Consider the following 56,458-nt stretch of genomic DNA (forward strand, 5'->3'; position numbering starts at 1 on the left):
GGGGCCGCCAGGACCACCTGCTGCTGCCGCGACAGGCCACACGCGCCCGGGTAGCATTCCCGTCGGCCCGTCTGCACTGGTTCGAGCGGTGCGGCCACTTCCCGCATTGGGATCAGCCTGCCGAGACGGCGCGCGTGATCCTTGAAACGGTCGGGAAGGATGCGCCCTGAAATGGCTTGCCGTATGCCTGAGGCCGCGGTGATCCACGGGTCGGCAAGCCTATCGGCCGAGCTTGCCGCCTCCGCTCTGAAGCCGGTCCATGGTCCGGTCTTTCATTGCCGCGAACCCGAAGCAGCGCTCCAAAACCAACTCATAGCGCAGCCGAACTCAGGCAGACTTTCGATGGGCGCGAAGTCGTCCTGGACCGGGAACGACCCCCGGCCCCCTCGATGTTCGGAACGAGATCCCGACTCCGACTCAATACGTCGAACCCCGAATCCGCTGCGCTCTTTCCCGCCGCGGTCCGCTTCAGTCCCCCGATCACCGTGAGGAAGATGATGACCTACCTTCGATATGCACCCGACGTCGAAAAGCCCGATCCGGACGAGCAGAAGACGATTGACGGCATCATCAAGGGCATGACGCAGCAATCTGAGACCGTCGAGGCACGCGAGCACCATGCCGTGCGCGCCAGTCACGCGAAGAGTTCGGCCTGCGTGACCGGCGAGTTGACGATTTCCGCCGGCCTGCCGCCGGAACTGGCGCAGGGGTTGTTCGCCACGCCCGGAACCCACCCCGTGGCGGTCCGTTTCGCTCAGGGGCCAGGCGAAACCCTGGGCGACCGAGTCTCGACCCACCGCGGCATGTCCATCAAGGTGTTCGACGTGCCCGGCGAGAAGCTGCCCGGCCACACCGTCGACACCCAGGACTTCGTCTTCGCGACGGGCACCACCTTTCCCTCGGGGACAGCGGCCGGCTTCCTGCGGGACGGCACCGTCATCGGCAAGTCCACGAGGTTGCCGGAAGGGGTCAAGAGCGCGGTCTCGTCGACCATGCGCAACCTCAATCGTGCTTTGCATGCTTTCGGGACGGAGAGCGCGCTGGCCGACTTCTTCGGTCATCCGTACAGCCACCCCCTTGCCGACAGCTACTTCAGCCAGGCGCCGGTTCGCTTTGGCGACTACGTCGCCAAGCTTGGGGTCGTACCGGCGACGGAGAGCCAGCGTGCCCTGTCCGAATGGCGGCTCGATCCACATCAGGACGAGGACGGCTTCCGCCATGCCACGGTCGCATTCTTCCGGGACCATGAGGTGGTGTTCGAGCTCAGGGCACAGCTCTGGGCCGACGTCGAAAGCCAACCCATCGAGGACGCGTCGGTCGACTGGCCAATCTCCATCAGCCCGTACCGTACCGTCGCGACGCTCCGCCTGCCGCGCCAGGATGCCTACGCACTGGATCGCGTGCGCTACTTCGACGAGGTGATGACCTTCCGCCCAGCCCACAGCCTTGTCGTTCACCGGCCGCTTGGTTCCGTGATGCGCGCGCGGCTCCAGGTCTACCGGGCGTTGAGCGATTTTCGCCATCGAGAGAACGGCGTGGCATCCGAGGATACCGCGCGGGTCAACGATATTCCCAGGTAGGACCCAAGGCTTGGGACCTTTTATTCACTCGATGCCCAGGGTGGCCTGGCTGACCTCAGTTCGACACGTGGTCGATGGCACGGTCGGCGTTCACGCGCGCCGACCAATCCTTGGTGCTGTCCTGGCCCTTTAGAGAGACGAGGCGGGCGCCGCTGACGTCAACGTTCTTGAAGTCGGCGCCCGCAACGGTCGCGCCGGTGAGGTTGGCGCCCGACAGGTCGGAACCCATCAGCACCACGTCGGTGAGGTTCGCATCCGTGAGGTCGGCGTATTCCAGTCGCGAGCGACCGAGGTTGGCTCCCTTCAGGTTGGCGCCCTTGAGGTTCACCGAGACGAATACGGCCCGCATCAGGCCCATGGACTGGTTCTTGATGTCTGCGCCGCCCTTGAGGTCGACCAGCGTCGCCCCGGCCATGTTGGCGCCCTTGAAGTCACCGATGGGCATGGAGCGGCTCAGGTCGGCCCTGCTGAGGTTCGCGTCGCGGGCGGTGATGCCGAACATCTTGGCGCCGACGAGCTTGGCGCCGGAAAGGTCGGCCTTGATGAACCAGGCTTGCTCCAGGTTCGCCCCGGTCAGGTCGGCGCCGCGCAGGTTGGCCTTGTTGAGGCGGGCGGTGCGCAGGTTGGCGCCACTGAGGTTCAGGCCCGATAGGTCGAGTCCGGCGAGCGCCTTGTCGGAGAGGTCGATGGGCTTGCCGTCGGCCTTGGCGATCAGGGCCTCGATGTCAGCGCGGGTCATCTCGGCCCTCGTCATCGCGGCCGAGCCCATGTCGGCCCCGAGGAGCAGGTCCTGCTCCGCGTAGGCCGGGGCGGTCAGAAGGACGGAGGCGAGCAGAAGGGGGGCGAGACGGCGCATGGTTTTCTCCCAGTGGCTTCGCCCCGCCCCACGGGAAGCCTATGCTTCCTCATGTTGTTGCAGGAGCTGATTTTTGTTCTCTGCCGACAGTGGTACAGAGGCCCCTGGCAACCGTCTGTGACCCAGGTCACCGAAGGCTGTGGATCCCAAGGCTTTCGCGTATCGATTGGGGCACGGTGGCGTTCAATGACCGCCGGCCCGAGGAGGAAGACCATGCAGAGCGCCCATCAGGTCGAACGGTGGATCGAGCGCTTTCCCCTGGTCCGGGACTTCAGCGCGAGCCACCTCCAGCTCGCACGCGGCACGGTCGGTTTTCCCGTGCTTGAGGCAGGAGCGATCGCCTACGAACTCCAGGACGCGTGCGCGAACTACCTGATGTGCATCGATGGCCGTACCCGCGTCTTTCGGATGTCCGAGGGCGGTCGGGAGATGCTGATCTACAAGGTGGGTGCCGGCGGTACCTGCGTCCTCACCACCCAATGCCTGCTGTCTGGCGGCGGCTTCCCGGCGCAGAGCGTCGCGGAGGCCCGAACCGAGTTGGCGGCGTTACCGGCCGACACCTTCCGCCAGTTGATGCGGGAGAGCGTCGCCTTCCGTGATTTCGTCCTCGACGATTACACCAAGCTCCTGTCGGGGATGTTCGACCTCGTCGAGGAAATTGCATTCGCGCCCTTGGAACAGCGCTTGGCCCGAAGGCTCCTGGTCGAGGCCGACGCGGACGGCATCGTCTGGAAGACCCATCAGCAACTCGCGTCCGACGTCGGCAGCGTGCGCGAGGTCATCAGCCGTCTCCTGGGGGAGTGGGCCGACACTGGCCTGGTCGAGGTTCGGCGCGGACAGGTTCAGATCATCGACCGGGCCGGCCTGGCTGCCGGCAAGACGACCTAGGCGCTGACGTACGGCGTGATCGGCCTTCGGACGAGCGGGCGGCGTCGGAGCTTTCGGTCGGTCGGCACGACTCCGAGGGACGCGGAATGCGGGATGCGCTTCCTGATGCCCGCTTCCCTCGAATCAATGGTTCCTTAACCATATTTGGACGTTCACCGGGTTTCCGATTGCGCCTGCAACTCGGCATCCCGGCTCATCGAGGCCAAGGCGGCCGCGAGGTGTCCTTACAGGGGCGATGCCTGGCGGTGGATCCCCCTGTGGCCCCCCTTGTCGGAGATGCGCGAACGATGCGATCACCGCTCGCCAGCAGGAGCACTCGACCGATGAAATCCAGGGACTTCCACCCTTACCCCTGACACCGGAGCGCCGCGCACAGCGAGAAAGCCTCCGTCATTTCGGAGGCTGAAATGCCCAGAACGCTCCTATGTGCTGACACCCATTTTGGGCACCGAGGAATTCTCAGTCCTCGCATGCCTCGACCGCGTCCGTTCGAGACCATCGAGGCCCACGACGAGGCCCTGGTGGCCGCCTGGAACAAGGTCGTCAGGCCGGACGACATCGTCTGGCACCTCGGCGATTTCGCCTACAAGTGCACATTTGAATACGCCGCATCGATCCAGGCTCGCCTGAACGGACGCATCTATCTTTGCCGGGGCAACCACGACGAGTTGGCGGAACGCCTGACCTGGGCCGGACCCATCGTCGACGTCCAACGGGTGTTCGTCCAGGACCCGGGAATGCTGAAGCCCCAGGCGCTTTGGTGCAGCCACTACGCGCACGTGACGTGGCCCCATGCCTGGCACGGCGACCTTCACGTCTACGGGCATTCGCACGGCAGTATCCCGGCCACCCGGACAAGCCTCGACGTCGGCGTCGACTGCTGGGATTGGCGCCCGGTCACGTTGGGCCGTATCCTGGAAAGAATGGCCGTATCCCCTGTGGCAAGTCCGGTGACCTGACGGCATTCCTCCATGCCCGTTCCGTCCAACCGGACTGCCGCTGAACCGGTGCCTACCCGCCGAGAGCCTCGCCGTTCTGTCGATCAGGCGGACAACCGGTTTCGACCTGTCCCGGAGACCGGCGGTCGCTAAAATCCCTTGAATGCTTCAGGCGCTTCAACCCTCGCGGCAAAAGCTCTCGAAGTGCATGGTCGGGTTTAAATTTGTATGCCAGCTTCGCTACCGCGGCGGCCCGAATTCGTTGGGGCTTTCGCCAGCGGTGACGCATAGTCCACGACCATGGGAGCCGACCTTCTCGACCGCCTTCTCGTCACGCTTGCGGTTCGGCTGCGCTCGTTCTCCGTCTGCACCATACAGCGCGGATGGCGCCTCGGTTTCAGCCCGTTCGAGGCGATCACCGTCCACTACGTGTTGCGTGGGACGGGAAGCCTCCGGGTCGGTCAGGGACCGTGGCGATCCTATGCGCCGCATACCATCATCGTCGTGCCGGCTCGCCACTCGCACAGCCTCGGCGCCGCCGAGGACTGCGTCGGTGAGGTCCGCGCAGAGGATCATTGCGTCCTCCATGGTGACGGCCTGATCTCCTTCACGGCCGGCGACGGGAGCCCCGATGCGCTCTTCGTATGCGGCCAGATCGCCGACACTCACACCGGTGCGATGGGTCTGTTCGAGCTGTTCCAGTCCCCCATGGTGGAGACCTTTCCCTCGGATCCGATGCTGCGGTACGCCTTCGAACTCATGCTCGCCGAGGTTCTAAGCCCTAATCTGGCGACACAGGCGATGACCGAACTGCTGATGAAGCAGTGCCTGATCATCCTCCTGCGCCGGCACTTGGCGGCGAGCGACTTCACGTCCCCGATCCTGGCGGCCCTGCAGAACCCGAAGCTCGCCCGCGCTGTCCTTGCGGTCCTCGAACAGCCGGGTGCGCCATACTCCGTCGACAGCTTGGCGGCCCTCGCGGGCATGAGCCGGACCAGCTTCGCCGAGGCGTTCGCCGCGGCTTTCGGGCAGGGCCCGATGGAGTTCGTCCAGAGGGTCCGCCTCCGCATCGCCTCCCGTCTCCTCAGCGGTACCGACCTGCCGGTGAAGGTCATCGCCGCAACCGTCGGCTACGCGAGCCGAAGCGCGTTCAGCAAGGCGTTCGAGGTCGAGTTCGGGATCGCGCCGAGCCAGTTCCGCCTGGTCGGCGGAATGGACGAAGGCGAGCCGGAGCGCATCGAGGGCGAGCGCCTAGACGCCGAGACGACCTAATCCCGTGACGACGCCGATTGGCCCCGCCTCGGTGCTCCATCGTTCGGATCGCGTGCGCGGGCGTTCGACCGGGTCGAGCCTTCGGAACCGTGGAGGTCGGGGGGCCTTGGCCCTGTTCAGTGGGTGAGGACGAAAGGTGACCGGTCCCCGGTCGTGCCAGCGATCCCGCCCCGAGGAACGATCATGGTCGATGCGAGCGCGTTCTACCTTCGATACGGCCCCGACGTCGAAACCGTCGCAGACGACGAGGCGGAGACGGCGCAGAGCCTGATGGAGACGATGCGCTCAGTCAGCGAGAAGACCCTGGCGGACGGCGGCCACGCGATCCGCAGCGTCCACGCCAAGAGCCACGGGTTCCTTGAGGGTGAGCTTGAGGTGGCCTCGGACCTTCCGCCCATGCTGGCCCAAGGCCTTTTCTCCAGGCCGGGGACCTATCCCGTGGTCATGCGCCTCTCGACCATTCCCGGCGACATCCTCGACGACAGCGTCTCAACGCCCCGCGGCCTCGCCGTAAAGATCATCGGGGTCGAGGGCGAGCGGCTGGAGGGTTCCGAAGGGGACGTCACCCAGGACCTCGTGCTGGTCAACGGACCCGCCTTTGGCGCGCCGACGCCGAAGGCATTCCTCGCGACCCTAAAGCTGCTCGCGGCCACGACCGATAGGGCGGAGGGCTTCAAGAAGGTCGTCTCCGGGTCGATGCGGGGCGTTCAGGAGCTCATCGTCTCGACCACAGGTGCGCCCAACGCCACCGTCGCGACGATGGGCGGCCAGCCCGAGACCCACATCCTCGGCGAGACCTTCTACAGCCAGGTGCCCGTGCGCTTCGGTGACTACGTCGCCAAGCTGTCCGTGGTACCGGTCGCGCCCGAACTAATGGCCTTGACCGACAAGCCCCTGGCGGAGGACGGAGGCCCGAACGCCATCCGGGAGGCCGTGGTCGAATTCTTCCGAGCGAACGGGGGAGTCTGGGAGGTCAAGGTACAGCTCTGCACCAGCCTCGACACGATGCCGGTCGAGAACGCCGCGACGGTCTGGCCCGAGAGCGAGAGCCTGTACCAGACCGTGGCGCGGATCCGGGTGAAGCCGCAGACGGCGTGGAGTGAGGCCCGGTCGAGCGCGGTCGACGATGGCCTATCGTTCAGCCCATGGCACGGACTCGCCGCGCACCGGCCCCTCGGCGGCATCATGCGTTCGCGCAAGCAGGCCTATGAAATGGGCAAGCGCTTCAGAGCGGAGCGGAACGGACACACCATCGCGGAGCCCCGTGAAGCAATCATGCTGCCGTAGGGTGCGGCAGCGGGCAACGGTATAGGCGGGAAGAAACAGACCGCAATGGCTGCTGGGAGCGCGCGAACCCTTTCAACGTAAACGGGGCCGCACAGCATGCTGTGCGGCCCCGTTTAGCTTTAGGTTGATATTAAACGGAACTCTGGGTCCGAAAGCGGATCATTGAGCCCGAGATCAGCGCCGGCCAAGCCGGCGCCGAAGTGCGATCTTAGTACGAGCCGAACTTGTAGTTCACGCCGGCGCGGACGACGGCGAACTCGGTGTTGGCGGCGGCGCCGTTGAGGTAGGCGGTGCCGTTCGGGGCCAGCAGGTTGCCGTAGAACACGCCACCGGCGGTGTTCTTCTGGCGGTCCAGGTTCACGTACAGGCCTTCGACCTTGAGGGTCACGGCCGAGGACTTGAAGAAGTTCAGGAACGAGTCGGTGGGCAGGGCGTACTCGATGCCGCCGCCGACGGCGTAGCCGGTGCGGAAGCTGTTGCGGAAGCTGCGGCCAGCGAAGTTCTGGTCGTCCTGGCCCGAGCCGTAGGCGTAACCGCCGGTGGCGTACACGAGGGTCCGGTCGAAGGCGTAGCCGAGGCGGCCACGGGCGGTGCCGAAGTAGTCGAGGCCGTTGCCGCTGGTGGCGACGAAGGCGCGCGGGTTCGAGAACGCAAAGCCCGGGGCGCCGGCGATGCCGTAGTTCTGGGTGACGTTGGCGCGGCGGGCGAAGTCGACGTACTGGGCGTCAGCCTCGAAGCCGACCACGATGCCGGAGCCCGGGGTGAACTGGTAGTTGTAGCCGATCTGGGCGCCGCCGGTGAAACCGTCGTTGTTGCTGCGGTTGCCGACGCTGACGATGGCGTTCGTGGTGGGCGAATTGACCAGCGAGCCGGCCGGCAGGCCGTAGCTGGCGGTGTTGCGGCTGCTGGCATCGAAGCCGTAGCCGGCATTCACGCCGAAGTAGGCGCCGGTCCAGGTGAACACCGGCACCGGCGTGAACACCGGCGGCGGCGCAGCGCGACGCGGCAGGTCGGCCGCGGAAGCGGCGACAGTCATGCCGGCGAGAACGGTCGATGCAAGAAGAACTTTTTTCATGGTGCCATGGGTCCTGGGGTTGGCTTGAGCCGGCTGCCTTCTAGGCGCTCTCGGTCGGCGGGTCTGTCGCTTTCCTGCAACAAGCCCGCCGAGACTAGCCCGATCTCGTCAACGAAAGGTGAAGGTTAAGCGTGAAGATCCCTGTCCTTGGCGAAGGACTGTGTATCAGAAGCTGCAACGGCGTTTGAGCAAAGCCTGAAGATTAGTCGGGCTTCATTATCAGGAGACGCCGGGATCTGTCCGATTCGGGCCCGGCGCAAGTCGGGCTCTTCCGCAAGGGCGCCGGGGACACCGTTTTATTCTGGTACGGTGAGCGCTTGCTCGTGCCGTCCCGCGTAAGTCGGCGGTTAACCATGGGGTGGTAACCGTCCCGGATCGACCGTCGCCGGCCGCATGCCGGACCGAGAAGGACAGACCATGCTCCCGCCCGCCGAGCGGAGTCAGAAGCCCTTCGGGACGCGCCGACCCGCCGCCGAGTCGGACAGGCCCGTACCGGCGCATCCGGCCCCGAGCCGAACGGCCCGGCCCACAGGATCCCTGGCCTGGGCGCTGCGCATCTCGGCCGTCGTGGGTCTGCTCGCCCTGGCCGCGACTCACCAGCTCGCCCGTTTGAGCCAGGCCGGCCCCGCGCCGGGGCAGCTCGCCCTGGCCGGACACGGGCTTTCGGCCGATCCTGAGACGACCGGCTCGCTCGCGCCGGCCGGCGCCGCTCGGGCGACACGTCTCGACCCCTGCCTCCTGCCCGCCCTGGACCGTCACCAGCCCTGATCGGCTGTGTGCGGGACCCCGATGCGCGCATTGCGAGATTGACAAGCTGCGCCAAGCCCCTAACTGACTGGCCCATGCGCCCCGCGGCCACGGGTGCGTTCGTGCGCCTTACGTGAGCCCTCCCGAGCCGTTGCCGCGACGGTGTCCACCGCGCCGGCCGGGCGCGCAACGGTTCCTGAACGCAGATGCCTTTTTCCGACCTGGGACTGAGCGAAAAAGTCCTCAACGCCGTCGAGACGGCGGGTTACACCGAGCCGACGCCGATCCAGGCGCAGGCGATCCCTCACGTGCTCGCGCGCCGGGACGTCCTCGGCATCGCCCAGACCGGCACCGGCAAGACCGCGGCGTTCACGCTGCCGATGCTGACGCTGCTGGAGAACGGCCGCGCCCGCGCCCGGATGCCCCGCACGCTGATCCTGGAGCCGACGCGCGAGCTCGCCGCGCAGGTGGTCGAGAATTTCGATCGCTACGGCACCAACCACAAGCTCAACGTCGCGCTGATCATCGGCGGCGTGTCCTTCGCGGACCAGGACGCCAAGCTGACGCGCGGCACCGACGTGCTGATCGCCACGCCGGGCCGGCTCCTCGACCATTTCGAGCGCGGCAAGCTGCTGCTCACCGGTGTCGAGCTGCTGGTCATCGACGAGGCCGACCGCATGCTCGACATGGGGTTCATCCCCGACATCGAGCGGATCGTGAAGATGGTGCCGTTCACCCGGCAGACGCTGTTCTTCTCGGCGACCATGCCGCCGGAGATCGAGCGGCTGGCGGATATGTTCCTGCACAACCCGCAGCGGATCGAGGTGGCGCGGCCGGCCTCCACGGCCTCGACCATCACGCAACGGCTGGTGGCGGTCGGCTCCGAGGGTCATGCCAAGCGCGAGCGCCTGCGCACCCTGATCCGCGGCGAGTCCGAGTTGAACAATGCGATCATCTTCTGCAACCGCAAGCGCGACGTCGCGCTGCTGCAGAAGTCGCTGGTCAGCCACGGCTTCGACGCCGCCGCGCTCCACGGCGACATGGACCAGCGGGCGCGTACAACTGCGCTGGACGCGTTCCGCGCCGGCGAGACCGCCCTGCTGGTCGCCAGCGACGTGGCGGCCCGCGGCCTCGACATCCCGGCGGTCAGCCACGTCTTCAACTTCGACATCCCGCACCACCCCGAGGATTACGTTCACCGGATCGGCCGCACCGGCCGGGCGGGCCGGAGCGGCGCCGCCTACACCCTGGTCGCTCCCGGGGACGACCGCTCGCTGGTCGCCATCGAGGCGCTGATCGGGCAGCCGATCCCTTGGTTCGACGGTGACCTGTCCACCGTGGCCGATCCGTCCGCCGATACCGGCACGCGGCATCGCGGCCGCTCGGGCGAGGGCCGCCGCGGCGCGCGCTCGGGCAAATCCGAGGGGCGCTCGTCCGAGGGCCGGTCGTCCGAGGGGCGCTCGTCCGAAGGGCGGTCATCGGGGGGACGCTCCGAGCGGCGCGCCTCCGAGGGCAGATCTTCCGAGGGTAAGACTTCCGACAGCAGGACTTCCGAGATCAGATCGTCGGAGCCCGGTCTGGTGGAGGCCAGGGCACCGGAGCCGCGCGCGACCGATGGCAGGTCGGAGCCTCGGGCCGAGGCCAAGCCGAATGGCCGCGAGGGCGGTGGGCGCCAGCGCTCCCGCGGCGGGTCGGCTGCCGCGCGTGGCGACACCCGTCCGGCTCCGCGCCCCGAACCCGTTCGCGAGGAGCGGGTGCGCGAAGATCGCAGCCGCCGCAACGAGCCCGACGGGGATACCCCGGTCGGACTTGGTTCACATGTCCCGGCCTTCTTGCTTCGACCAGTTTTGGCAAAGAAAGAGAAGTAACGTCCGGCTTAACGTTCCGGCTACGAACCGGCACTAGACTGGTCTTGGGCCGGGTTTATTGATCCACCGGCGGCCTCGGACCGCAGGTTACGGATGAGCCAGGAGACCTATTCCGATCGTGACCGCAGCTTCGCGCTGGCGAAGCGGGCCCACGATCTGATCCACGATTACGGTCCCTCAGCCACCCCCCGGGCCTACGCGGTCTGGTACGCCTACGTGTCCGGTGAGCTGCCGCTGCTGGGCGACGCGGTCAAGCGCCGGACCACCGAGAACGGCTGCCTGACCGAGTCGGACATCGACGACCTGCACGAGACCTATCTCGATGGGCGCCAGCTCACGAGCGCCGCCGGCGACGTCAGCCGCAGCGTGCTCGATGAGATCGGAGCGGTGACCGAGATCCTCGACCTGTCGCTCGGTTCCACCACGCAATATGGCGAAGCCCTGCGCGGCCTGGCCCAGGACCTCGCCCAGGAGGGCATGCCGACCCGGGCGCGCCTCGGCGAGATCGTATCGACCCTGGTCTCCACCACCCGCGAGGTCGCGGTGAACAACCGCGTCCTCGAGGCCCGGATGCGCGAGACCCGCACCGAGATCGAGACCCTGCGCGAGAAGCTCGAGGTGAGCCGGATCGAGAGCCTGACCGATGCGCTGACCGGGCTGGCGAACCGCAAGCATTTCGAGGAGATGCTGAAGGCGTCCCTGGACGCGTCCCGCTTCGGGGGCGTGCCGATGAGCCTGGTCGTGCTCGACATCGACTTCTTCAAGCGCTTCAACGACCTGTACGGCCATCTCACGGGCGATCAGGTATTGCGCCTCGTGGCGATCGTGATGCGCGAGAATGCCGGCCCGCAGGCGCTGCTCGCCCGGTTCGGCGGTGAGGAGTTCGGTATAGTGCTGCCCGGCGCCGACCGGGTCCTGGCCCGACAGGTGGCCGAGAAGGTCCGGACCAGCGTGATGGGCCGGGAACTCGTGAAGCGCTCCACCGGCGAGTCGCTCGGCAAGGTCACGATCTCGCTCGGCATCGCGGTTCTGCACGCCAGCGACAGCCCGGCCTCACTCCTGGAGCGCGCCGACCTGTGCATGTTCGCGGCCAAGCGCGCCGGCCGGAACCGCGTCGTGGACGATGCGGCCGAGTCGCTCCCGCAGGTGGCCTGACGCGAAGCGTTCGGGCATCATCCTGGGTACCGCAGCCAGAATGATGCGCTAGGTCGTCGATCGCACATCGAATTTCCCGAAGGCCGGACGTCATCCTTCGGGACGACGCCCTAGACCCGGGCCGGGATCCGCTCTTCCGAGACCGGCGTGATCGCCACCGACTCGCCGCAGCCACAGGCCGAGGTCTGATTCGGGTTGTTGAAGACGAACTGCGAGGCGAGCTTGGTGGTGGTGAAGTCCATCTCGGTGCCGAGCAGGAACAGCACCGCCTTCGGATCGACGAACACCCGGACGCCGCGATCCTCGACCACGTCCTCGCCGGGATTGGCCGCCTCGGCATATTCCATCGTGTAGGACATGCCGGCGCAGCCGCCGTTGCGAACGCCGACCCGTAGGCCCGCGATCGGCCGGTCGGCATCCGCCATGATCGCCTTGATCCGCTCGGCCGCGCGATCGGTCAGCGAAAGAACCTTGAAGCCTGCAAACATCGTCACCCTCCCGCCCATCCGGGTTCAAGGCCCGGGAGCGCGCATTCTGACAGGCACAAGATAAGCATCCGTCCCCGCCCGGTCCACTACGGCCGGGCCACAGGGCCGCGGCATTCGGCGCGTCAGGCCGTTTCGCCCGTGAGCCGCGCGAAGGTGGCGAGATCGACGTTGCCGCCGCTGATCACCACGCCGACGCGCTTGTCCTTGACGTCGACCAGCCCGTGCAGGACCGCTGCCGCCGCCAGGCAGCCGGTCGGCTCGACCAGGATCTTCATGCGCTCGGCGAAGAACCGCATGGTCTCGACGAGCTGCGCGTCCGAAACGGTCAGGATGTCGGCGACATCCCGGCGAATGATCGCGAAGGTAAGGTCGCCGAGCGCCGTCGATTGCGCCCCGTCCGCGATGGTCCGAGGAACCGGGATGGTCACGATCGCGCCCCCGCGGAACGATTGCTGCCCGTCGTTGCCGGCCTCCGGCTCCACGCCGATCACCCGGCAGCCGGGCGACAATTCCGCGGCGGCGAGCGCGCAGCCCGCGAGCTGGCCGCCGCCGCCGAGGCAGGCCACCAGCATGTCGAGGGGGCCGGCCTCCGCGATCAGTTCCTGCGCCAGCGTCCCTTGTCCGGCGATCACGTCGCGGTGGTTGAACGGCGGGATCACCGTCATGCCCCGGGGCTCGGCGAGTTCCCGGCCGAGCGCCTCCCGATCCTGGGTGTAGCGGTCGTACAGCACGACCTCGGCGCCGTAGCTCCGGGTCGCCGCGATCTTGGCCGCGGGGGCGTCGCCCGGCATCACGATGGTCGCCGGGATGCCGAGCAGTTGGCTCGCCAGGGCGATCGCCTGGGCGTGGTTACCCGAGGAGAACGACAGCACCCCGCGGGCGCGGACCGCCTCCGGCAGGGCACTGATCGCGTTGTAGGCGCCGCGGAACTTGAAGGCCCCGCCCCGCTGCAGGTTCTCGGCCTTGAAGAACAGTTTCGCGCCGGTCCGCGCATCGGCGGTGCGCGAGGTCAGCACGGGGGTCCGGTGGGCGATCCCGGCGATCCGCTCCGCGGCCCGGGCAACGTCCCCGAAGGTCGGAACGCCGCTCTCGGCGGTCGTCGTCTGTGCTTGCTCCGGCATTGTATCCCACAAAGCTCCTGCCTGAGAACCGCGCTCGATCGCGCTGCGATCGGCTCCGGCCGCCTGCCCTCGACCGCCTGCGCGCGCCCGCTCCAAACCGGAATCAGGCCGGCGGACCACTCCCGGTCGCGGCCACTCTTAGGCAGGATTTGCGCCCCGCGCATCCGTGGGATTCACAGGCCAAGCGGAGCCATTCGTTGGCCCGCCGCTTGTATCCCTGGATTCGTTCGAGGGTCGCGTCGCCATGCCGTTGGAATCGAAGGTTCGAGTCGCGTTTCTCGCTGGCCCGCAGCGCGGTACCGCGGAGGCCCGATGAGCGACAGGATGCGCGATCGGCGGGCTGGCGATGAGGTGACGGAGGTCACGTTCCGCGGGCGGGGCCTGGCGCTCCGGTCGGGCGGACGGCTGATCCTGCTCGTCTGCCCGCTCTGTTCGCAGCGCAACGCCAGTCGCGGCGCCGAGCGCGGCATCTGCGAGTGGTGCGCCTATGTGCCGTCTCAAGATCAGGCAGAGCCGGTGGAGCGCGGGACCGGATGAGCGTTTGACACAGGTAATCGCGCAAGCCGTTTCACCGCCCCCGATCCGGGCTCCTTGATCGTTTTAGTAAACCAAACGCCATTGGAGACGGGCCGCCGGTCCCTGCATGCGGTCGGCGAACGGGTTGAGACCGTAGACCGCGCATCCGCCTTGGCGGCGAAACAGCGGAACAGAGATCACGCCACGGTGCTGCGTACTATTTTCGATTGCAATCTTTGGTTAAAATTACAATTATAGGTTGGGGGTAGCCGAGCGGGAGACATCATGCAGCCGTCGGAATGCTGTATTTTTCGCATGATCATCGCGTCCGTGATCGGAAGCGTTGTCACATTGCTGTTGGTCTGTCGTTTCGATCCGTGGGCTCTGGCGCTGATTCCTCTCGGGGGAAGCCTGGCGACCGTGTTCGTAATCGCCCTGTTCCAGGGCATCGGCCTTGCCATGACGGCGCGCGCGAACGCGGCGGCGCCGACGTAGCGGCGCCTCCACGAGCAGCGATCCTCATGCTTATCCCGCGTTGCTTTCCGCGCTGTTGCGCAAGCAACGCGCGTTTCGGCTGTCGGACGTGTGAGACCGCCGAAAACCGTTGTGCGCAGGCGTGACGCGCCACCGGTCAGCTGTGGATCACCTTGCCATAGGCGTCGAGCACGCTCTCGTGCATCATCTCGCTGAGCGTCGGGTGCGGGAACACCGTGTGCATCAGCTCCTCCTCGGTGCTCTCCAGGTTCATCGCCACGACGTATCCCTGGATCAGCTCGGTCACCTCGGCGCCGACCATGTGGGCGCCGAGCAGCTGGCCGGTCTTGGCGTCGAACACCGTTTTGACGAGGCCGTCCGGCTCACCCAGCGCAATCGCCTTGCCGTTGCCGGCGAACGGGAAGCGACCGACCTTCACGGCGAAGCCCAGCTCCTTGGCCTTGGCCTCGGTGAGGCCGACGCTGGCGATCTGCGGTTGGCAATAGGTGCAGCCCGGGATCTTGGCCTTGTCCATCGGGTGGGTGGGCAGGCCCTTGATGGTCTCGACGCAGATGACGCCCTCGTGCTCGGCCTTGTGGGCCAGCATCGGGGGGCCGGCAACGTCGCCGATAGCGTACAGGCCCGGGACGTTGGTCCGGCCCAGCCCGTCGGTGACGACGATACCGCGGTCGATCTTCACCCCGAGTTTTTCGAGGCCGATATTCTCGATGTTGCCGACCACTCCCACCGCCGAGATCAGCTTCTCCGCGGTGATTGTCTGTGACGTGCCGTCGCCGCCCTCGATGGTCGCCGTGACCGAATCGGTGCCCTTCTCGACCTTGGTCACCTTGGCGCCGGTGAGGATCTTGATGCCCTGCTTCTCGAAGCGCTTGCGCGCCAGGCCCGCGATCTCGGCATCCTCCACCGGCAGGATCTGCGGCAGCAGCTCCACCACGGTCACCTCGGCGCCCATGGTCCGGTAGAACGAGGCGAACTCGATACCGATCGCGCCTGAGCCCATGACGAGCAGGCTCTTGGGCATCGTCTCGGGGACCATGGCCTCGTAATAGGTCCAGATCTGCTTCTTGTCGGGCTCGATCCCGGGGATCGCCCGCGGCCGGGCGCCGGTGGCCACGATGATGTGCTTGGCCTGGTAGCTGCCCGCTCCCTTGGCGCCCTTGGGCGGCTCGGCGCGCTTGGACTCCTTTACGGTGACCTGGCCGGGCTGGTTGCCCGTGGCGACGCTGTCGACCGAGGCCTCGCCCCAGATGACGTCGACCTTGTTCTTCTTCAGCAGCATGCCGACGCCGCCGTTGAGCCGACCCGAGACGCCCCGCGAGCGCTTCACGATGGCCGCGGTGTCGAACGTCACCTCCTTGGCCGACAGGCCGTAATCGGAGGCGTGCTGCATGTAGTGGTAGATCTCGGCCGAGCGCAGCAGCGCCTTGGTGGGGATGCAGCCCCAGTTCAGGCAGATGCCGCCCAGGTGCTCCCGGTCGATCACCGCCGTCTTGTAGCCGAGCTGCGCCGCCCGGATCGCCGTGACGTAGCCGCCGGGGCCAGCGCCGATGATGAGGATGTCGTAGGTGTCGGACATTGCGTGCTCCGGCTCAGACCAACATGCCCATCGGGTTCTCGATCAGCCCCTTGAAGGCCGCAACCAGCTCCGCGCCCAGCGCACCGTCGAGGACGCGGTGGTCGCAGGACAGGGTGGCGGTCATCACCTGGACCACCGCCGGGGCGCCGTCCTTGACGACGACGCGCTTCTCGCCGGCCCCCACCGCCAGGATGCTCGATTGCGGCGGGTTGATCACCGCGGTGAAGTGCTTGATCCCGAACATGCCGAGGTTCGACACCGAGGTGACGCCGCCCTGGTACTCCTCCGGCTTGAGCTTCTTCGCACGCGCCCGGGCAGCGAAATCCTTCATCTCCTTCGAGATGGTGGACAGGGTCTTCTCGTCGGCCCGGCGGATCACCGGAGTGAACAACCCGCCGTCGATCGCCACCGCGACGCCGACCTCGGCCTGCTTGAAGCGCAGCACACGGTCCTCGGCCCAGACCGCATTGGCGGCGGGCACGCGGGTGAGCGCCAGGCCCATCGCCTTGATGACGAAGTCGTTGACCGACAGCTTGAAGGCCGGCTTGCCGTCCTTGTCCTTGCCCGCGGAGGCGTTGAGCGTCTCGCGCAGCGCCATCAGCGCGTCGAGCTCGCAATCCACCGTGAGGTAGAAGTGCGGGGCCACCTGCATCGCCTCGGTGAGGCGCTTGGCGATGGTCTTGCGCATGCCGTCGAGCGGCACCTCCTCGTAGGAGCCCTTGGCGTAGAAGCCCCGGACCTGATCGAGGGTGAGGCCGGCCGGCGCCCCGCCCACGGGCGCCGCCTTCGGAGCGGGCGCTGCCGCCTTGGGCGCCTCGGCGGCGGGCTTCTGGGCGGCCGGCGCCTTGGTGGTCCCGGTGGCCTTGGCGGCCTGGACGTCGCGAGCGATGATACGCCCGTGCGGGCCGGTGCCCTCCACGGCGGCGAGCTCGACGCCCTCCTGCTTGGCGATCCGGCGCGCGAGCGGCGAGGCGAAGACCCGGCCGCCCGAACCGCCCTGCTGCTGCGGCGCGGTCCCGCCCGGCTGGGCGCCCTCCGGCGCCGCGTTCACCCGCTCGTAGGACATGTGGCCGCCGCCGGGCGTGGTGTTCTGGTCGGCCGGCGCCGGCTCGGCCGATGTCGGCCCGGATTTTGGCTGGGCCTTGACCTCCGGCTCGGCCTTGCCGCCGCCCGTGGCCTGCACGCTCGACGGGTCCTCGCCTTCGACGGCGATCACCGCGATCAGGTCGTTGACCGGCACGTCGGCGGTGCCCTCGGGCACGACGATCTTGGCGAGCACGCCCTCGTCGATCGCCTCGACCTCCATGGTCGCCTTGTCGGTCTCGATCTCGGCGAGGATGTCGCCGGATTTCACGGCGTCGCCCTCCTTCTTCAGCCACTTGGCCAGGTTGCCCTTCTCCATGGTCGGCGAGAGGGCGGGCATGAGCACGTTGATCGGCATGGCATCAGGTCTCGGGCAAGGCCGGGGCGGCCGGATCGTCGAAAGGAAACAGGTCGTCCAGGGGGAACGGGACGGCGTCGAAGGGCGGCAGGGCCACGGTCTCGCCGCGCTGGATCGTGGCCAGCAGCAGCCAGCGCCCGTCCATCAGGGCAAACCCTTCCAGCACGCCCGCGGCCGGATCGAGCAGCCAGAGGTGGCCGATCCCCGCCTCCGCGTAGATGCGGCGCTTGGGACCGCGGTCGAGGCGCATGGTGGACGGCGAGAGGATCTCGCAGACCCAGTCGGGCGCCGTTCCGATGAAGGCATCCTCGGGTTCGGTCGGCATCCGCTCGCGGCGCCAGCCAGCGAGATCGGGCACGACCACGTGAGGGTCGAGATGAAGCTCCGGCTCGATCATGAAGATCCAACCCCCGGGACCCCCACGCCCACGGCTGAAGGTAAAATCGAGCTCGCTGGAGAGCCGTACTGCCGCGATGGCGTGCCCAGGCCGCGGACGCGGGTGTGTCTCCAGGGTGCCATCGATGATCTCGGCGACGAGATGCTCCGGCACGGCCACGAGATCGGCGTAGGTTGCCAGTCGGATCGCTGCCTCAGCCATGGTCGGATGCCGCCATCGCTAGTTGAAGCCGCCGGGGTCGAGCCCCTCGGCCTCCCAGCCGGCGCGGATGCGCTCGAACGCCTCCTCTTCCGACATGTCGGTCTCCAGCGCGTAGGCGCGGGCCGCCTGCCGGCCGAGGTCGAGCAGCAGCCGTCCCCAGGTCGCGGGATCGTCGAACGACCGACGCAGCGCCACGCTCACGGCGCCGTCAACCACGGCCGCGCGCAGCACCTCAATGCCGCCCTGCGCGCGGGCGTCCGGCGGGACGACCAGCTCGACGAAGTCCTGTGTGGGATCCTGGCTCATGGCGCGCCGGCTGGTTTCCGAACCCGTTCGAGGCAGACGGACGGGGCTGCGGCGCCGCCCGCGAGTCCCGTCACTTGTAGCAGACGCTCTTGGCCGCCTCGACGACCTCGGCCACCGTCGGCAGGGCGAGCTTTTCCAGGTTCGCCGCGTAGGGCATCGGCACGTCCTTGCCGGTGATGCGCAGGACCGGGGCGTCGAGGTAGTCGAAGGCGTCGACCATCAGGCGGGCCACGATCTCGGCGCCGATGCCGGATTGCGGGAAGCCCTCCTCCACGGTGATGCAGCGGCCGGTCTTCTTCACCGAGCGCACCACCGTCTCGGAATCCATCGGGCGGATCGTGCGCAGGTCGATCACCTCGGCCTCGATGCCTTCCTCGGCGAGCGCCTGGGCGGCCTTGAGCGCGTAGGTCATGCCGATCGCGAACGACACGATGGTCACGTCCTTGCCGGTGCGGTGGACCCGCGCTTTGCCGATCGGCAGGACGAAGTCATCGAGCTGTGGCACCGGGAAGGACTGGCCGTAGAGGATCTCGTTCTCCAGGAAGATGATCGGGTTCGGGTCGCGGATCGCGGCCTTGAGCAGACCCTTGGCGTCCGAGGCCGTGTAGGGGGCGATCACCTTCAGGCCCGGCACGTTGGAGTACCACGCGGAATAATCGTGGCTGTGCTGGGCGCCGACCCGGGCGGCCGCGCCGTTGGGGCCGCGGAACACGATCGGGCAGCCGAGCTGGCCGCCGGACATGTACAGGGTCTTGGCCGCCGAGTTGATGATGTGGTCGATCGCCTGCATGGCGAAGTTGAAGGTCATGAACTCGACGATCGGCTTCAGGCCGGACAACGCCGCGCCGACGCCGATGCCGGCGAAGCCGTGCTCGGTGATCGGGGTGTCGACCACCCGCCGGGCGCCGAATTCCTGCAGCAGCCCCTGCGTGATCTTGTAGGCGCCCTGATACTCGGCGACCTCCTCACCCATGACGAAGACGTCGCCGTCGCGGCGCATCTCCTCCGCCATGGCGTCGCGCAGGGCCTCGCGGACCGTGGTGGTGACCATCGGGGTGTTGGCCGGGAACTCCTCCATCACCGGCTCGTCGGCCTTGTTGGTGATGATGGCCGGCGCCGCCGGCGCGTTCGGGGCGTCGGACCCGGTCTTGGCCGCCGGGGCGGGCTTCTCGGCCATCCCCTCGGCCTGCATGTCCGGCGTCGGGGCCGGGTGGCCGCCCGCGCCGTTGGGCTTGGCCTTGCCGCCGCCGGCGGCCGCCTCGGCCACATCCTCGCCCTCACCCGCGATGATGGCGATCGGCGTGTTGACCGCGACGCCCTCGGTGCCCTCCGCGATCAGGATCTTGGCGAGCACGCCCTCGTCGATCGCCTCGACCTCCATGGTCGCCTTGTCGGTCTCGATCTCGGCCAGCACGTCGCCGGATTTGACCGGGTCACCCTCTTTCTTCAGCCACTTGGCGAGCTTGCCCTCCTCCATGGTGGGGGAGAGGGCGGGCATCAGGATGTCGGTCGCCATGCTCAGCTCTGCGGTCGTCTTTTCGGTCGGGGCGGCCAGGGTTTCGCGGACGCGCTAGGCGTGCGCATCCAGCAGGATGTCGGTCCAGAGCTCGGCGGGATCCGGCTCGGGATCGTTGGTGGCGAACTCGGCCGCCGCGTTCACGGTCTCGCGGACCTTGGCGTCGGTCGCCTTGATCTCCGCCTCCGGCACCCCGTGCAGCTCGAGCAGGCGCTTGCGCACCATCTCGATCGGGTCGTGCTCGTCGCGCATCTTCGAGACCTCGTCCTTGGTCCGGTACTTGGCCGGATCGGACATGGAATGGCCGCGGTAGCGGTAGGTCTGCATCTCCAGGATGTAGGGGCCCTTGCCCGAGCGGGCGTGCTCGACCGCCCGCGCCGCCGCCTCGCGCACCGTGCGCACGTCCATGCCGTCGACCTGCTCGCCCGGGATGCCGAAGGAGAGGCCGCGCTTGGAGAAGTCGGTCTGCGCCGAGGCCCGGGCCACCGAGGTGCCCATGGCGTAGCGGTTGTTCTCGATCACGTAGACCACGGGCAGCTTCCACAACGCCGCCATGTTGAAGCTCTCGTAGACCTGGCCCTGGTTGGCCGCGCCGTCGCCCATGTAGGTGAGGCTGACCTTGCCGTTCTCCCGGTAACGGTCCGCGAAGGCGAGGCCGGTGCCGAGCGAGACCTGGGCGCCGACGATGCCGTGGCCGCCGAAGAACTGCTTCTCCCGGCTGAACATGTGCATGGAGCCGCCCTTGCCACGGCTGTAGCCGCCCCGGCGCCCGGTCAGCTCGGCCATGACGCCCTTGGGGTCCATGCCGCAGGCCAGCATGTGGCCGTGGTCGCGGTAGCCGGTGATGACCTGGTCGCCGTCGACCGAGGCCATCTGCATGCCGATCACCACGGCTTCCTGGCCGATATAGAGGTGGCAGAACCCGCCGATCAGGCCCATGCCGTAGAGCTGGCCGGCCTTCTCCTCGAAACGCCGGATCAGCAGCATCTCGTGATAGGCGTGGAGATCTTCTTCGCGGTTGAATTGCGGCATGTTGGGCGCCGGCTTGTGCGCGTCGATAACCTGAGCGCTTCCAGCCTCCGAGCTTCCGATCTGCGGTTGCGAGGACGAATCGTCCTTCGCAGGCTCCTTGGCAGCGTCCATCGGCGCTCTCCCCGTGATTCCACGCGACTGGAACGGGGTGTAGGACAGCACCGTTTGGAAAGCGAGGGTGGACGCTCTGACAGGTCGCCCCTCTTGTCAGAGCGAAACGACGGCATCGCCCCGACCGGGAACTACCGGCTTTCAGGGCGCGACAGGGCTGACCTCAGGTCGCAGCGCGACGGCAGGGCGTGATCTCAGGGTGTGATGATGACCACGTCGTTGGCGTGGACGCGGCCCAGCACGATCCGGGCGCGCTCCTCGAGGAGGTCGCGGTCGATCTGGTCGCTCTTGAGCAGGGTGACCCGGTGCTCCCAGGTCGCCCGCTCCGCCCGAACGGCGGCGAGTTCCCGGGTGAGGCCGTAGGCGCGGATCTTCAGCACCTTCTTGGCTTCGAGGCCGCGGTTGCCGCTCTCGGCCTGCCACACGAAGAAGCCGACCACGAGCGCCGACAGGGTCCAGAGACCCAGGGGCAAAACGACCATTCTGACGCGGCGACGGACGACCATGGCGCCAGCCTCGCGCGGAAAGGTTAACGGAGTTTTTCGGTGCTGCCGGTTCGCGCCCATCGGGTATGATCCGGACCCAGGGAAGGGAACTCCGGCGCACCGATGGACATGACGGAGCTGACGCGCTGGATCGCGGAGCACGCGACCGCGACCGACGACCACGACACGATGCTGGCCCGGGTCTGCGAGGCCCTGTGCGCGGCCGGCGTCCCGCTCTGGCGGGTCAGCGTCATGTCGCCGGCCATCGACCCGACGGTGCGGGGCGTCAGCCTGAACTGGCTCCTCGACCAGGGTCTGACCTTCGTGCCGAACCCGCACGGCGCCGAGCAGGAGGCCGACTGGCTCCGCAGCCCGATCTTCGCGATGCTGGAGCGGGGCCAGACCTTCGGACGCTGGCGCCTCGACAGCCCCGGTCCGGAAACGGATTACCCGATCCTGCACGCCCTGCGCGCCGAGGGCGGCACCGAGTACGCGGTCCAGATCGTCGGCTTCGCACCCGGCACGGCGTTGCGCGGCATCGCGATCTCGTTCTGCACCCAGGCCCGCGCGGGCTTCTCGCAGGCCGACCTCGCGGCGGTCGCGGCGGTCATGCCGACCTTCGCGCTGGCGGTGGCCAAGCTCGGCCTCGGGCATACCCTGCGCGAGGTCACGGCGACCTATCTCGGGCGCTCCACCGCGGAGCGGGTCCTCGACGGGCAGATCCAGCGCGGCCAGGGCCGAGCCGTCCCGGCCGCGATCCTGCTCACGGACCTGCGCGGCTTCACGGCCCTGTCCGACCGGGCCGACCCCTACGACATGGTCGCCTGGCTCAACGAGCATTTCGACGCGCTGGGCGATCCCGTGGCCCGGCACGGCGGCGAGATCCTGAAATTCCTCGGCGACGGCTTCCTGGCGATCTTCCCGGTGGCCGACGCCGGCATCCTGCCCTGCCCCGTCTGCAACAGCGCCCTCGACGCCGCCGCGGACGGGCTGGCGGCCAACGCCGCACTCAACGATCGCCGCCGGGCCGCGGGGCTACCGGAACTGACGGCCGACTGCGTCGTGCATTTCGGGACGGTGGTCTACGGCAATGTCGGCACCGAGCGCCGCCTCGACTTCACGGTGATCGGGCGGGCGGTGAACGAGGCAAGCCGGATCGAGAGCCAGTGCGAGGCGCTCGGCCACACGCTGCTGGTCTCGGATTCCTTCGCGGAGCGGTGCGCCCGGCCGCTGGAGCCGGTGGGGATCATCGAGCTGCGGGGGCTGGCGCGGCCGCAGAAGGTTTGGACGCTGCCGGCGGCGTGAACCGGCGCAGGCGCACTCGGATACCAACCCCGTCATTCCGGGGCCCCGCAGGCGAGCCCCGGACTCCAGGGCGGCCCACGGTGCACGGTGCTGACGCGACGGAGTTTCTGGTTTCCGGGTACCGCCTCGCGGCCCCGGAATGACAAGGTGGTTTATACGGCCGTTGACAGATCAGCCGCGCGTCAGGTGCTTGATCGCCGCGGGTCCGGCGTAGAGCGCCTGCGGACCGAGGCCCTCCTCGATGCGGATCAGCTGGTTGTACTTCGCCAGTCTGTCGGAGCGGGCCAGCGAGCCGGTCTTGATCTGCCCGCAATTCGTGGCGACCGCGAGATCCGCGATGGTCGAATCCTCCGTCTCGCCGGAGCGGTGGGACATCACCGCGGTGTAGCCGGCGCGCTGGGCCATATCGACGGCCGCCAGGGTCTCGGTGAGCGAGCCGATCTGGTTGACCTTGATCAGGATCGAGTTGGCGGTCTGCTCCGCGATGCCCCGGGAGAGGCGCTCGACGTTGGTGACGAACAGGTCGTCGCCCACGAGCTGGCAGCGCGCGCCGATCTTGTCGGTCAAGAGCTTCCAGCCGGCCCAATCGTCCTCGGACATGCCGTCCTCGATCGACAGGATCGGGTAGTTGGCGACCAGCTGGGCCAGGTAATCGACCTGGGCCTCGATGGACCGGGTCGTGCCCTCGCCCTCGTACGCGTAGGCGCCGCCCTTGAAGAATTCGGTGGCGGCGCAGTCGAGCGCCAGCGCGATGTCGGTGCCCGGCTTGAAGCCCGCGGCGCTGATCGCGTCCATCACGAAGTCGAGGGCGGCCTCGGCCGACGGCAGGTTCGGGGCGAAGCCGCCCTCGTCGCCGACATTGGTGTTGTGGCCGGCCTTCTTCAGCTTGCCCTTGAGGGTGTGGAACACCTCGGAGCCCATGCGCACGGCGTCGGCGAGCGACTCCGCGCCCACCGGCATGATCATGAATTCCTGGAAGTCGATCGGGTTGTCGGCGTGCGCCCCGCCGTTGATGATGTTCATCATCGGCACCGGCAGGACCCGGCCCTGCACACCGCCGACGTAGCGGTAGAGTGGCAGGCCCGAGGCCTCGGCCGCCGCCTTGGCGACCGCGAGCGAGACACCGAGGATCGCGTTCGCCCCGAGGCGCGCCTTGTTGGGGGTGCCGTCGAGCTCGATCATCGCTTCGTCAACCGCGACCTGATCCTCGGCCTCCATGCCGCCGATCGCGTCGAGGATCTCGGTCTGTGCGGCCTCGACCGCCTTCAGCACGCCCTTGCCCATGAAGCGGCTCTGGTCGCCGTCGCGCAGCTCGACCGCCTCGTGGGCGCCCGTGGACGCCCCCGACGGGACGGCGGCGCGGCCGAACGAGCCGTCCTCCAGCAGGACATCGACCTCGACCGTGGGGTTGCCGCGGCTATCGAGGATCTCGCGGGCGCTGATATTGGTGATCGCGGTCATTACAGGTCCTCTCGCGGGGCCGCTTGTCGGCAGCGGCGGCCCCGATCCGGGGTGCGGCGCATCGCGGCGGCTTATCCGTCAAGCCGCGTCCGGCGGCAAGCATCCGGTTAGGCGGCGCCTGTGCACGTGTCGTGACAGCGATGAAGCGCAACGCTGACGTGCGGGCCTACCGCACGCGCAGCGGGGCCGGGTGCCGGACCGGCGTCGCGGCCAGGGATCGGTTCAGCCGGCGCAGCTGGACGTCGTTGCGGGCACAGAGGTCGTGGCTGGTCATGGCATCGAGCATGCGCTGGACCGCGTCGTCTTCCCGAGCGCGGGCGGGAGCGGCTGCAGCCGCGACCATCGCAATCAACCCGAAGGCAACGAGGCGCATCGTATCGTACCGGCTTCGGACAGCGTCGACGGCCACCCGCTGCGCGGATCGTGACGGAAACCGGTAAAGAATTGGTCGCGGCGCGCATGGGTGCGTCGGACCGCACGCAGGCTTATAAAGACGCCATGACCACGCCTGAGACCCTGCAGCTCGGCCAGCCCACCCCGCTGCCGTCCTCCCCCGCGGATGCCCGCCTCGACCGGGTGCCGAACCCGCATGCCGATACCGATTACGTGGCGCGGTTCACCGCGCCCGAGTTCACCTCGATCTGCCCGGTCACCGGCCAGCCGGATTTCGCCATCCTGGTGATCGACTACGTGCCGGGCGACTGGCTCGTGGAATCGAAGTCGCTCAAGCTTTATCTCGGCGCGTTCCGCAATCATGGGGCGTTCCACGAGGATTGCACCGTGGCGATCGGCAAGCGCCTGCGCGACCTGCTGGAGCCGCGCTACCTGCGGATTGGCGGATACTGGTACCCCCGCGGCGGCATTCCGATCGACGTGTTCTGGCAGACCGGCGAGCCGCCGAAGACGATCTGGCTGCCTGACACCGGGGTCGCCCCCTATCGCGGTCGCTGACCGGACATGAAAAAGGCGACCGGCTCGCGCCGGTCGCCTTTCAGATCCGTTGGGATCGTCGCCCTTAATAGGGGGCGCCGTAATAGCCGCCGTAAGCCGGAGCGCCGTAGGTCGGGCCGTAGCCGCCACGGTTGTAGTAGTTGTTGGCCGCGCCGGCAGCGACCGCGCCGGCCGCCAGGCCGGCAATCCCGAGGCCGATGGCCGCGCCGGTTCCGATGCCGCGACGTCCGCCCCGGTAGCCGTAGCCGTGACCATAGCCGTGGCCGTATCCGCCATGGAAGCCGTACGGACGGGCCTCGGCGCCGGTCGTGGCGGCGACGCTGCCGAGGGCCAGGGCGGCGGCGGTGGCAATGATACCGATCTTGCGCATGACGTTCCTTCTCGATCCTCGATCGAACATGCCCACCAACGTGGCTGCCCGACGAACGGTTCCGAGTTTTCGCATGCGGATTTTGATAACCATGACGGCCTGAACGACGGTTCATCTCCGCACCGTAGGCCGGAATCACCGCCGGTGGCCTGGGCACTCGCAAGTGCCAGCCGTTGATCTTGTGAATACTTTCCGCCTCATAGTGGGCCTGCACCGGGCGGGTGTCGCGTCGAGGGTTGAGGGCGGGGCGTTGGTGCCGCGACCGTCCGACCGCCCGGTTCCTATCTCACGCCCGTTTCGAGGGACGAAGGTCCCGATCTCACCCCCGTCCTGAGGTGTGACGGGGCTAGCCCTCCAGAGGTCGCGCGGCTGGCTGGAGGGCGCCTTCGAGGTCTTCCAAGCTCAGGATGCGGGCGCGACCGGAGAGACGTCCGACGCAATCTCAGCCGGTATGACGCCGGCTCGCGCATCCCGTTCCAAGCGGAAACTGCTTACCTACGCTGGCGCCGCGAACGGCGCGGTTCCGGAAAGCCAACGCCATGGATGCCCTCACGCTGATCCGCGACACCTTCGCGCCGCTCGCCGGCAAGCGCATCCTCGACATCGGATGCGGACCCGGGACCCTGGCGAAACGGCTCGCCGAGGACGGCGCGTTGGTCACGGGCGTCGATCCGGGCGAGACGGCCCTGGGCAAGGCCCGCGACGCCGTGCCGGCCGCGCGATTCGAAGCCGCCTCGGCCGAGGCCCTGCCGTTTCCCGACGCGCATTTCGATGCCGCCGTGATGGTCAATGCCCTGCATCACGTGCCCAACCCCACCGCCGCCCTCGGCGAGGCGGCCCGGATCCTGGTGCCGGGTGGGACCCTGGTGGTGGTGGAGCCCCTGGCCGAGGGCAGCTTCTTCGACGCCCTGCGACCGATCGAGGACGAGACGGCGGTCCGGGCCGCAGCGCAGGACGCCATCGCGTCGGCCCTGGCGGCCGGGACCTTCCTGTGCCGCCAGGACGTGACCCTCGCCCGGCGCGAGAGCTTCGCCGACCTGGACGGTTTCCTGGCACGGGTCAGCGCGGTCGATCCCGCCCGCACGGCGACGATCCGGGACCGGCGGCCGATCGTCGAGGCGGCCTTCCTGGGCGCGGCCGAGTGCGAGGCAGACGGGCGCTACGCCCTGGTCCAGCCCCTGCGGATCCACGTGCTCCGGCCGGCTTGATCGGGCTCAGGCGTAGCGGCGCTTGGCCAGCCGATCGAAGGCGATCAGGTCCTCGAGCAAAGCCGGCAGGTCGCGCAGGGCGACCATGTTGGGGCCGTCCGACGGGGCCCGGTCCGGATCCGGGTGGGTCTCGATGAACACCCCCGCCACGCCGACCGCTACGGCGGCCCGGGCCAGGACGGCGACGAATTCGCGCTGGCCGCCGGAGCTGGCGCCCTGCCCGCCCGGCTGCTGCACCGAATGGGTGGCGTCGAACACCACCGGCGCGCCGTGGGTCACCTGCGCCATGATCGGCAGGCTGCGCATGTCCGAGACGAGGGTGTTGTAGCCGAACGAGGCACCGCGCTCGGTGACGATGACGTTGGGGTTGCCGGCCTCCGTCACCTTGGCGGCGACGTGCTTCATGTCCCAGGGGGCCAGGAACTGCCCCTTCTTGATGTTGACCGCCCGGCCCGTGGCGGCGGCCGCCAGGAGGAGGTCGGTCTGGCGGCACAGGAAGGCCGGGATCTGCAGCACGTCCACGGCCTCGGCGGTCGGCGCGCAATGCTCGGCGGCGTGCACGTCGGTGAGCACCGGCAGGCCGAGGGATTCGCGGATCTCGGCGAAGACCGGCAAGGCGCCTTCGAGGCCGATGCCCCGCGCGGCGCTCCCAGACGTCCGGTTGGCCTTGTCGAACGAGGTCTTGAACACGAGGCCGATGCCGAGACCCGCAGCCATCTCCTTGAGCGCTGCGGCGATCTCCAGGGCGTGGCTGCGCCCCTCGAGCTGGCAGGGGCCGGCGATCAGCGTCAGCGGCAGGTGATTTCCGAAGCGCGCCGCGCCGACCTGGACGACGGGACCGACCTGGACGACGGGACCGACCTGGACGACGGGACCGACCTGGACGACGGGACCGGGTGTTGCGTTTGTCGACATGGGCAGCGCTCTACCCCGCGCGGCGAATTCGCGAAACCCCGGCCCGGGGTGCGACCCGGCAGACCGTCAGGTCGTCCCGGAGCCCATCCGTCCGGGGTCCGGTCTCGCACAGCATCAGCGCCCGGCTGGTGCCGCCCCGCCGCGGCGCGTCGGCCAGCAGGCTGTCCTGGTGAAGGTTGAGCGCCAGCACCTCGGCCGCTTGCGGCTCCGCGCCGGTGAGCGCCCGGGCAGCCAGCCCGACCAGGACGAAGAAGGCGATTCCGGGCTCCCGGTCGCGGGAGGCGATGGTGATCCGGGCCGGTGCCCGGCAATCGAGGCTCATCCGCTCGGCATCCTGGGCCCGGAACACCGCGTAGGGCCCCTCCCGGCCCGCGAGCGAGGCGCCCGTGATCCGGATCACCTTGGCGGCAAGCGCGTCGCAGGCATCCGCGGCCCGGGCCGGTACCGCGGCGAGGACCAGGGCGCCGGTGAGGACGGCCACGGCGGGGAAGCGCATCGTCGGAAATTCCTTGCGGGGGCTCCGGGCCACGGACCGGCGGGACGCGAGACAGATAGCGCGGGCCGGCGCGGCCGCGAAGATGCGCGTCGCCGCCACTCGGACAGGGTATCCTGTAGACAGGGCGTCCTGCCCGCCCGATCTGAGCGGACGGCGCAACGCCCCTCGCCGCTCAAGCTTCCGGCAGCCCATGCTCAGATCCGTCCTCGCCCTCACCCTCCTGGCCGTGGCTATCCCGGCCCTCCCGCTTCCGAGCGCTGCTGCGGCCGAGCCGGCCTACGGGCCCGAACTCGAAGGGTTCGAGTACCCCTTCCCGGTCGAGCGCTTCACCCTCACGTCGCAGCGCCAGGACGTGCAGATGGCCTATCTCGACGTGCGGCCCGCGACGCCGAACGGGCGCACCGCGGTGCTGCTCCACGGCAAGAACTTCTGCGCGGCGACCTGGGAGAGCCAGATCCGGGCGCTGACCGGGGCCGGCTACCGGGTGATCGCCCCGGACCAGATCGGGTTCTGCAAGTCGAGCAAGCCGGCCGCCTATCAGTTCACCTTCCGGCAGCTCGCCGAGAACACCCACGCCCTGCTCGACAAGCTCGGGGTCGCGCGGCCGATCCTGGTGGGGCATTCCACCGGCGGCATGATGGCCGCGCATTACGCCCTGCTCTACCCGAAGGACGTCGCGCAGCTGGTGCTGGTCAACCCGATCGGCCTGGAGGATTGGAGCGCCAAGGGCGTCCCCCCGGTCTCGGTGGAGCAATGGTACCAGCGCGAGCTCAAGGTCTCGGCGGCTTCGATCCGCGCCTACGAGACCGCCACCTACTACGCCGGCCAGTGGGAGCCCCGCTATGAGCCCTGGGTGACGATGCTGGCCGGGCTCAACGCCGGCCCGGGCAAGGAGGCGGTCGCCTGGGACTCGGCGCTCCTCTACGACATGATCCTGACCCAGCCGGTGGTCTACCGCCTGCCGCAGATCGCGGTGCCGACCCTGCTGATGATCGGCCAGAAGGACAACACGGCGATCGGCAAGGACCTCGCCCCGCCGGACATGCGCAGCAAGCTCGGGAACTATCCGGAGCTGGGCAAGGCGGCGGCCAAGGCGATCCCGGGGGCCAGGCTCGTGGAGTTCCCGGCGCTCGGCCACGCGCCGCAGATGTCCGATCCCGAGGGGTTCAACACGGCGCTGATCGCGGGGATTTCCGCGCCGTGACCGGCGGGCGCCACACCGTGAAGCCGCGCGCGTTCTCGCGGGGGTGCCAGCGTTGCACGGGCGCTTGAACACCCGCCTCGTCATCCCGAGGCCGCCTGCAGCGCCCCGGGATGACGCGGTGCTTTGTCCTGCGGACGGCGTTGGACGCCGTCACGCAGCTCCGAAACCCTAGAAATACGACTTCAGCACACCGCGGCGGCGGACGTCGAGGGTGGCGCAGTGGAACGAGCCGCCGAACGGACCGTAGCTGAGGAACGGCGCCGGGATCGGGTCGAAGCCCCAGTCCTTGAGCGCCTTGATCAGGGTCGGCTGGCTCTGGTCCACGACGATCTTCTTCTCGGTGATCGCCAGGACGTTGATCGAGGTCCAGGGCGAGCACATCGAGATCTTGCTCATGAAGCCCTCGACCGGGTCGGGGCGCGGGGCGATCAGCACGTCCCACTTCTTGAGCACGGCGGGCAGCTTCTCGACGTCGATGTAGTCCGGGTTCACCAGTACCTTGCCGGGGGCGAGCGGCATGAACGACGAGTCGATGTGCATCGGCTGCGGGCAGCGGCTCTCGATCTCGTGGATGCGGAAGCCCGGGCCGAGGTGGCGGCGCAGCCACTCGATGCCCATGAGGTTGGTGACGTTCGAGCGGGTCACGAACAGGTCACGGCCGCAGCGGACGAAGTCGGCGGCGTCGAAGACCGGCTCGAACTCGTTGACCGTGAACTGCATGGGCTCGCCGGCCTTCAGGTTCGGCACCCGGTAATCGTAGTTGTAGAGGTCGTCGGTGAGCTGCGGGCGCGGGGCCGAGGTCCAGCGGGCGCCAGCGCGGAAATACTCCTTGAACAGCGACCGGTAGGCGTCGCCCTCGAAGTAGCGCGAGCGCCAGCACATCGGGCTCTCGATGATCTCGTCGCCGATGACCAGGTACGGGTCGCGCGGGCAGGCGACGCAGAAGCCCCGGGAGGTCCAGCGCGGCGCCTTGAATTTGCGGGAGAAGTCCACCGCGTCCGGGCGGCGGATCTTGACGCCCTCGCCGGCGAGGATCTTGATGAAGTTGTCGAGCTCCTGCTGCGCCAGCTTCTTCATGAACTTCGGGTATTTCCAGCCGCTGGCGAAGCGGTAGAACGGCTGGGCCGCCCGCGGCAGGTTGAAGATCACCGTGAGGTGATGGGTCGGGATGGTGGCGCCGTCGAGGGATCCGACGATCACCTCCTCCAGCGGGTCCCACTCGTTCCAGGCCATGACCGGGGAGTGAGGCGCCGGGACGCCGGGCTCCATTCCGCCCCGGAGGCCGCCGGCATGCGTGTCGTCGCTCACGGCCTCAATGGCCGTGATCGGTGATTCGCGCTCCATGACGTGTGCCCCTTCTGCGACGTGCCGCGGTCTTCTGCGCGGGCTCCTCGGCCCGGCCACCGCTTTGGCCCCCGGTGTGTCAAACGGGTGATAGACACCGGTAATCCGTGCTGCAACGTGGCAGAAACGTTCTTGGCCGCCCGGACCTATTTCTGCCGCGACCGTGACCGATTTCCCGCATCAAGCCACTTGCGAGCTTGAAAGACCATTATGAAGCGCCTGACGACCTTGGCCTCGATCGCCGGTCTCTGCACGGTCGTCGGCCTGTTCATGTCCTCCGGCTTGGAGGACGTGTCGGCCGCCGTCATGAGCGCCGGCTGGGGTGCCGCCCTGGTGGTGGTGGCCCGCCTGGCCGCCGTCGCCTGGGCGGGGCTCGGCTGGCACATCGTGTTCCCCGCGGGCATGGCCCGGCTCGGCGACTGCGTGTCGCTGCGGTTCGTGCGCGAGGGGATCAACACGCTGCTGCCGGTGGCGACCGTGGGCGGCGATTTCGTCGGCGCACGGCTGATGTCCAAGCGCGGCGTCCCCGGTGCCATGGCCGGCGCCAGCATGTTCGTGGACCTGATGACGCAGGCGCTGACCCAGCTCCTGTTCACGGTGATCGGCCTCGGCCTGCTGGTCCTGATCGCGGGCGACGGGCCGATCGCCCGGACGGTGGCGGGTGGCCTGGCCGTCGCTGTGCCGGCGCTGGGCGCCTTCTACCTCATCCAGCGGCGTGCCGGGCACCGGATCATCCAGGGCCTGATGACCCGCTTCGCCTCCGGCCGTGAATGGCGCGCGTTCGGTGCCATCGACCAGCTCTACGACAGCCTGCGCCGGATGTACGGCAACCATGGCCGCTTCGTCGCGGCGCTGGCGATCCACCTCGTCGGCTGGGTCATTGGGACCCTCGAAGTCTACATCTGCCTGCATTTCATGGGTTACCCGGTCGACTTTGCTCAGGCGCTGGTGATCGAGAGCCTGGCCCAGGCGGTCCGCGGCGCGGCCTTCGCGGTGCCGGGCGCGCTCGGCGCCCAGGAGGGCGGCCTGATCGCGCTCTGCGGCCTGTTCAACATTCCGGCCGAGGCGGCGCTGGCCCTGTCGCTGGTCAAGCGCTTCGCCGATCTCGGCGTCGGCGTGCCGGGCCTGCTGCTCTGGCACCGGATCGAGGCCAAGCTCGCGGCCGAGACCGCCGCCGAGGTCGCTGCCGAATCCGCCGCCGAGTCCGCCGCCGAGCCGGGCGCCGGCATCGGCCGCACCGCCAAGCTGGTGCCGCAACCGGCCACGCTCGGCCCGTTCTACAGCTACGCCCCGCCCCGCATGGGTTCGCGGATCGGCGACGGCGAGGAGTTGAAGAAGTGCGCCTGACCCGTCGGCTCGCGGCCGCTGTCCTCCTGGCCGCCCCCCTCTTCGCCCCGGTCTCGGCCTGGGCCGCGGACGATCCCGCGGTTCAGACCGTGCGCGACCTCTACGCCGCGTTCACCGACGCCCTGAAGGGCGGCCCGAGCCCACTGCCCGACCGGGTCGCGGCCGTGGGGCCGGCCTTGGAGAAGGCGTTCGATTTCCCGGCCATGACCCGGATCGCGGTCGGCTCGAAATGGTCGGGCTTCACCCCGGAGCAGCAGGCGGCGGTCACCGACGCGTTCAAGCGCAGCCTGACCGTGACCTACGCCAACCGCTTGGCCCGGGCGGCCGGCGGCAAGTTCGACGTGACCCCGAAGGTCGAGGAGCGCGGCAGCCAGCGCGTGGTGCCCACCCGGGTCACCGCGGCCGACGGCGACGATTCCGCGGTCGACTTCGTGGTCAATGCCGACAACCGGATCCAGGACGTGCTGCTCAACGGCGACGTCAGCGAGATCGCCGCCCAGCGCAACGCGCTGTCCGCCCCGCTGAAGTCCGGCGGTGCCGACGGGGCGGTGAAGTTCCTCCGGCAGCGCGCCGACGGCATGCTCGCCGCAAAACCGACACCGTGACTGCCGACGTCGTACTCACAGCCGCTATGCGTGCCGTCCCGATCGGGTCGCACGCGGCGAACGCCGCCTGAGGCGGCCGGACGACCGCACGGACCCGACCGGATGGATCTCACCTCGCTGGCGCTCAACGCATTGTCGTGGCTCTCGCTGTTCTGCCTGCTCCTGGCGGCGGCGGGCTGCCTCTACGCGCTGGCGGCCGCCTACTGCGCCGGCCGGTTCGCCGCGCGTCCCGTGCCTGCGCTGGAGCCGGGCGCGCCCCGCCCGTCCGTCACGGTGCTGAAGCCGCTCTGCGGCCTCGAGCCCAACCTGTACGAGAATCTCGAGACCGTGCTGCGCCAGGATTACGCCGGCCCGGTCCAGGTGGTGTTCGGGGTGCAGAAGGCCGCCGACCCGGCCATCGGCGTGGTCGAGCGGCTGAAGCAGGCCTACCCGGCCGCCCGCATCGACCTGGTGATCGACGGCCGCCAGCACGGCTCGAACCGCAAGGTCTCGAACCTGATCAACATGGCCGAGCGGATCGCCCACGACGTGATCGTGCTGGCCGACAGCGACATGGTGGTCCGGCCGGATTACCTGGAGCGGCTCGTCGCCGAGCTGTCGCAGGACGGCGTCTCGGGCGTCACCTGCCTGTACCACGGCGTCCCGGCCTTCCGGGGCCTTTACGACCAGCTCTCGGCGCTGGCGATCGATGTACAGTTCCTGCCCAACGTGGTGATGGGCCTGAGCCTCGGGCTCGCCAAGCCGTGCTTCGGCTCCACCATCGCGTTCACCCGGACGAACCTCGACGCGGTCGGCGGCTTCCGCCGCTTCCGCAACGACCTGGCCGACGACTACGCCATCGGTGCGGCCCTGCGCGGCCTCGGCGGCCGGGTGGTGATCCCGAGCTTCACCATCGGCCATACCAGCGTCGACACCGACCTCTCCGGCCTGTGGCGGCACGAGCTGCGCTGGAACCGCACCATCCGCAACGTCGACCCGGCCGGGTATGCCGGCTCGATCGTCACCCACGCCTTCCCGCTGGCCCTGGTGGGCGCGCTCCTGCCCGGCGCCGGCACCGGCGCGCTGGTGGTGGCGGGCCTGGCGCTCGCCGGCCGGATCGTCCTGTGCCGGCAGCTTGAGCGGGCCTTCGGCCTCGCCCCGCACCCCTACGGACTGTTGCCGATCCGCGACATCCTCTCGTTCCTGAACTTCTCCTGGGCCTTCATGTCGGGGGCGGTGACATGGAAAGGTCATGATTATCACGTGGTTGCGGACGGTACCCTGATCCCGGACGCCGACCTCGGCCGTGACGCCGGCGCACCCACACGTTGAACCCGGCTCTCGCTTCCTCACCCCTCCCCCGGCAACGCCCTGAGGCCTTGAACCCCATGCGCACGCTCTTCCTCCAGGCCCCCACCTTCGACGGTTTCGACGGCGGTGCCGGCTCCCGTTATCAAGCCAAGCGCGAGATCAAGTCGTTCTGGTACCCGACCTGGCTGGCCCAGCCGGCCGCCCTGGTGCCGAACTCGAAGCTGATCGACGCGCCCCCGCACAACATCAAGCTCGCCGAGATCGTTGCCCAGGCCAACGATTTCGACCTCGTGGTGCTCCACACCTCGGTGCCGTCGTTCAAGTCGGACGTGAAAACCGTCGAGGCGCTCAAGGCTGCCAACCCGAAGCTCAAGGCCGGCCTGATCGGCGCCAAGGTGGCGGTCGACGCCGCCGGCGCCATGGCCCAGGCGCCCTGCATCGATTTCTGCGCCCGCAACGAGTTCGACTTCACCGTCAAGGAAGTCGCCGACGGCACGCCGATGTCCGAGATCAAGGGCCTGTCCTATCGCGACGAGAACGGCGTCGTGGTCCATAACGAGGACCGCGAGATCATGACGGACATGGACCAGCTGCCGTTCGTCACCAGCGTCTACAAGCGCGATCTGCAGATGGAGAAGTACTTCATCGGCTACCTGAAGCACCCCTACATCTCGTTCTATTCCGGCCGGGGATGCAAGAGCCGCTGCACCTTCTGCCTGTGGCCGCAGACGGTCGGCGGGCACACCTACCGCACCCGCTCGGTCGCCCACGTGATCGAGGAGATCAAGTACTGCCTGAAGGAGTTCCCCCAGACCAAGGAGTTCTTCTTCGACGACGACACTTTCACCGACAACCTCCCGCGCGCGGAAGAGATCGCCCGCGAGCTGGGCAAGCTCGGCGTGACCTGGTCGTGCAACGCCAAGGCGAACGTGCCGCGCGAGACCCTGAAGGTGCTCAAGGAGAACGGCCTGCGCCTGCTGCTGGTCGGCTACGAGTCCGGCAACCAGCAGATCCTGAACAACATCAAGAAGGGCATGCGCGTCGAGGTGGCCGAGCGGTTCACCAAGGATTGCCACGACCTCGGCATCGCCATCCATGGCACCTTCATCGTGGGCCTGCCGGGCGAGACCAAGGAGACGATCCAGGAGACGATCGCCTTCGCCAAGCGGATCAACCCGCACACGATCCAGGCGTCGCTGGCCGCGCCGTATCCGGGCACGTTCCTGTACAAGCAGGCGGTGGAGAACGGCTGGCTCGACATCGAGAACGCCGAACTGGTCGATGAGAACGGCGTGCAGATCGCTCCGCTGCACTACCCGCACCTGTCGCATTCCGAAATCTTCGCGGCGGTGGAAGAGTTCTACCGGAAGTTCTACTTCCGCGCCCCGAAGATCGCCTCCATCGTCAGCGAGATGGTGCGCTCCCCCGACATGATGAAGCGCCGCCTGCGCGAGGGCGTGGAGTTCTACCGCTTCCTCAAGGAGCGTCAGGGCACCGCCAACGCGGCGTAAGAACCAGGGTCCGGGGCCTGCGGCCCCGGCGGGGGCTGCGGCCCCGGCGGGGGCGGGGCAGCGCCCCGCACCCTCCCCAGGGCTCCGCCCTGGACCCGCGAGAGGGCTCGCCCTCTCGACACCCCTTACGAGGTCGTTGTGAAGCGTCTTGTCGTTACGGCCGACGATTTCGGGCTGAGCCTCGAAGTCAACGAGGCCGTCGAGCAGGCTCACCGTGAGGGGATCCTCACCGCGGCGAGCCTGATGGTCTCGGCGCCGGCCGCCGCCGACGCCGTGGCCCGGGCCAAGCGGATGCCGTCCCTGCGGGTCGGCCTCCATCTCGTGCTGGTGGAGGCCTGGCCGACCCTTCCGGCGGCGCAACTCCCCGACCTCACCGATGCGACCGGCCTGATGCGCGCCGACATGGCCCGCGTCGGCCTCGACCTCGCCCGGAAGCCAGCCGCCCGGCATCAGCTCGTCGCCGAGATCGAGGCGCAGTTCGAAGCTTACCGGGCGACCGGCCTAGCCCTCGACCACGTCAACGCCCACAAGCACTTCCACGTCCATCCGCTGATCGCCGGCGCGGTGCTGCGCATCGGCCGCGGCTACGGCATGCGGGCGATCCGTGTGCCCCGGGAGCCTCGCGCGTTGCTCCGCCGGGCCGAGGCCAGCGCCCGGCCCCGGCCGGCCCTGGACATCGCCCCCTGGGCGGCCCTGCTCGCCGTGCGCGCCCGCCAAGCCGGCCTGCTGATCCCGGACCGGACCCTCGGCCTCGCTTGGTCCGGCGCGATGACGCCGGCCCGGGTCGCAGCGCTCCTGGCCCATCTCCCGGACGGCCTCACCGAATTGTACACGCACCCGGCCACGGAAGGTGGCTTTGCCGGCGAGGCGCCAGGCTACTTCTACGGCGCCGAGCGCGACGCGCTGATCGCCCCCGCCTCCCGGGCGGCCGCCGACGCGTCAGGGGCACTCAGGGGCGGGCTTTCGGACTTTTTGGGCTAGCCTTCGCGGTTTTATCCTTGCAGCGACCCGCCGGCGGATGGTCGCGTCGAGCATTGTCCACCGTGACGAGGCGTCGGCCTTCCACGAGGCATTGCACTCGCTTCATCCTGTCGAACGGAGCGCGTGTCGAGGGCATCGGATCGACGGCCGCGATGGTGTGCGCGGCCGTGACCGGAAGCATCCCGATCCCGACCGCCTCGAAGAACTCTGCCAACGTCCCGATCGGCATGCCGGGATCGCGCTTTCCGAGACGTGTCTTGGTCGCAATCTCCCAGAGGCTGGCGGCACTCGCGATTGACGACGCCGATCGTCTGACTAAAGTCAGGTATCATGGCGCCCGACTCCATTGCCCGCTTCCGTCGCTTCGCCCGTGCCGTCACCGCGGAGGTCGGGGCTCTCGATAGTTCCTTCCTCGGCCGGGGCCGTCCCCTTGGGGCGGCCCGTGTGGTCAACGCGATCGGCGCCGGACGGACCGATGTCGCCGAGATCCGCGCTTATCTCGACCTCGATTCGGGTCTGATGAGCCGCTTGCTGCGCAGCCTGGAAGAGGAGGGTCTTGTCGCCACCGAGCCCCATCCGGACGATGCCCGCCGCCGGGTCGCGCGTCTGACCGAGGCCGGGCAGCGGGAATTCGCGGCCTACGAGGGCCTGTCCGACGTCCGCGCCTCGGCGGTGCTGACGCGGGCGCCCCGGGTGGACGACCTTCTGCGCGCGATGGATTTCGTTGCCCTGATGCTCGGACGCGACAGGATCGCGATCGCCGAGGTCGATCCCCGGGGCGAGGCCGCCCGCACATGCCTGGAGGCGTACTACGCCGAACTCGCATCCCGATTGCGGACCGGGTTCGACGTCACCCTGTCGCGCGACCCGGAGGCGGCCGCGATGGTCCGGCCGCGCGGCGCGTTCCTGCTCGCGATGGCCGACGGTCTGCCAGTCGGCTGCGTCGCCCTGAAGGGGAGCGGCGGCCCGGTCGCCGAGGTCAAGCGGCTCTGGATCGACCCCGTCGCCCGGGGCCTCGGCGTGGCCGGACGGCTGATGCAGGCCGTCGAGGACAGGGCCCGTGCATTGTCGGTCACGGCGCTGCGCCTGGACACCAACAGTGCCCTGCCGGAGGCCCTGGCGCTCTACCGCAAGACGGGCTGGGTCGAGATCGAACGCTTCAACGACGACCCCTACCCCGACCGTTTCTTCGAAAAGGTGCTCTGACCGATCGAGAGCCCGGCGCGTCCCCGCACCGGGCTCTCGATCATGCGCCCCGTCCCGCGGAAGCAGACTCTACTTGGCGGGCACCGGATCCGAGAGGGCGGCACTCTTCCGAAGCGCGGCCGCCGCGGCCTTCTCGCCCTCCGGGCGGTCGTCGTCGGCTTGCGTGGGCGGTTCGCCCAGGGTCGCCGGCACCACGAAGAACGCCGCGATCAGCGTGAAGAACAGCGACAGCGCCAGCAGCTTGCCCATGCTGGCCGTGCCCGGATGGCTCGACAGCACCAGGGACCCGAAGGCGCTGCCGGTGGTCAGCGCCGAGAAGAAGATCGCCCGGGTCAGGCTGGAGGCCAGCATGTCGGTGACGCCCGCCCGCCATGCGATCACGTAGTAGATGTGGAACGCGACGCCGACCGCGAGCATCAGCGGCAGGGCGATGATGTTGGCGAAGTTCAGCGGCATGCCGATGATGCGCAGGGCCATCAGGGTCCACAGGGTCGCGATCACCAGCGGGCCCAGGGTCATCGCCACGTCCCACGGCTTGCGGAGCGCCACGGACAGGATGACGAAGATCAGCACGAACGCCGTGATGGCCGCCTGAACGAAGGCGCCCAGGATCGTGTAGGTCGACCGCGTCGTCGCCACGGGTGCACCGGTGGCGTGGGGGGCAACCTTCAGCACCTCGTCCGAGAAGGTCCGCAGCACCTCGTCGTCGTTCGAATCGCCCTTGGGATGCACCTCGATGCGGGCGCGCCCGTCCGCTGCGACCCAATCGGCCTTGAGCTGGGGCGGCAGGTTGTCGAGCGTGATCCTCTCCGGATGGAGCAGGTCGCGCAGCCGCTGGAGCAGCGGGACGAGGTCCTTCGTGAGGGCGACCGAGGCTGCCTCGCGCATCTGCACCGGCCCACCGGCGAGCGTGTCGAGGGTGCCGGCAAGCTGCTTGGCGGTCTGCACGCCCGCGGCCCCGCCCTTCCCGTCGCCCGCCACGCCGTTCAGCGCCGTGGCGGCATCCTTGAGCGCCTTGACGTTCTCGGCATCGGTCGGCGGCGGCGGCTTGCGGCCCGGATTGAGCACCGGATCGAGCAGCTGCGCCGTGTCGGCGATGGAAGCGAGCTTCTTGTCCTGGTCCCGCGGCACGAAGGTGTCGATGCTGTTGATCGACGAGGTCACCGGCAGCGCCGCCAGCGTCTTCGTGAGGCCCGGCACCGCGTCCACGTTGGGGGCCAGCACGTCGATGAGGTTCGGGCTGGTCTCGGGGTTCTTGATCAGGTCGAGATAGGTGGCGATCGACTCGGTCTTGGTGCTGCGCAGGTGCATCGGGTTCGAGTCGAACGGCAGGTGCCAGAGCAGCGGCGCGCCGGCCAGGGTCACGAGGCCCACCGCGATCAGGATCGGCTTGCGCTTGCGGATGATCCACGGATCGACGCCGACCAGCCATTCGGTCTGCACCGCGGCCTTCTCACCTTTGGGCTTGAACACCGCGATCAGCGCCGGCAGCAGGGTCAGGGAGAACAGGAAGGCCACGACCATGCCGACGCCGGCGATCAGGCCCAGCTCCGAGACGCCCCGGAAGGCGGTCGGCAGGAACGCGAAGAAGCCCGCCACCAGCGATACGGCGGCCAGCGTCAGCGACCAGCCGACCCCGCGGGCGGCGGCCCGGATCGCGCTTTGGAGCGTCGGCTGCTCGTAGCGGTCGGCCCGGTAGCGCACCGAGAACTGGATGCCGAAATCGATGCCGAGTCCGACGAACAGGGCCGCGAACGCCACCGAGATCGGGTTCAGCTCCTTGACCATGACGAGGCCGAGGGCGGCGGTGACGATGAGGCCCGCGAAGGTCGTGATCAGCACCGCGCCGACGAGCTTGCCGGAGCGCAGGGCCAGCCACAGGAACAGCACGATCGCGCCGACGATGATGCTGTTGTTGAGGGCGGCGTCCTCCGAAAGCGTCGCGAACTCCTCGTCCGCCACCGCCACCGTGCCGGTGAGCCGCATGCGCAGGCCATTCTCGGCGTTGATCTTGAGATCCTGCGCCACGTTGCGGATCAGCTTGGTCGCCTGGTAGCCGGGCTCCAGCGCGTTGAAGTCCAGCACCGGCTGGATCATCACGAACTTCATCTTGTCCGTGACACTGCTCTCGCCGTTGGCCAGCAGCTCCTGCCAGGACATCCGCACGGGCTTGCCGTCCAGTACCTTCCGCAGGGTCGCATCGATCTGCCCCATGGGCTTGTCGAGGTCTTCGAGCTTGGCGTCTCCGGTCTTCACGCCCCGCGCGCCGAGCGACAGCACCCGCATCACGCCGCGCAGGGACGGGTCGGCCGCAAGCGGGCCGAGCAGGCCCTGCTGCTGGGTCAACTCCTCCAGCGTCTTGTCGAGCTGGGCCTGGGGCATCAGCAGCAGGCCGTTCTTGTCGAAGAACGGGCCGCCGTCGGGCCGGTAGACGGTCTCGATCAGGTTCTTGTGGGCGCTCAGCGCCTTGGCCAGGTTGGCGGCCGCCTCCTCGGTCTCCTCGGGCGTCTCGCCGTTGATCACCGCCACGAGGGTGTTGCCGCGCTGCGGGAACGCCTTCTCGAAGTTGATCTCGTCCTGGCGCCAGGGCTCCTTGGGATCGATCAGCCGCTCGACATCGGTGTTGATGCGGAACAGATGCGCCGCAACCCCGAGGCTCGCGACCGTGACGAACGCCATCAGGGCGATCACGATCCACCGATACCGCACCGAGAACGCGACGAGACCTTCGATCACGAGCACCCTGCCTGTTCGCCCCGGACGCGCCCCATGCGCGACCGGCTCATCCCAAATGCCCCGGCCGGATCGGCCCGACCGGCTTCGAAGACCCGCCGGGCTCGACGGGCCGCGTGAAGTCCCGCCCGAGATACGCCCCGAGGTCCGTGCGCGCGCAGCTGAGCCGCACAAGCAACCTTCGCGTTCGGGGAACGCCGCACCGCCCGATCTGGTCGCGCCGCGGGCGCGCGCAATTCGAACCGGTCCGATGCGGGCCCGCGCGCAGCCGCTCGGTACGGGCCACCCCTTGCATCGCGGCCACAGGGCTCAGTAAAGAGGGCGATCCCAGATTGCAACGCGAAGGCCGGGGCTCGGTCTTCGCCTGGGCGGATGTGCGATACCGCACTGCATTCGTGGGATCGGGATCAAAATCTTTGGATTTCGGTCGCATTGCGGACGCATTGCGCGTGCTGTCCTCAACCGTCGGGCGATCCCATCCGTCCTCCCTGCCGATCGCCGCCCATGTGGCGCGGTTGCGTCAGGAACAGAATAAGTCGTCATGGTCCCGCCGAAACGGGATCATTTCAGATTAGTTCCAAGCTAGAGCGCTGGAATTCGTGTTTTTTTCGCGGTAAGCACCCCGATCGCCCCGGGGCCGACGCAGTCAAGGAGCCGCAATCTTGGGTATCCCCCTCCGGTACGTCGCGAAGATCGGCGGCTACATCCTCAAGCAGCACCTCACGGGCCGCAAGCGCTACCCGCTTGTGATGATGATGGAACCTCTGTTCCGCTGCAATCTCGCATGCGCCGGCTGCGGCAAGATCGATTACCCGGACGAGATCCTCAACAAGCGTCTCCCGGTCGCCGACGCGCTTGAGTCGGTCCGCGAGTGCGGTGCACCCGTGGTGGTGATCGCCGGCGGCGAGCCGCTGCTGCACAAGGATCTGCCGCAGATCGTGCAAGGCATCATCGACCAGAAGAAGTTCGCGATCGTCTGCACGAACGCGCTTCTGCTCGAGAAGAAGATCAAGGACTACAAGCCCAGCCCGTACTTCACCTGGTCGATCCACCTGGACGGCGACCAGTCGATGCACGACCAGTCGGTGTGCCAGCGCGGCGTCTACGACAAGGCAGTCGCGGCCATCGCCAAGGCCAAGGAGATGGGCTTCCGGGTCACCATCAACTGCACCTTCTTCAACAATTCCTCGCCCGAGAAGATCGCCGACTTCTTCGACAGCGTGACCCGGATGGGCATCGACGGCATCACCGTCTCCCCCGGCTACGCCTACGAGCGCGCCCCCGACCAGAAGCACTTCCTGAACCGGAAGGCGACCAAGGAGCTGTTCCGCGGCGTGTTCCGTCACGGCAAGGAGAAGGGCCGCGAGAAGTGGACCTTCCAGCAGTCGGGCCTGTTCCTCGACTTCTTGGCCGGGAACCAGACCTACCATTGCACGCCTTGGGGCAACCCGACCCGCACTGTGTTCGGCTGGCAGAAGCCCTGCTACCTGCTCGGTGAGGGCTACGCGGCGACCTTCAAGGAGTTGATGGAAGAGACCGACTGGGATTCCTACGGCACCGGCAACTACGAGAAGTGCGCCGACTGCATGGTCCACTCGGGCTACGAGGCCTCCTCGGTGGTCGATTCGGTCCGCAAGCCCTGGAAGCCGCTCGTTCACGCGATCCGCGGCATCAAGACCGACGGTGCGATGGCCCCCGAGGTCAGCCTGGAGAACCAGCGCCCGGCCGAGTTCGTGTTCTCGCGCAACGTCGCCCAGAAGCTGTCCGAGATCAAAGCGGCCGGCGTCGATACCAAGCAGGAAGCCCGCAAGCGCACGGCCGCCTGACCCACTGGTATCGGAGTGTTCTCAAAAGACCCGCGGCCCCACGGCCGCGGGTCTTCTCGTTTTGGAGACTGCGGTCACCGGCACGCTGTGACCGGGCATGACCAGGCGGGCCGAGCCCGTCGCGCGTTTGGGCGAAGGCCCTCGGATCGGATGGGCCAGGCCGGTCAAGCTTGACCTTGGACAATCCTTCGTTGCACCTCGGGCGGATATTCGCCCGCACAGGTCGCGAAGACGAACCCGCCCCTGGAACGGGTCCTCGTCCCCCGTGGCCGACCGGGCGTCACGGCGGCAGGAGTGCGAGGGGGCAGGCCATGGAAACGATCGGCCCGGATCTGCGCGTGATGCAGCGCGTCCCCCTCGCGGCCTCGCATGTCGCCGCGATCAGAGCCGTGGGAGTCCCGCGGCATTACCCGGCCGGGACCGTCCTGGTTCGCGCCGGCGAGCCGGCGGACCGCTTCGTCTATGTCGAGGACGGCGAGATCGAGGTGGTGAACCCGTTCACGGACGAGCGCCACCTGCCCTCGACCCTGGGGCCGACGCAGTTCATGGGCGAGATCTCCTTCCTCAACGGCGGCAGCTGGTCGATGCCGATGCGGACGGTCACCGATACGGATGTGATTGAGGTGCCGCGGGCCGCGATGCTGCGTCTGATGGCCGAGATCCCCGAGATGTCGGACATCGTCATCACGGTCCTGGCGGCGCGGCGGCGGCGGCAGCTCGATTCGCGCGACGGCACGCTCGTCCTGATCGGCGAGGACGACGACCGGGCGGTCCGGCGGATCGCGGAGTTCGCCAGCCGTAACCGCCTGCCCTATCGGTCCTACGCGCTCGGCAGTCCGGAGGCCGAGGGTGTCGCCACGACCTGTTCGGTTCCCGCCGACCGGCCGGCCGTGATCTTCGGCCGGAACAACGTCGTCGCAGACCCGACGCCCGACAAGGTCGCGCAGCTGTTCGGCCTGAACTACAACCTGATCGACGACGAGGCTTTCGACGTGCTGATCGTCGGCGGCGGTCCAGCCGGCGTGGCGGCGGGCGTCTATGCGGGCGCCGAGGGGCTGCGCGCCCTGGTGGTCGAAGACGTCGCGATCGGCGGGCAGGCCGGCACGTCGAGCCGGATCGAGAACTACATGGGGTTTCCGACCGGGATCTCCGGGGCCGATCTGGTCTGGCGCGGCGAAGTCCAGGCGATGAAGTTCGGCACGCGGTTCGCGATGCCTCGGCGCGTGGCGAAGCTCGAGCGCCTCGACGACGACGCGTACTGCGCGACCTTCGACAACGGCCAGCGGGTGCGCGGCCAGGCCGTGGTCGTGGCGACCGGCGTCCAGTACCGACGCCTGCCGATCGATCGCCTGGAGGCGTTCGAGGGGGCGGGCGTCTATTATGCGGCCACCGAAATCGAGGCCCGCTATTGCAAGAACACTGAGACCGTCATCGTCGGCGGCGGCAACTCGGCCGGGCAGGCGGCGATGTTCCTCAGCCGCTCCGCCCGGCATGTCCGGCTTCTGGTCCGCGGGCCGTCGCTGGCAACCTCGATGTCGCGCTACCTGTCGAGCCGCCTGGAGGCGGATCCGGCCATCACGATCGAGTACGGCGCCGAGCTCAGCGCGCTACATGGGGAGGACGCCCTCGACGCGGTGTCGATCCGCACCATCGCCGACGGGACGGTCCGGACGATCCAGACCTGCGCGGTGTTCGTCATGGTGGGGGCGGCCCCCAATACCGGCTGGCTGTCCGGCCTCGTCGAACTCGATCGCAACGGCTTTGTCCTGACCGGGGAAGCCGTCGGCGCCGGCTCGCCCTATGCCACGTCGCAACCGGGCATCTTCGCGGTCGGCGACGTGCGCGCCGCGTCCGTGAAGCGCGTCGCATCGTCGGTCGGCGAGGGATCGGTCGTCATTTCGAAGGTCTGGGATTACGTCCAGGAACACGGGTGACCCCGCCTCGACCCGGTCCGATCAGGCCGGCCGGGGCGCGGCCGAACGCTTGGCGCGTCGGCGGCGCCCCACGATCAGCCACGGCAGCACGCAGGCCGCCGACACCGCGATCGGCACCGCGTAGGCCGTAACCAGCCCGGTCTGCCCGAGCGACAGGTGCACGCACCCATAGAAGGCCAGCACGCCGAAGGCGCCCTGGGCGCTGCCGCGCACCACGTCGAGGGAGGCGCGGACGCCGTCCTGGAACCGGGCGAAGGCGATCAGCGGCCAGGAGATGATCGGGATCGGCGCCAGCAGGCCGCTCAGGCCGGAGCCGAGATACGGCGCGAGGTTGGAGACCAGCAGGACCAGCGCGGTCGCGGCCGCGAGGCGCGCCGGCATGTCCCAGCGCGGCGGGATCGGGCGCGCTCCGGCGGGCGCGGGTCCGGCGGGCGGTGGGCAGAGCGCCACGACCAGGGCCATGGCCGGCAGGTCGATCGCCGCCGCGAGCCATAGCCCGGGCCGAATCAGCCCGTGCAGCACGAGGCCGCCGAGGACGAAGGCCGACAGGGCGGCGCAGAGGGCCGCGACCGGGCCCATCCGGGGGGCGCAGACCACGTAGGCGAGATAGCAGAGCGTGACCGCCCCCAGCCCCTCCGCCGAGCCGACGGCGGCATCGGCCGCGAAGGTCTCGCCCTGCTCGAGCGCGAGATAGATCGAGATCGGCGCCGAGGTGAGCGGCAGGCCCGACAGCAGGCCGCCGACCAGGCTGCCCCACCGGCGGGCCGCCGCCGACACGGCCCACATCAGGGCCGGGGTGATGGCGATCTTGGCGGCGATCAGGCTCATGCCGGTCTCATGGCCGGTCTCGACCCGCCGACCCTCAGGCCGCCTCCGGCGGCTCGCCATCCTCCGGCTCCACGGGCGAGTTCAGCATGTCCTCCAATTCGTCCACCAGCCGGTCGATCTGATCCTCGGTGGCGAGCACCTTCAGGACTTCACCGGTTTCGGTCTCCACGGCCAGTTCGATATGCGGCCCGACCCGGGTGGTCAGAACCCGGGCCAGGATCTTGATGGCGCTCATGCGAATGCGTCCTCCGAGGCGATGAGGCCGACGGCGACCGCCGGCCCGCAGGTCGAGATCCAGTCGAGCTCTCCGGCGATCCGGCCGCGCAGCAGGCTCACCAGCGGGATGGTCGGCCGCCCGAGCCGCGCGGCGAGGCGCGGGCCCAGGAAGGCGCCGGCGCCGCACGCGATGAGCGGCGCTCCCGGGGTGAGATCGGACCGGCTCAGCAGGGTGGCGGCGGCGTCGTGCAGCAGCCGCAGCTGCGTCTCGGCGAAGTGGCCCGCCAGCAGCGCCCAGGCCTCGGGGGTGCCCTCCTCGCGGTCCCGCCCGACGATTCGGGCGAGCCGCGTCTCGCTCTCGGCGATGGACTTGCCCTTGCGATCGCCGCTGGCCTGCTGGTCGGCCCCCTCGGGCAGCAGCCCCAGGATCCGGTAGACGTCGGCCATGTGGGAGAACGTCTCGGTCATCAGCCGGGTGCGGCGACCGCCGAAGGGGGCGTGGTCGGCGAGCGCGATCACCGGGGTGCGGACGATCCCGGTATAGACGAGCTCCCCGGTTTCCAGGCGCTCGGCGTCGCTGTAGCCGGCGGCCGCCGGGCGGCCGGCGACGATCGGGATCAGGTCGGCAGTGGTCGAGCCGACATCGATCAGGAGCGCGTCCGGCGCATGCTGCCCGGCGAGCGCCGCCGTGGCGTGCCAATTGGCCGAGGCGACGTCCGCGAAAACCTCCGCTGCCGCGTTCGGGGCCACGAGGCCTGAGCGGCCGGCGTAGATCCGCACCGGGCCGGCGAGGTGCCGCTCGGCCCAGCCCGAGAGCGCTGCCACGCCTTCCCGGCGGCCGTCGAAGCAGTCGGTCAACTCGCCCGTCATGGTGACCGCGTGCCGGACCTCGCCGCGCGCCCAGTCGGGCAAGGCCGCCAGGGACCCGTCCAGGGCCGAGACGCCCTGCCAGAGCGGGCACGGGACCTGGGCCGCCGCCACGACCCGGCCATCCTCGACCAGCGCGGCCTTGACGTGGACCCCACCGAGGTCCCACCCGATCTGCTTTGGGACTGGCATGGGCATATGACCGCGACGCGCGCCTCGATGGATGACGGACTCGGGCGCCCCGGCTTCGCGGTGATCCCGGTGCTCGACCTGCGCGGCGGCCGCGTGGTGCGGGCGCGCCGCGGCGAGCGCTCCTCCTATGCCCCGATCGAGACGCCCTTGGCAAAGGGCTCCGCGCCCGATGCGATCGCGCGCGGTCTTCTCGACGCGTGGCCCGCCCAAACGCTCTACGTCGCCGATCTCGACGCGATCATCGACGGGATCAGGCCGGACCTCCGGGCCCTGGAGGCGATCGCCCGCGCATGCCCGGGACTCGGCCTGTGGGTCGATGCGGGCTTTTCCGAATCGGCGGGCGTCGCGGCGTTCCTCGCCGCCGGCCTCGGGCGGCCCGTGATCGGCAGCGAGAGCCAGCACGATACCGGGCTCGTCACCGATCTCGGCGAACGCGCCGTGCTGTCCCTCGATACGCGCGGATCCGAGCGCCTCGGCCCGGCCGCGCTCCACGACGATCCGGGGCTCTGGCCGCCGGACGTGATCGCGATGACGCTGGCCCGGGTCGGCGCCGGGGCCGGGCCCGACCTCGACGCGCTCCGGGCCGTGCGGGCCCCGGGCCGCCGGGTCTACGCGGCCGGCGGGGTGCGCGGGGCGGACGACCTGCGGGCCCTGCGCGCGGCCGGGATCGCCGGGGCGCTGGTCGCCTCGGCGCTCCACGACGGCACCCTGCGGAGCGCCGAGGCCGGGGATCTGGCCTGACGCTTCCGACCCGCCGCCGAGGCTGCTAAACCGGCGCCAGACCGTGCCTTCACCAAGAGCCTGCAGACGATGGAAAAATTCACCACGCTGGAGGGCGTCGCGGCGCCCATGCGGATCATCAACGTCGACACCGACCGGATCATCCCGAAGCAGTACCTGAAGACGATCAAGCGGACCGGCCTGGGCAAGGGCCTGTTCGCAGAGATGCGCTACAAGGACGACGGCTCCGAAAACCCGGACTTCGTGCTCAACAAGCCGGCCTACCGGAACGCGAAGATCCTGGTGTGCGGCGACAATTTCGGCTGCGGCTCGTCCCGGGAGCACGCCCCCTGGGCGCTGGCCGATTTCGGCATCCGCTGCGTGATCTCCACGAGCTTCGCCGACATCTTCTTCAACAACTGCGCGAAGAACGGCATCCTGGCGATCACGGTCGCTCCGGACGACCTTGAGAAGCTGTTCGAGGACGCCGAGCGTGGCTCGAACGCGACCCTGTCGGTCGATCTCGACGCCCAGACCATCAAGGGGCCGGACGGCGGCACCCTGCATTTCGACATCGACGGCGGCCTCAAGCACAGCCTGCTCAACGGCCTCGACGAGATCGGCCTGACCCTGCAGCGCGCCGCCGCGATCGACGCCTACGAGCAGAAGCTCGCCGCTCGGGAATGGGCCTGAGCGGGCGACGCGAAAGCTCTCGCAAGTCTGAGCGGACCTCCGCTTAGGCCGCCTTCACGTCCGCCAGGAACGTCGCGACCGCGCGGGTGAGGTCGTTCGAGTTCTGGGAGAGGCCGCGCGCTGCGCCCAGCACCTGGGTCGCCGCGGAGCCGGTCTCGCCGGCGGCGCGCTTGACGTCGACGATGTTGCCGGTGACCCGCTCGGTCCCGGAGGCGGCCTGCTGGACGTTGCGGGCGATCTCCTGGGTGGCCGCCCCCTGCTCCTCGATCGCGGCCGCGATCGCGGTGGAGCTGGTGGCGATCTCGCCGACGATGCGGGCGATCGACCGGATCGCCGAGACCGCGTGGCCGGTGGCCGTCTGGATCGCGCCGATCTGCGCGCCGATCTCCTCGGTGGCGCGGGTGGTCTGGCCGGCCAGCTCCTTGACCTCGCTGGCGACCACCGCGAAGCCGCGGCCGGCATCGCCGGCCCGGGCGGCCTCGATGGTGGCGTTGAGCGCCAGCAGGTTGGTCTGCCCGGCGATCTGCGAGATCAACGCGATGACGCTGCCGATCTTCTCCGCGCTCTCGGCGAGCACCTGTACGGCCCCGTCGGTCTGGATCGCCTCGTCGGAGGCCGCGCTCGCGGCCTGGGCCGCCCGGGTGACCTGGCTGTTGATCTCCCGGATCGAGATCGACAGCTCCTCGGTGGCGGCGGCCACCGTCTGCACGTTCGAGGAGGCCTGCTCGGCGGCGCCCGCCACCGTCTGCGCCTGCGCGTCGGTCTCTTCGGCGATGCCGGTCATCGACTGCGCCGTCGCTTCGAGTTCGGTGGCGGCCCCGGCCATGGCTTGGGTGAGGCCGGACACCTCGGTCTCGAACCGCGTCACCACGGCGTCGAGATGGGCGGCGCGGCGGGCCTTGGCGTCGGCTTCCCGGGCGGTCGCGGCGTCGCCGGCCCGCTTGGCGATCAGCGCGGCCTTGAACACCTCGACCGCCGCCGCCATGCCGCCGATCTCGTCGCGCCGGTCGCTGCTCGGGACGGTGACGTCGAGATTGTCCCGGGCCAGCTCCCCCATCACCAGCGTCATCGTGCGCGTCGGGATGGCGATGAGCTTGGTCAGCAGGAAGGCGCCCGCGATGGCGGTCGCCAGGAGGGCGACGAGGGACAGCAGCGTCGCCGCGTAGGATGTCGAGAAGGCGTCGGCCTCGTCGGCCTGCCGGGCCGTCAGCAGGGTGCGCTCGGTCGCCTCGATCTCCCCACCCTTGGCGCGAATGGCGTCCATGAGCGCCCGGCCGGCGCCGCCCCCCACGCGTGCGCGGGCCTCCGCCTGGGTACTCGGCTGACCCATCAGGCCGATCTCCGGCTCGGCGATGTCGGCCTGCCAGCGCTTCGCCAGGGTCTCGACCTCGGCGATGCGGGCCTGCTGCGCCGGATTGTCCGATGTCAGCGTCCGAAGCCGCTGTAGATTCGCGTCGAAGGCCTGCGTGCCGCTGCGATACGGCGCGAGGAACGCCGGGTCGGCGGTCACCAGATAGCCCCGCAGGCCGGTCTCGCGATCGACCATCGTGGTGATCAGGGACGCGTTCACGTTCAGGACGTCGTAGGTATGCTCCGACCATCCAATCGACGATTGGATGAACGATAGTTTCCGATGATTGATAACCGCGCTTACCAGCGCGATAATGATTAAAACAGCGAATGAACCAACGACTTTCTTCGCAATCGATAGATCTACCAGGCGCATGGTCCAGATTTCCTCCCATCGTCCAAAAACTGATTCCGTCTTATATGAACAGTCGTGGGTTAATAAGTTGCCGTCAAGAACCACATCGTTCCGAGCGGATTGCCGATTGAATAGGCGGGGATCTTCTAATATATTGCTGCATTTGAGAAGTATTAGAAGATATTAATTGGCAACAATCAAGGCATCGATTGTCGGAAAACTAAAGCCGCCGCCAAATCTATTTCTGTACTGACACCGCGACCGGACGATTGAATTTCACGGTCCGGACTTCGGGCGCAGCGCGGCGGCGTCCGGGCCCGTCGGGCGGGCCGGTGGATTCGGTGCGGCCTAACCGCTCCTTAACCCTGGTGTTGCCTGATTCGGAGTTCATGCAACGGACGTCGAACGGGATCGCCAGGATGCGGATTCACTCCCTCGGATCGGGCGTCGCGCTCGGGGTCGGTCTGCTCGCCGGCCTCGCCGCGGTGCCGGCGCGCGCCGATTTCGATTCGTGCCTCGCCGGCATCCAGAGGCAGGCGGCGGCGGCCGGGGTGTCGGCCCAGGCCTTCCAGGCGGCCACCCGCGGCATCAGCTTCGACGACAAGGTGATCGAGCTCTCGCAGGCGCAGCCCGAGTTCAAGACGCCGATCTGGGACTACATGGCGGCGCTCGTGGACGATGAGCGGGTCGAGGACGGACGCGCGGCCATGCGCCAGAATGCGTCCGCCCTGGCCCAGGCCGAGGCGCGCTACGGGGTCGACCGCTACACCATCGCTGCGGTCTGGGGCGTCGAGTCCAACTTCGGCAAGAACCTCGGCAAGATGCCGCTGGTGCAGTCGCTGGCGACGCTCGCCTGCTCGAGCAATCGCCGCCGGGACTTCTTCCGCGGCGAGTTGATCGCCACCCTGCGGATCATCGAGCGCGGCGACATCGCGCCGGAGAGGCTCACCGGCTCCTGGGCCGGCGCCTTCGGCCAGACCCAGTTCATGCCGACCACCTATCAAAGGCTCGCGGTGGACGGTGACGGCGACGGCCGGCGGGACGTGGTCGATTCGGTGGCCGATGCTGTCGGCTCCACGGCGAACTTCCTGCACGTGGCCAAGTGGCAGAACGGCCAGGTCTGGGGCTACGAGGTCAAGCTGCCCCGCGGCTTCAGCGTCGCCTCCGCCGGCCGGAAGAACAAGAAGCCGATCGCCCACTGGGCCGCGCTCGGCGTGACCCGGGCGGATGGCCGCTCGCTCTCGGGCGAGGGACCGGCCGGCATCATCGCACCCGCCGGCATCGACGGACCGGCCTTCCTGGTCACCCGGAACTTCGACGCGATCTACTCCTACAACGCGGCCGAATCCTACGGTCTCGCCATCGCGGTCCTGTCGGACCGGCTGCGCGGCAAGGCCGGCGTCCAGGCGGCCTGGCCGACCGACGACCCGCCCCTGTCCCGGGCCGAGCGGCGGGACCTCCAGACCCGGCTGGCCGCCCGCGGCTACGATGTCGGGGAGCCGGACGGCAAGGTCGGCCAGAAGACCCGCGACGCGATCAAGGACGTCGAGCGCAAGCTCGGCATGACTCCGACGGGTCGCCCCGGCGGCAAGGTGCTGGAAGCCCTGCGCGGAAGCTGAGAGGGTGTAGGCCGCTTGGGTCTCCACGCACGGCGGCCGACGCGGTGTTTTTCGCGGGGAGTCATCCTGGCTCGCCAAGGAAGTCATCCTGGCTCGCCAAGAGAGGCAGGATGGTCCCCGAAGGTTTGGGGCCGGAATCGACGCGAGAGCGCAGTGACGCCCCCCCCCGCTCCGGAAAGGAGCGGGGTGAGGGACCGGGGTTCGGTGGAACAGGTGCACCCTGTCTCGCGCTCGAATCGGACGGGAGACCCGCATCCTGCCCTTCGCCGCTGGTCGGCCCCGCGCCGCCCGGAGTATCGCGCGCTCGAGGACGTTGGAGGGTGACCGCCACGGCCATCGGCGCGGCTTGCCCCCTTGTGGCGCACGGCTCCTGCTCGAACGGTCCCTGCGGGCCAGGCCTGTCCCGCCGCCACGATCCGCACGCTCACATTCACCATCGCGGATCTGCCATGCGGCGATGAGATGGATCGGCTGCACTGTATCCGAACTGTCGTACTCTCCAATATAAATTGTTGATATGATCTGCGTTTGGTCGAACGATTACTTAAGATCAAATATTGATTGTCGGTATTTAATCGCACTGCGGTTGCAAATATAGAAATTATTTTACTGTCCGCGAAAGGTTTTTTGATAAATAATCTTGAGTTATGCGCTGCGCTGAGCATATTGATCCTCAATCGTATAGGATCAAGATCGATATGCGCTTTTCTCTCGCGAATTTGACGCTATCACGCAAGCTTTCGCTTCTCACGATACTGACGTGTCTGATTATTGCTACGATCGGTGGCTTGGGCCTCAATCTATTCCACCGTGAAATGCTGGACGAGCGCGTCCAGTCGCTGCGCGCCATGGTCGAGCTGATCCAGTCGCACGCCCAGGCCCTCGACGAGCGGGTCAAGGCCGGGACCATGACCAAGGAAGCGGCCCTGACCGAGCTGGCCGAATCGACCATGGCGATGCGCTACAGCGGCGGAACCAACTACATATCGATCTACGCGATGGACGGCAGGACCATCGCCGCGCCGAACCGGAAGGACGTCGGCAAGAACCAGCTGGATCTCACGGTCAACGGCATACCGATCATTCGCGCCTTCATTTCTGGCCTGAGATCGTCCGACTCGACGATGCTGGAATACACCTACCTCCGGCCCGGACGGGAGGGTGTCTTTCCGAAGGTGTCCGTGGCGTCCCGCTTCGCACCCTGGGACATCTTCATCGTCACCGGCGCCTATACCGACGACATCGCGGCCGCGTTCCGGTCGCTGGCGATCACAGTGGTGGGCCTGCTCCTGGGCATCGTCGGCGTCTCGGTGCTCGGCTCGCTGCTGATCGGGCGCAGCATCACCCGGCCGCTCGGCCGCCTGCACCGGAGGATGCAGGCCCTGGCGGAGGGTGACATCACGAGCCCGGTTTCCGATAGCGAGCGGCGCGACGAGATCGGCCGGATGTCCGCCACCGTCGAGGTGTTCCGCCAGGCCCTGGTCGCCAAGGGCGAGATGGACGTCGCGGCCGCCCGGGATGCCGAGGCCAAGATCGAGCGCGCTCAGGCTCTCGATGCCCTGACCCGGCAGTTCGAGGGCAGTGCCGGGACCCTGATGCGGGGCCTGACCTCCGCCGCCACGGCGATGCAGGCCAACGCCGCCACGATGGCGCAGAGCGCGACGCGGACGAGCGCGCGCTCCGCCCAGGTCGCCGAGGCCGCGCAGGAGACCTCCGCCAGCGTGCAGACCGTGGCCGCTGCGACCGAGGAGATGTCGACGACCATCCGGGAGATCTCCGGCCAGATGGCGCGCTCGTCGGCCATGATCGGCCAGGCGGCCACGGAGGCGCAGCGGACCGACGCGATCGTGCGCGACCTCGCCGAGGGCGCGGAGAAGATCGGCGCGGTGGCCAGCATGATCGCGGCGATCGCCAGCCAGACGAACCTCCTCGCGCTCAACGCCACGATCGAGGCGGCCCGCGCCGGCGAGGCCGGGCGCGCATTCGCGGTGGTGGCCAGCGAGGTGAAGGAACTGGCCAACCAGACCGCGCAGGCGACGGCGGAGATCGCGATCCGGGTCGGCGCCGTGCAGGTCTCGACCCGGCAGGCCGTGGAGGCGATCCAGGAGATCGGCCGCACGGTCACCGAGGTCAACACGCTGGCCACCAGCGTCGCGGCCGCGATCGAGGAGCAGGAGGCGACCACCGGCGAGATCGTGCGCAGCGTGGCGCAGGCGGCGGACGGCACCAGCACGGTGACCGGCAACATCGCCGAGGTCTCGACCGCCGCCCAGGAATCCGGGGGCGCGGCCGAGCAGGTGCTCGGTGCCGCCGCCGAACTGTCGCAGAAGTCCAGGCTGCTCTCCGCGGAGATCACCCACTTCCTCGATCGGGTCCGGGCCGCCTGAGCCGCTTGCATGAAAAAACCGGCCAGGCTGAGCCGGGCCGGTTGAAAACTGCGGGTTCCCCGGCTGCGAGCCGGGGTACCCGAGGGCCTTACTCGGCGGCGGCGGGGGCCGCCTTCGGGGTATCCTTGGACTTGTAGCGATCGGTGCGCTCGACGATGCGGGCCGATTTCCCGCGGCGGTCGCGCAGGTAGTACAGCTTGGCCCGGCGCACCTTGCCCCGGCGGACGACCTTGATCGAATCAATCATCGGCGAATGCACCGGGAAGACGCGCTCGACGCCCTCGCCGTAGGAGATCTTGCGGACCGTGAAGCTCTCGTTGAGGCCGCCGCCCTGGCGACCGATGCAGACGCCCTCGTAGGCCTGGACGCGGGTGCGCTCGCCTTCCTTGACGCGGACGTTGACGATGAGCGTGTCACCCGGCTCGAAATCGGGAATGGTCTTGGCGAGGCGCGCGACTTCCTCGCGCTCCAGCTGCTCGATGATGTTCATGGCATAGCTCCAGCCGTTGCGCCGTGCCGCCCCTCATGGGCGTCCGGCACCAGGATTTCGGCGATCCTGTTGTGAGTTGCGCAGCCCTCTACAGGATCCCCGACGGCTTGTCGATTGCCGATGCCGGCCGTCGCGTCAGGGGCGATCCGCGGCCGTTGAGCCCCGCGTGGCCTCGGGCAGCACGCAGGCCGACAGGAAGGCGGCCAGATCGTCCGTGATGTGGTCGATATGCGGCTCGCGCACCGCCTCCTGCTCGAAGGCCTCGCGGTAGGGGTCGACGATCTTGGGGACGACCAGCACGGTGGCCATGCCGAGATCGTGCGGTACCGCGAGGTTGCGGGCGATGTCCTCGAAGAGGACGGCGCGAGTCGGCTCGACCCCGTGGGCGTCCAGGAACCGTTCGTAGGTCGAGCGCTCGGGTTTCGGCACGAAGTTGGCGGCTGCGATGTCGAACACGTCCTCGAAATGGTCGAGGATACCGAGCTTGGCCGCGACGTTCTCGGCATGGCGGCGCGACCCGTTGGTCAGGATCAGCTTGCGCCCGGGCAGCCGCTCGATCGCGTCGCCGAGGCTTTGGTCGAGCTTGATCGTCGAGTGGTCGATGTCATGGGCGAAATCGAGGAAGTCGTGCGGATCGACCCCCTCCTCCGTCAGCAGCGCCGTCAGGGTCGTGCCGTAGCGGTGGTAAAAGTATTTCTGCAGGGCGCGGGCCGAGATGCCGTCGATCCCATAGAGCCGCATGACATAGAGCGTGATGCGCTCGTCCACCTGCGGCCAGACCTGCGCGTCGCTCGGATAGAGCGTGTTGTCGAGGTCGAACACCCAGGTGTCGACATCGGCAAACCCACGGGAGGCGGGTGTGGTGAACTGGGCTTTCTCCGGGTGGTGCACCGTGTCCCTTTGAGATCCTGAACCTGAGGGATTCTAGGGCCAGGCCCGATCGCGTTGCAATCGGATGCAGCCCAAAACCCTCGGTGCGATGCGGGCCCGGCCGACGATCCCTCCGGAATCGGCGCCCTGGAGCGGTCAGGCTTGCAGCGCGGGCTTGCGCGAGGCTGAGCCGGGACGACGACAATGCGCGAGCGGCGCGGGCGTTGCCGCGTCCGATCCGCCCATCGCCGTCCCAGGGAGATCAGCTCCGGCGGATCAGGGTGCCGGCACCGTAATCGGTGAACAGCTCCAGCAGCACCGCGTGGTTGACCTTGCCGTCCAGGATGACGACCGCCTCCACACCCCGCTCGATTGCGTACATGCAGGTCTCGATCTTCGGGATCATGCCGCCCGTGATCGTGCCGTCGGCGATCAGGCGCCGGCAATCCTCCACGGTCAGCTCGGGGATCAGCTTCTTGTCCTTGTCGAGCACGCCCGGGACATCGGTGAGCAGCAGCAGCCGCTTGGCCCGCAGAGCCCCCGCGATGGCACCCGCGAAGGTGTCGGCGTTGACGTTGTAGGTCTGCCCGTCGGCCCCGTAGGCCACCGGCGCGAGGACCGGGATCAGCTCGGCCTTCAGCACCGCGTCGAGGACGCCGCGCTCGACATGGTCCGGCTCGCCGACCAGGCCGAGATCGACGGTCTGCTCGGTGTGATTCTCCGGATCGATGACGGTCTTCATCGCCCGCTTGGCGCGGACCATGTTGCCGTCCTTGCCGCACAGGCCGATGGCCCGGCCGCCCTCCGCCGAGATCCAGCCGACGATCTGCTTGTTGATCGAGCCGGCCAGGACCATCTCGACCACCTCGACGGTGGCCTCGTCGGTGACCCGCAGGCCACCGCGGAACTCGGACTGGATGCCGAGCCGGTCCAGCATCTTGCCGATCTGCGGGCCGCCGCCGTGCACCACGATCGGCTTCACGCCGGATTGCTCCAGGAGGACGATGTCCTCGGCGAAATCCTCGGCCGCGGCGCGGTCGCCCATGGCGTGGCCGCCATACTTGATGACCACGATCTCCTGGTCGTAGCGCTGCATGTGGGGCAGCGCTTGGGCCAGGATTTCGGCGCGCACGTGCACGTTCGGCAATTCGGTCATCGCGGTCCTTCGCCGATCCTATGTATGGGGCCTGGCGGCGCCCGGCCTCGTTCGGCCGGCGGGCGCGCTTCTACAGGAAGCCGACCGCGCTGCGAAGCCGCGAACGCGCCTGCGGAAGGCCCGCGCCGGCGACAAGCTCCGGCCCCCGTCAAGCTGCGAGCGTCGACGCTGTCAAAAAACAGTCGTGTTTCCGCGGTGTTGCATGCGCATGATAGAAATGGGCGCTGCCGAGCGGCCCGGGTTGCATCGTCGCTGGTCTCGGATCATGCTGCAGTGCAACGAGCCGCACGGCGGGTCGCCGGGAGGGCCGTATGCGGATTGCGATGATTGGGGCCGGGTATGTGGGCCTGGTGTCCGGGGCCTGCCTGGCCGATTTCGGCCACAGCGTGGTCTGCATCGACCGCGACCCGGACAAGATCGCGAGCCTGAACGCCGGCCGCATGCCGATCTACGAGCCCGGGCTCGACGCCCTCGTCGCCGAGAACGTCCGCCAGGGCCGCCTCGCCTTCGGCTCCAGCCTGCAGGACGCCGTGGCCGAGGCCGACGCGGTGTTCATCGCGGTGGGGACCCCCTCGCGGCGCGGCGACGGCTTCGCCGACCTGTCCTTCGTGTTCGATGCCGCCCGGGAGATCGCCGGGGCGCTCTCGGGCTTCACCGTGGTGGTGACGAAGTCGACG

General features: G+C 68.6%; 52 protein-coding genes (1 of these 52 cut by a window edge). 27 read left to right on the top strand and 25 right to left on the bottom strand.

What is annotated here, in order from left to right:
- The first annotated feature begins 497 nt into the window (after window positions 1-497).
- Window positions 498-1,580, top strand: coding sequence for a catalase family protein (locus FV242_RS12625; protein ID WP_147939208.1), 1,083 nt, complete (start codon window positions 498-500; stop codon window positions 1,578-1,580).
- Between the two features lie 55 nt (window positions 1,581-1,635).
- On the opposite strand, the gene FV242_RS12630 is transcribed toward FV242_RS12625, so the two are convergent.
- Entirely contained in the window at window positions 1,636-2,436 is an 801-nt protein-coding gene (locus FV242_RS12630) for a pentapeptide repeat-containing protein (RefSeq protein WP_147939176.1), read from the bottom strand.
- Between the two features lie 213 nt (window positions 2,437-2,649).
- Here FV242_RS12630 and FV242_RS12635 point away from each other — a divergent pair, with 213 nt between their 5' ends.
- From FV242_RS12635 to FV242_RS12650, 4 genes are all read left to right on the top strand, one after another.
- On the top strand, window positions 2,650-3,324 hold the full coding sequence (locus tag FV242_RS12635; protein ID WP_147939177.1) for a Crp/Fnr family transcriptional regulator: 675 nt from the start codon (window positions 2,650-2,652) through the stop codon (window positions 3,322-3,324).
- Window positions 3,325-3,731: 407 nt separating this feature from the next.
- On the top strand, window positions 3,732-4,283 hold the full coding sequence (locus FV242_RS12640) for a metallophosphoesterase (RefSeq protein WP_147939178.1): 552 nt from the start codon (window positions 3,732-3,734) through the stop codon (window positions 4,281-4,283).
- A gap of 279 nt (window positions 4,284-4,562) precedes the next feature.
- Window positions 4,563-5,534 carry an AraC family transcriptional regulator gene (locus tag FV242_RS12645; protein ID WP_147939179.1) on the top strand — a complete coding sequence of 324 codons (972 nt, stop codon included), beginning with the start codon at window positions 4,563-4,565 and terminating at the stop codon, window positions 5,532-5,534.
- A gap of 183 nt (window positions 5,535-5,717) precedes the next feature.
- Window positions 5,718-6,821, top strand: coding sequence for a catalase family protein (locus tag FV242_RS12650; RefSeq protein ID WP_147939180.1), 1,104 nt, complete (start codon window positions 5,718-5,720; stop codon window positions 6,819-6,821).
- A 208-nt stretch (window positions 6,822-7,029) separates the two neighbouring features.
- On the opposite strand, the gene FV242_RS12655 is transcribed toward FV242_RS12650, so the two are convergent.
- Window positions 7,030-7,896 (bottom strand): outer membrane protein, encoded by an 867-nt coding sequence (locus FV242_RS12655; RefSeq protein WP_147939181.1) that lies wholly within the window; start codon window positions 7,894-7,896, stop codon window positions 7,030-7,032.
- A gap of 417 nt (window positions 7,897-8,313) precedes the next feature.
- On the opposite strand from FV242_RS12655, the gene FV242_RS12660 reads away from it, so the two are divergent.
- The 3 genes from FV242_RS12660 (at window position 8,314) to FV242_RS12670 (ending at window position 11,666) form a co-directional block, all read left to right on the top strand.
- A complete protein-coding gene (locus tag FV242_RS12660; protein WP_246692689.1) occupies window positions 8,314-8,664 on the top strand; it encodes a hypothetical protein in 351 nt (116 codons plus the stop codon).
- Between the two features lie 185 nt (window positions 8,665-8,849).
- Window positions 8,850-10,511 carry a DEAD/DEAH box helicase gene (locus FV242_RS12665; protein ID WP_147939182.1) on the top strand — a complete coding sequence of 554 codons (1,662 nt, stop codon included), beginning with the start codon at window positions 8,850-8,852 and terminating at the stop codon, window positions 10,509-10,511.
- 93 nt (window positions 10,512-10,604) lie between these two features.
- Entirely contained in the window at window positions 10,605-11,666 is a 1,062-nt protein-coding gene (locus tag FV242_RS12670) for a diguanylate cyclase (RefSeq protein WP_147907959.1), read from the top strand.
- 110 nt (window positions 11,667-11,776) lie between these two features.
- On the opposite strand, the gene FV242_RS12675 is transcribed toward FV242_RS12670, so the two are convergent.
- Both FV242_RS12675 and FV242_RS12680 read right to left on the bottom strand, forming a co-directional pair.
- Window positions 11,777-12,154, bottom strand: coding sequence for an iron-sulfur cluster assembly accessory protein (locus tag FV242_RS12675; RefSeq protein ID WP_147907960.1), 378 nt, complete (start codon window positions 12,152-12,154; stop codon window positions 11,777-11,779).
- 122 nt (window positions 12,155-12,276) lie between these two features.
- On the bottom strand, window positions 12,277-13,275 hold the full coding sequence (locus FV242_RS12680) for a threo-3-hydroxy-L-aspartate ammonia-lyase (RefSeq protein ID WP_147939183.1): 999 nt from the start codon (window positions 13,273-13,275) through the stop codon (window positions 12,277-12,279).
- A gap of 312 nt (window positions 13,276-13,587) precedes the next feature.
- Between FV242_RS12680 and FV242_RS12685 the strand changes: the two genes are divergently transcribed.
- Entirely contained in the window at window positions 13,588-13,812 is a 225-nt protein-coding gene (locus FV242_RS12685; protein ID WP_147907962.1) for a hypothetical protein, read from the top strand.
- Window positions 13,813-14,076: 264 nt separating this feature from the next.
- Window positions 14,077-14,286, top strand: coding sequence for a hypothetical protein (locus FV242_RS12690; protein ID WP_147907963.1), 210 nt, complete (start codon window positions 14,077-14,079; stop codon window positions 14,284-14,286).
- A 136-nt stretch (window positions 14,287-14,422) separates the two neighbouring features.
- Here FV242_RS12690 and lpdA read toward each other — a convergent pair whose 3' ends face one another.
- The 7 genes from lpdA to FV242_RS12725 all read right to left on the bottom strand — a co-directional run bounded on the left by lpdA (window position 14,423) and on the right by FV242_RS12725 (window position 21,372).
- Complete coding sequence (gene lpdA / locus FV242_RS12695) at window positions 14,423-15,862, bottom strand: dihydrolipoyl dehydrogenase (protein ID WP_147939184.1); 1,440 nt, start codon at window positions 15,860-15,862, stop codon at window positions 14,423-14,425.
- Window positions 15,863-15,875: 13 nt separating this feature from the next.
- The gene (locus tag FV242_RS12700; protein WP_147939185.1) at window positions 15,876-17,303 is read right to left on the bottom strand and encodes a pyruvate dehydrogenase complex dihydrolipoamide acetyltransferase; all 1,428 of its coding nucleotides are present in this window, start codon (window positions 17,301-17,303) and stop codon (window positions 15,876-15,878) included.
- A gap of 4 nt (window positions 17,304-17,307) precedes the next feature.
- Window positions 17,308-17,901 carry a Uma2 family endonuclease gene (locus FV242_RS12705; protein WP_147939186.1) on the bottom strand — a complete coding sequence of 198 codons (594 nt, stop codon included), beginning with the start codon at window positions 17,899-17,901 and terminating at the stop codon, window positions 17,308-17,310.
- Window positions 17,902-17,919: 18 nt separating this feature from the next.
- Window positions 17,920-18,207, bottom strand: a complete 288-nt coding sequence (locus tag FV242_RS12710) for a DUF5076 domain-containing protein (RefSeq protein ID WP_147939187.1) — start codon at window positions 18,205-18,207, stop codon at window positions 17,920-17,922.
- 70 nt (window positions 18,208-18,277) lie between these two features.
- Complete coding sequence (locus FV242_RS12715; RefSeq protein ID WP_147907968.1) at window positions 18,278-19,723, bottom strand: pyruvate dehydrogenase complex E1 component subunit beta; 1,446 nt, start codon at window positions 19,721-19,723, stop codon at window positions 18,278-18,280.
- A 54-nt stretch (window positions 19,724-19,777) separates the two neighbouring features.
- A complete protein-coding gene (pdhA, locus tag FV242_RS12720) occupies window positions 19,778-20,866 on the bottom strand; it encodes a pyruvate dehydrogenase (acetyl-transferring) E1 component subunit alpha (RefSeq protein WP_147907969.1) in 1,089 nt (362 codons plus the stop codon).
- Between the two features lie 194 nt (window positions 20,867-21,060).
- Window positions 21,061-21,372: a septum formation initiator family protein gene (locus tag FV242_RS12725; protein ID WP_147907970.1), complete on the bottom strand. Its 312-nt coding sequence runs from the start codon at window positions 21,370-21,372 to the stop codon at window positions 21,061-21,063.
- Between the two features lie 108 nt (window positions 21,373-21,480).
- On the opposite strand from FV242_RS12725, the gene FV242_RS12730 reads away from it, so the two are divergent.
- Window positions 21,481-22,656, top strand: coding sequence for an adenylate/guanylate cyclase domain-containing protein (locus FV242_RS12730; RefSeq protein ID WP_246692690.1), 1,176 nt, complete (start codon window positions 21,481-21,483; stop codon window positions 22,654-22,656).
- 171 nt (window positions 22,657-22,827) lie between these two features.
- Here FV242_RS12730 and eno read toward each other — a convergent pair whose 3' ends face one another.
- Window positions 22,828-24,117: a phosphopyruvate hydratase gene (gene eno, locus FV242_RS12735; protein ID WP_147939189.1), complete on the bottom strand. Its 1,290-nt coding sequence runs from the start codon at window positions 24,115-24,117 to the stop codon at window positions 22,828-22,830.
- Between the two features lie 166 nt (window positions 24,118-24,283).
- Window positions 24,284-24,490, bottom strand: coding sequence for a hypothetical protein (locus FV242_RS12740; protein ID WP_147939190.1), 207 nt, complete (start codon window positions 24,488-24,490; stop codon window positions 24,284-24,286).
- A 125-nt stretch (window positions 24,491-24,615) separates the two neighbouring features.
- Between FV242_RS12740 and queF the strand changes: the two genes are divergently transcribed.
- The gene (gene queF, locus FV242_RS12745) at window positions 24,616-25,068 is read left to right on the top strand and encodes a preQ(1) synthase (protein WP_147907974.1); all 453 of its coding nucleotides are present in this window, start codon (window positions 24,616-24,618) and stop codon (window positions 25,066-25,068) included.
- 64 nt (window positions 25,069-25,132) lie between these two features.
- Here the strand turns inward: queF and FV242_RS12750 are convergent, their stop codons facing one another.
- Entirely contained in the window at window positions 25,133-25,438 is a 306-nt protein-coding gene (locus tag FV242_RS12750; protein WP_147939191.1) for a hypothetical protein, read from the bottom strand.
- A gap of 539 nt (window positions 25,439-25,977) precedes the next feature.
- On the opposite strand from FV242_RS12750, the gene FV242_RS12755 reads away from it, so the two are divergent.
- Entirely contained in the window at window positions 25,978-26,646 is a 669-nt protein-coding gene (locus FV242_RS12755; RefSeq protein ID WP_147939192.1) for a class I SAM-dependent methyltransferase, read from the top strand.
- Window positions 26,647-26,652: 6 nt separating this feature from the next.
- Here the strand turns inward: FV242_RS12755 and kdsA are convergent, their stop codons facing one another.
- Window positions 26,653-27,561, bottom strand: a complete 909-nt coding sequence (gene kdsA, locus FV242_RS12760) for a 3-deoxy-8-phosphooctulonate synthase (RefSeq protein ID WP_147939193.1) — start codon at window positions 27,559-27,561, stop codon at window positions 26,653-26,655.
- A 10-nt stretch (window positions 27,562-27,571) separates the two neighbouring features.
- Window positions 27,572-28,057, bottom strand: a complete 486-nt coding sequence (locus FV242_RS12765; protein WP_147907978.1) for a hypothetical protein — start codon at window positions 28,055-28,057, stop codon at window positions 27,572-27,574.
- A 190-nt stretch (window positions 28,058-28,247) separates the two neighbouring features.
- Between FV242_RS12765 and FV242_RS12770 the strand changes: the two genes are divergently transcribed.
- Window positions 28,248-29,261 (top strand): alpha/beta fold hydrolase, encoded by a 1,014-nt coding sequence (locus tag FV242_RS12770; RefSeq protein WP_147907979.1) that lies wholly within the window; start codon window positions 28,248-28,250, stop codon window positions 29,259-29,261.
- Between the two features lie 168 nt (window positions 29,262-29,429).
- On the opposite strand, the gene FV242_RS12775 is transcribed toward FV242_RS12770, so the two are convergent.
- The gene (locus FV242_RS12775; RefSeq protein ID WP_147939194.1) at window positions 29,430-30,605 is read right to left on the bottom strand and encodes an amidinotransferase; all 1,176 of its coding nucleotides are present in this window, start codon (window positions 30,603-30,605) and stop codon (window positions 29,430-29,432) included.
- Between the two features lie 210 nt (window positions 30,606-30,815).
- Here FV242_RS12775 and FV242_RS12780 point away from each other — a divergent pair, with 210 nt between their 5' ends.
- From FV242_RS12780 to FV242_RS12805, 6 genes are all read left to right on the top strand, one after another.
- A complete protein-coding gene (locus FV242_RS12780; protein ID WP_147907980.1) occupies window positions 30,816-31,952 on the top strand; it encodes a flippase-like domain-containing protein in 1,137 nt (378 codons plus the stop codon).
- Complete coding sequence (locus tag FV242_RS12785; protein WP_147907981.1) at window positions 31,943-32,557, top strand: phospholipid-binding protein MlaC; 615 nt, start codon at window positions 31,943-31,945, stop codon at window positions 32,555-32,557. The genes FV242_RS12780 and FV242_RS12785 overlap by 10 nt, the downstream gene beginning before the upstream one ends.
- Window positions 32,558-32,659: 102 nt before the next feature.
- Entirely contained in the window at window positions 32,660-33,868 is a 1,209-nt protein-coding gene (gene hpnI, locus FV242_RS12790; RefSeq protein WP_147907982.1) for a bacteriohopanetetrol glucosamine biosynthesis glycosyltransferase HpnI, read from the top strand.
- Between the two features lie 56 nt (window positions 33,869-33,924).
- Complete coding sequence (hpnJ, locus tag FV242_RS12795; RefSeq protein WP_147939195.1) at window positions 33,925-35,358, top strand: hopanoid biosynthesis associated radical SAM protein HpnJ; 1,434 nt, start codon at window positions 33,925-33,927, stop codon at window positions 35,356-35,358.
- A 138-nt stretch (window positions 35,359-35,496) separates the two neighbouring features.
- The gene (gene hpnK, locus FV242_RS12800; protein ID WP_147939196.1) at window positions 35,497-36,339 is read left to right on the top strand and encodes a hopanoid biosynthesis-associated protein HpnK; all 843 of its coding nucleotides are present in this window, start codon (window positions 35,497-35,499) and stop codon (window positions 36,337-36,339) included.
- 330 nt (window positions 36,340-36,669) lie between these two features.
- Window positions 36,670-37,545: a helix-turn-helix domain-containing GNAT family N-acetyltransferase gene (locus tag FV242_RS12805; protein ID WP_147939197.1), complete on the top strand. Its 876-nt coding sequence runs from the start codon at window positions 36,670-36,672 to the stop codon at window positions 37,543-37,545.
- A 69-nt stretch (window positions 37,546-37,614) separates the two neighbouring features.
- On the opposite strand, the gene FV242_RS12810 is transcribed toward FV242_RS12805, so the two are convergent.
- Window positions 37,615-40,281 (bottom strand): MMPL family transporter, encoded by a 2,667-nt coding sequence (locus FV242_RS12810; RefSeq protein WP_147939210.1) that lies wholly within the window; start codon window positions 40,279-40,281, stop codon window positions 37,615-37,617.
- A 659-nt stretch (window positions 40,282-40,940) separates the two neighbouring features.
- Here FV242_RS12810 and hpnH point away from each other — a divergent pair.
- Together hpnH and FV242_RS12820 are read left to right on the top strand one after the other, a co-directional pair.
- The gene (gene hpnH, locus FV242_RS12815; protein ID WP_147854312.1) at window positions 40,941-42,104 is read left to right on the top strand and encodes an adenosyl-hopene transferase HpnH; all 1,164 of its coding nucleotides are present in this window, start codon (window positions 40,941-40,943) and stop codon (window positions 42,102-42,104) included.
- 311 nt (window positions 42,105-42,415) lie between these two features.
- Window positions 42,416-44,038, top strand: coding sequence for a cyclic nucleotide-binding domain-containing thioredoxin-disulfide reductase (locus FV242_RS12820; RefSeq protein WP_147939198.1), 1,623 nt, complete (start codon window positions 42,416-42,418; stop codon window positions 44,036-44,038).
- 21 nt (window positions 44,039-44,059) lie between these two features.
- On the opposite strand, the gene FV242_RS12825 is transcribed toward FV242_RS12820, so the two are convergent.
- The 3 genes from FV242_RS12825 to FV242_RS12835 are packed head-to-tail and all read right to left on the bottom strand — an operon-like array spanning window position 44,060 to window position 46,141.
- Complete coding sequence (locus FV242_RS12825) at window positions 44,060-44,866, bottom strand: hypothetical protein (RefSeq protein ID WP_147939211.1); 807 nt, start codon at window positions 44,864-44,866, stop codon at window positions 44,060-44,062.
- A gap of 34 nt (window positions 44,867-44,900) precedes the next feature.
- Window positions 44,901-45,101 (bottom strand): hypothetical protein, encoded by a 201-nt coding sequence (locus FV242_RS12830; RefSeq protein WP_147939199.1) that lies wholly within the window; start codon window positions 45,099-45,101, stop codon window positions 44,901-44,903.
- Window positions 45,098-46,141: a hydantoinase/oxoprolinase family protein gene (locus FV242_RS12835; protein WP_147939200.1), complete on the bottom strand. Its 1,044-nt coding sequence runs from the start codon at window positions 46,139-46,141 to the stop codon at window positions 45,098-45,100. Before FV242_RS12835 ends, FV242_RS12830 begins: the two co-directional genes overlap by 4 nt.
- A 6-nt stretch (window positions 46,142-46,147) precedes the next feature.
- On the opposite strand from FV242_RS12835, the gene FV242_RS12840 reads away from it, so the two are divergent.
- Together FV242_RS12840 and leuD are read left to right on the top strand one after the other, a co-directional pair.
- Complete coding sequence (locus FV242_RS12840) at window positions 46,148-46,882, top strand: HisA/HisF-related TIM barrel protein (RefSeq protein WP_147939201.1); 735 nt, start codon at window positions 46,148-46,150, stop codon at window positions 46,880-46,882.
- Between the two features lie 69 nt (window positions 46,883-46,951).
- Window positions 46,952-47,554, top strand: a complete 603-nt coding sequence (gene leuD / locus FV242_RS12845; protein ID WP_147909996.1) for a 3-isopropylmalate dehydratase small subunit — start codon at window positions 46,952-46,954, stop codon at window positions 47,552-47,554.
- A gap of 43 nt (window positions 47,555-47,597) precedes the next feature.
- Here the strand turns inward: leuD and FV242_RS12850 are convergent, their stop codons facing one another.
- The gene (locus FV242_RS12850; protein ID WP_147939202.1) at window positions 47,598-49,280 is read right to left on the bottom strand and encodes a methyl-accepting chemotaxis protein; all 1,683 of its coding nucleotides are present in this window, start codon (window positions 49,278-49,280) and stop codon (window positions 47,598-47,600) included.
- Between the two features lie 398 nt (window positions 49,281-49,678).
- Between FV242_RS12850 and FV242_RS12855 the strand changes: the two genes are divergently transcribed.
- The gene (locus FV242_RS12855; RefSeq protein WP_147939203.1) at window positions 49,679-50,878 is read left to right on the top strand and encodes a lytic murein transglycosylase; all 1,200 of its coding nucleotides are present in this window, start codon (window positions 49,679-49,681) and stop codon (window positions 50,876-50,878) included.
- 788 nt (window positions 50,879-51,666) lie between these two features.
- Entirely contained in the window at window positions 51,667-53,265 is a 1,599-nt protein-coding gene (locus FV242_RS12860; protein WP_246692692.1) for a methyl-accepting chemotaxis protein, read from the top strand.
- Window positions 53,266-53,353: 88 nt separating this feature from the next.
- On the opposite strand, the gene rplS is transcribed toward FV242_RS12860, so the two are convergent.
- From rplS to argB, 3 genes are all read right to left on the bottom strand, one after another.
- Entirely contained in the window at window positions 53,354-53,755 is a 402-nt protein-coding gene (gene rplS / locus FV242_RS12865; protein ID WP_147910000.1) for a 50S ribosomal protein L19, read from the bottom strand.
- Window positions 53,756-53,890: 135 nt separating this feature from the next.
- On the bottom strand, window positions 53,891-54,646 hold the full coding sequence (locus FV242_RS12870) for a pyrimidine 5'-nucleotidase (RefSeq protein WP_147910001.1): 756 nt from the start codon (window positions 54,644-54,646) through the stop codon (window positions 53,891-53,893).
- Between the two features lie 241 nt (window positions 54,647-54,887).
- Window positions 54,888-55,781 (bottom strand): acetylglutamate kinase, encoded by an 894-nt coding sequence (argB, locus tag FV242_RS12875; protein WP_147910002.1) that lies wholly within the window; start codon window positions 55,779-55,781, stop codon window positions 54,888-54,890.
- A 311-nt stretch (window positions 55,782-56,092) separates the two neighbouring features.
- Here argB and FV242_RS12880 point away from each other — a divergent pair, with 311 nt between their 5' ends.
- Window positions 56,093-56,458: the 5' portion of a UDP-glucose/GDP-mannose dehydrogenase family protein gene (locus FV242_RS12880; protein ID WP_147939205.1), read on the top strand. It continues 990 nt past the right edge of the window; the window shows 366 of its 1,356 coding nt (coding positions 1-366); the start codon lies at window positions 56,093-56,095; the stop codon falls past the right edge of the window.

The organism is Methylobacterium sp. WL64, from assembly GCF_008039945.1.
Lineage (GTDB): Bacteria > Pseudomonadota > Alphaproteobacteria > Rhizobiales > Beijerinckiaceae > Methylobacterium.

Coding starts and splice junctions, on each gene's coding strand:
- FV242_RS12625 (WP_147939208.1), top strand. CDS start 498: ATGACCTACCTTCGATATGCACCCGACGTCGAAAAGCCCGATCCGGAC.
- FV242_RS12630 (WP_147939176.1), bottom strand. CDS start 2,436: ATGCGCCGTCTCGCCCCCCTTCTGCTCGCCTCCGTCCTTCTGACCGCC.
- FV242_RS12635 (WP_147939177.1), top strand. CDS start 2,650: ATGCAGAGCGCCCATCAGGTCGAACGGTGGATCGAGCGCTTTCCCCTG.
- FV242_RS12640 (WP_147939178.1), top strand. CDS start 3,732: ATGCCCAGAACGCTCCTATGTGCTGACACCCATTTTGGGCACCGAGGA.
- FV242_RS12645 (WP_147939179.1), top strand. CDS start 4,563: ATGGGAGCCGACCTTCTCGACCGCCTTCTCGTCACGCTTGCGGTTCGG.
- FV242_RS12650 (WP_147939180.1), top strand. CDS start 5,718: ATGGTCGATGCGAGCGCGTTCTACCTTCGATACGGCCCCGACGTCGAA.
- FV242_RS12655 (WP_147939181.1), bottom strand. CDS start 7,896: ATGAAAAAAGTTCTTCTTGCATCGACCGTTCTCGCCGGCATGACTGTC.
- FV242_RS12660 (WP_246692689.1), top strand. CDS start 8,314: ATGCTCCCGCCCGCCGAGCGGAGTCAGAAGCCCTTCGGGACGCGCCGA.
- FV242_RS12665 (WP_147939182.1), top strand. CDS start 8,850: ATGCCTTTTTCCGACCTGGGACTGAGCGAAAAAGTCCTCAACGCCGTC.
- FV242_RS12670 (WP_147907959.1), top strand. CDS start 10,605: ATGAGCCAGGAGACCTATTCCGATCGTGACCGCAGCTTCGCGCTGGCG.
- FV242_RS12675 (WP_147907960.1), bottom strand. CDS start 12,154: ATGTTTGCAGGCTTCAAGGTTCTTTCGCTGACCGATCGCGCGGCCGAG.
- FV242_RS12680 (WP_147939183.1), bottom strand. CDS start 13,275: ATGCCGGAGCAAGCACAGACGACGACCGCCGAGAGCGGCGTTCCGACC.
- FV242_RS12685 (WP_147907962.1), top strand. CDS start 13,588: ATGAGCGACAGGATGCGCGATCGGCGGGCTGGCGATGAGGTGACGGAG.
- FV242_RS12690 (WP_147907963.1), top strand. CDS start 14,077: ATGCAGCCGTCGGAATGCTGTATTTTTCGCATGATCATCGCGTCCGTG.
- lpdA (WP_147939184.1), bottom strand. CDS start 15,862: ATGTCCGACACCTACGACATCCTCATCATCGGCGCTGGCCCCGGCGGC.
- FV242_RS12700 (WP_147939185.1), bottom strand. CDS start 17,303: ATGCCGATCAACGTGCTCATGCCCGCCCTCTCGCCGACCATGGAGAAG.
- FV242_RS12705 (WP_147939186.1), bottom strand. CDS start 17,901: ATGGCTGAGGCAGCGATCCGACTGGCAACCTACGCCGATCTCGTGGCC.
- FV242_RS12710 (WP_147939187.1), bottom strand. CDS start 18,207: ATGAGCCAGGATCCCACACAGGACTTCGTCGAGCTGGTCGTCCCGCCG.
- FV242_RS12715 (WP_147907968.1), bottom strand. CDS start 19,723: ATGGCGACCGACATCCTGATGCCCGCCCTCTCCCCCACCATGGAGGAG.
- pdhA (WP_147907969.1), bottom strand. CDS start 20,866: ATGGACGCTGCCAAGGAGCCTGCGAAGGACGATTCGTCCTCGCAACCG.
- FV242_RS12725 (WP_147907970.1), bottom strand. CDS start 21,372: ATGGTCGTCCGTCGCCGCGTCAGAATGGTCGTTTTGCCCCTGGGTCTC.
- FV242_RS12730 (WP_246692690.1), top strand. CDS start 21,481: ATGACGGAGCTGACGCGCTGGATCGCGGAGCACGCGACCGCGACCGAC.
- eno (WP_147939189.1), bottom strand. CDS start 24,117: ATGACCGCGATCACCAATATCAGCGCCCGCGAGATCCTCGATAGCCGC.
- FV242_RS12740 (WP_147939190.1), bottom strand. CDS start 24,490: ATGCGCCTCGTTGCCTTCGGGTTGATTGCGATGGTCGCGGCTGCAGCC.
- queF (WP_147907974.1), top strand. CDS start 24,616: ATGACCACGCCTGAGACCCTGCAGCTCGGCCAGCCCACCCCGCTGCCG.
- FV242_RS12750 (WP_147939191.1), bottom strand. CDS start 25,438: ATGCGCAAGATCGGTATCATTGCCACCGCCGCCGCCCTGGCCCTCGGC.
- FV242_RS12755 (WP_147939192.1), top strand. CDS start 25,978: ATGGATGCCCTCACGCTGATCCGCGACACCTTCGCGCCGCTCGCCGGC.
- kdsA (WP_147939193.1), bottom strand. CDS start 27,561: ATGTCGACAAACGCAACACCCGGTCCCGTCGTCCAGGTCGGTCCCGTC.
- FV242_RS12765 (WP_147907978.1), bottom strand. CDS start 28,057: ATGCGCTTCCCCGCCGTGGCCGTCCTCACCGGCGCCCTGGTCCTCGCC.
- FV242_RS12770 (WP_147907979.1), top strand. CDS start 28,248: ATGCTCAGATCCGTCCTCGCCCTCACCCTCCTGGCCGTGGCTATCCCG.
- FV242_RS12775 (WP_147939194.1), bottom strand. CDS start 30,605: ATGGAGCGCGAATCACCGATCACGGCCATTGAGGCCGTGAGCGACGAC.
- FV242_RS12780 (WP_147907980.1), top strand. CDS start 30,816: ATGAAGCGCCTGACGACCTTGGCCTCGATCGCCGGTCTCTGCACGGTC.
- hpnI (WP_147907982.1), top strand. CDS start 32,660: ATGGATCTCACCTCGCTGGCGCTCAACGCATTGTCGTGGCTCTCGCTG.
- hpnJ (WP_147939195.1), top strand. CDS start 33,925: ATGCGCACGCTCTTCCTCCAGGCCCCCACCTTCGACGGTTTCGACGGC.
- FV242_RS12805 (WP_147939197.1), top strand. CDS start 36,670: ATGGCGCCCGACTCCATTGCCCGCTTCCGTCGCTTCGCCCGTGCCGTC.
- FV242_RS12820 (WP_147939198.1), top strand. CDS start 42,416: ATGGAAACGATCGGCCCGGATCTGCGCGTGATGCAGCGCGTCCCCCTC.
- FV242_RS12825 (WP_147939211.1), bottom strand. CDS start 44,866: ATGAGCCTGATCGCCGCCAAGATCGCCATCACCCCGGCCCTGATGTGG.
- FV242_RS12830 (WP_147939199.1), bottom strand. CDS start 45,101: ATGAGCGCCATCAAGATCCTGGCCCGGGTTCTGACCACCCGGGTCGGG.
- FV242_RS12835 (WP_147939200.1), bottom strand. CDS start 46,141: ATGCCAGTCCCAAAGCAGATCGGGTGGGACCTCGGTGGGGTCCACGTC.
- FV242_RS12840 (WP_147939201.1), top strand. CDS start 46,148: ATGACCGCGACGCGCGCCTCGATGGATGACGGACTCGGGCGCCCCGGC.
- leuD (WP_147909996.1), top strand. CDS start 46,952: ATGGAAAAATTCACCACGCTGGAGGGCGTCGCGGCGCCCATGCGGATC.
- FV242_RS12850 (WP_147939202.1), bottom strand. CDS start 49,280: ATGCGCCTGGTAGATCTATCGATTGCGAAGAAAGTCGTTGGTTCATTC.
- FV242_RS12855 (WP_147939203.1), top strand. CDS start 49,679: ATGCGGATTCACTCCCTCGGATCGGGCGTCGCGCTCGGGGTCGGTCTG.
- rplS (WP_147910000.1), bottom strand. CDS start 53,755: ATGAACATCATCGAGCAGCTGGAGCGCGAGGAAGTCGCGCGCCTCGCC.
- argB (WP_147910002.1), bottom strand. CDS start 55,781: ATGACCGAATTGCCGAACGTGCACGTGCGCGCCGAAATCCTGGCCCAA.